The 52,835-nt window shown below is 39.6% G+C and carries 84 protein-coding genes and 1 pseudogene (1 of these 85 running past the window's edge); 5 read left to right on the top strand and 80 right to left on the bottom strand.

The features are described from left to right. The 41 genes and pseudogenes from N8M09_RS01095 to N8M09_RS01295 all read right to left on the bottom strand — a co-directional run. Window positions 1–567 (bottom strand): annotated as a pseudogene (locus N8M09_RS01095) (collagen-like protein); the annotation flags it as partial. A 5-nt stretch (window positions 568–572) separates the two neighbouring features. Further along, window positions 573–893: a hypothetical protein gene (locus N8M09_RS01100; protein WP_261062871.1), complete on the bottom strand. Its 321-nt coding sequence runs from the start codon at window positions 891–893 to the stop codon at window positions 573–575. 4 nt (window positions 894–897) lie between these two features. Next, window positions 898–1,374 (bottom strand): carboxypeptidase-like regulatory domain-containing protein, encoded by a 477-nt coding sequence (locus N8M09_RS01105; protein ID WP_261062872.1) that lies wholly within the window; start codon window positions 1,372–1,374, stop codon window positions 898–900. Window positions 1,375–1,388: 14 nt separating this feature from the next. After that, on the bottom strand, window positions 1,389–1,667 hold the full coding sequence (locus tag N8M09_RS01110) for a DUF7365 family protein (protein ID WP_261062873.1): 279 nt from the start codon (window positions 1,665–1,667) through the stop codon (window positions 1,389–1,391). Between the two features lie 9 nt (window positions 1,668–1,676). Beyond that, window positions 1,677–2,303, bottom strand: a complete 627-nt coding sequence (locus tag N8M09_RS01115; protein ID WP_261062874.1) for a hypothetical protein — start codon at window positions 2,301–2,303, stop codon at window positions 1,677–1,679. A 3-nt stretch (window positions 2,304–2,306) separates the two neighbouring features. After that, window positions 2,307–2,507: a hypothetical protein gene (locus tag N8M09_RS01120; RefSeq protein WP_261062875.1), complete on the bottom strand. Its 201-nt coding sequence runs from the start codon at window positions 2,505–2,507 to the stop codon at window positions 2,307–2,309. Then, window positions 2,504–5,488, bottom strand: a complete 2,985-nt coding sequence (locus tag N8M09_RS01125) for a phage tail spike protein (RefSeq protein ID WP_261062876.1) — start codon at window positions 5,486–5,488, stop codon at window positions 2,504–2,506. Before N8M09_RS01125 ends, N8M09_RS01120 begins: the two co-directional genes overlap by 4 nt. Then, the gene (locus N8M09_RS01130; protein ID WP_261062877.1) at window positions 5,489–6,211 is read right to left on the bottom strand and encodes a phage tail protein; all 723 of its coding nucleotides are present in this window, start codon (window positions 6,209–6,211) and stop codon (window positions 5,489–5,491) included. Then, window positions 6,208–8,946, bottom strand: coding sequence for a phage tail tape measure protein (locus N8M09_RS01135; RefSeq protein ID WP_261062878.1), 2,739 nt, complete (start codon window positions 8,944–8,946; stop codon window positions 6,208–6,210). Before N8M09_RS01135 ends, N8M09_RS01130 begins: the two co-directional genes overlap by 4 nt. 186 nt (window positions 8,947–9,132) lie before the next feature. Next, window positions 9,133–9,609, bottom strand: coding sequence for a hypothetical protein (locus N8M09_RS01140; RefSeq protein WP_261062879.1), 477 nt, complete (start codon window positions 9,607–9,609; stop codon window positions 9,133–9,135). 1 nt (window position 9,610) lies between these two features. Next, window positions 9,611–10,279, bottom strand: coding sequence for a major tail protein (locus tag N8M09_RS01145; protein ID WP_247946907.1), 669 nt, complete (start codon window positions 10,277–10,279; stop codon window positions 9,611–9,613). 13 nt (window positions 10,280–10,292) lie between these two features. After that, window positions 10,293–10,637 carry an HK97 gp10 family phage protein gene (locus tag N8M09_RS01150; protein ID WP_000534622.1) on the bottom strand — a complete coding sequence of 115 codons (345 nt, stop codon included), beginning with the start codon at window positions 10,635–10,637 and terminating at the stop codon, window positions 10,293–10,295. After that, entirely contained in the window at window positions 10,624–10,971 is a 348-nt protein-coding gene (locus tag N8M09_RS01155; RefSeq protein WP_001074487.1) for a hypothetical protein, read from the bottom strand. The genes N8M09_RS01150 and N8M09_RS01155 overlap by 14 nt, the downstream gene beginning before the upstream one ends. Continuing rightward, entirely contained in the window at window positions 10,971–11,276 is a 306-nt protein-coding gene (locus N8M09_RS01160) for a head-tail adaptor protein (protein WP_050253678.1), read from the bottom strand. Before N8M09_RS01160 ends, N8M09_RS01155 begins: the two co-directional genes overlap by 1 nt. Before the next feature lie 2 nt (window positions 11,277–11,278). After that, window positions 11,279–11,608: a phage head-tail connector protein gene (locus tag N8M09_RS01165; protein ID WP_050253679.1), complete on the bottom strand. Its 330-nt coding sequence runs from the start codon at window positions 11,606–11,608 to the stop codon at window positions 11,279–11,281. Window positions 11,609–11,633: 25 nt separating this feature from the next. Further along, a complete protein-coding gene (locus N8M09_RS01170; protein ID WP_261062880.1) occupies window positions 11,634–12,887 on the bottom strand; it encodes a phage major capsid protein in 1,254 nt (417 codons plus the stop codon). 13 nt (window positions 12,888–12,900) lie between these two features. Further along, a complete protein-coding gene (locus tag N8M09_RS01175; protein ID WP_050253681.1) occupies window positions 12,901–13,443 on the bottom strand; it encodes an HK97 family phage prohead protease in 543 nt (180 codons plus the stop codon). Between the two features lie 46 nt (window positions 13,444–13,489). Beyond that, the gene (locus tag N8M09_RS01180) at window positions 13,490–14,632 is read right to left on the bottom strand and encodes a phage portal protein (RefSeq protein ID WP_261062881.1); all 1,143 of its coding nucleotides are present in this window, start codon (window positions 14,630–14,632) and stop codon (window positions 13,490–13,492) included. A gap of 8 nt (window positions 14,633–14,640) precedes the next feature. Further along, complete coding sequence (locus N8M09_RS01185; RefSeq protein ID WP_261062882.1) at window positions 14,641–16,353, bottom strand: terminase TerL endonuclease subunit; 1,713 nt, start codon at window positions 16,351–16,353, stop codon at window positions 14,641–14,643. Further along, entirely contained in the window at window positions 16,346–16,831 is a 486-nt protein-coding gene (locus N8M09_RS01190; protein WP_261062883.1) for a hypothetical protein, read from the bottom strand. The genes N8M09_RS01185 and N8M09_RS01190 overlap by 8 nt, the downstream gene beginning before the upstream one ends. Window positions 16,832–16,968: 137 nt before the next feature. Continuing rightward, window positions 16,969–17,289: an HNH endonuclease gene (locus N8M09_RS11210; RefSeq protein ID WP_314726040.1), complete on the bottom strand. Its 321-nt coding sequence runs from the start codon at window positions 17,287–17,289 to the stop codon at window positions 16,969–16,971. A 264-nt stretch (window positions 17,290–17,553) separates the two neighbouring features. Then, window positions 17,554–18,096, bottom strand: a complete 543-nt coding sequence (locus tag N8M09_RS01200; protein WP_001028147.1) for a site-specific integrase — start codon at window positions 18,094–18,096, stop codon at window positions 17,554–17,556. A 108-nt stretch (window positions 18,097–18,204) separates the two neighbouring features. Then, window positions 18,205–18,669 (bottom strand): hypothetical protein, encoded by a 465-nt coding sequence (locus tag N8M09_RS01205; RefSeq protein ID WP_261062884.1) that lies wholly within the window; start codon window positions 18,667–18,669, stop codon window positions 18,205–18,207. Further along, a complete protein-coding gene (locus N8M09_RS01210) occupies window positions 18,651–19,004 on the bottom strand; it encodes a helix-turn-helix domain-containing protein (RefSeq protein ID WP_261062885.1) in 354 nt (117 codons plus the stop codon). The genes N8M09_RS01205 and N8M09_RS01210 overlap by 19 nt, the downstream gene beginning before the upstream one ends. After that, a complete protein-coding gene (locus N8M09_RS01215) occupies window positions 19,001–19,246 on the bottom strand; it encodes a hypothetical protein (protein ID WP_261062886.1) in 246 nt (81 codons plus the stop codon). The genes N8M09_RS01210 and N8M09_RS01215 overlap by 4 nt, the downstream gene beginning before the upstream one ends. Further along, the gene (locus N8M09_RS01220; RefSeq protein WP_261062887.1) at window positions 19,246–19,506 is read right to left on the bottom strand and encodes a DUF1372 family protein; all 261 of its coding nucleotides are present in this window, start codon (window positions 19,504–19,506) and stop codon (window positions 19,246–19,248) included. Before N8M09_RS01220 ends, N8M09_RS01215 begins: the two co-directional genes overlap by 1 nt. Before the next feature lie 12 nt (window positions 19,507–19,518). Beyond that, window positions 19,519–19,854, bottom strand: coding sequence for a 6TM ABC transporter family protein (locus tag N8M09_RS01225; RefSeq protein ID WP_261062888.1), 336 nt, complete (start codon window positions 19,852–19,854; stop codon window positions 19,519–19,521). Then, a complete protein-coding gene (locus tag N8M09_RS01230) occupies window positions 19,855–20,412 on the bottom strand; it encodes a DUF1642 domain-containing protein (protein WP_261062889.1) in 558 nt (185 codons plus the stop codon). Between the two features lies 1 nt (window position 20,413). Next, window positions 20,414–20,731: a hypothetical protein gene (locus N8M09_RS01235; protein WP_261062890.1), complete on the bottom strand. Its 318-nt coding sequence runs from the start codon at window positions 20,729–20,731 to the stop codon at window positions 20,414–20,416. Continuing rightward, window positions 20,703–21,032, bottom strand: coding sequence for a hypothetical protein (locus N8M09_RS01240; protein ID WP_261062891.1), 330 nt, complete (start codon window positions 21,030–21,032; stop codon window positions 20,703–20,705). The genes N8M09_RS01235 and N8M09_RS01240 overlap by 29 nt, the downstream gene beginning before the upstream one ends. Further along, complete coding sequence (locus tag N8M09_RS01245; protein WP_261062892.1) at window positions 21,022–21,213, bottom strand: hypothetical protein; 192 nt, start codon at window positions 21,211–21,213, stop codon at window positions 21,022–21,024. Before N8M09_RS01245 ends, N8M09_RS01240 begins: the two co-directional genes overlap by 11 nt. A gap of 114 nt (window positions 21,214–21,327) precedes the next feature. Then, entirely contained in the window at window positions 21,328–21,558 is a 231-nt protein-coding gene (locus N8M09_RS01250; RefSeq protein ID WP_261062893.1) for a hypothetical protein, read from the bottom strand. A gap of 14 nt (window positions 21,559–21,572) precedes the next feature. Next, window positions 21,573–22,343: an ATP-binding protein gene (locus tag N8M09_RS01255; RefSeq protein ID WP_261062894.1), complete on the bottom strand. Its 771-nt coding sequence runs from the start codon at window positions 22,341–22,343 to the stop codon at window positions 21,573–21,575. Further along, on the bottom strand, window positions 22,337–22,495 hold the full coding sequence (locus N8M09_RS01260) for a hypothetical protein (protein WP_261062895.1): 159 nt from the start codon (window positions 22,493–22,495) through the stop codon (window positions 22,337–22,339). The genes N8M09_RS01255 and N8M09_RS01260 overlap by 7 nt, the downstream gene beginning before the upstream one ends. Continuing rightward, window positions 22,483–23,325 (bottom strand): phage replisome organizer N-terminal domain-containing protein, encoded by an 843-nt coding sequence (locus N8M09_RS01265; RefSeq protein ID WP_261062896.1) that lies wholly within the window; start codon window positions 23,323–23,325, stop codon window positions 22,483–22,485. Before N8M09_RS01265 ends, N8M09_RS01260 begins: the two co-directional genes overlap by 13 nt. Further along, a complete protein-coding gene (locus tag N8M09_RS01270) occupies window positions 23,318–23,635 on the bottom strand; it encodes a hypothetical protein (RefSeq protein ID WP_261062897.1) in 318 nt (105 codons plus the stop codon). Before N8M09_RS01270 ends, N8M09_RS01265 begins: the two co-directional genes overlap by 8 nt. A 12-nt stretch (window positions 23,636–23,647) precedes the next feature. Beyond that, complete coding sequence (locus tag N8M09_RS01275; protein WP_261062898.1) at window positions 23,648–23,959, bottom strand: hypothetical protein; 312 nt, start codon at window positions 23,957–23,959, stop codon at window positions 23,648–23,650. 85 nt (window positions 23,960–24,044) lie between these two features. Then, window positions 24,045–24,302, bottom strand: coding sequence for a hypothetical protein (locus tag N8M09_RS01280; protein ID WP_000370958.1), 258 nt, complete (start codon window positions 24,300–24,302; stop codon window positions 24,045–24,047). 12 nt (window positions 24,303–24,314) lie between these two features. Continuing rightward, window positions 24,315–25,031, bottom strand: coding sequence for an ORF6C domain-containing protein (locus N8M09_RS01285; RefSeq protein ID WP_261062899.1), 717 nt, complete (start codon window positions 25,029–25,031; stop codon window positions 24,315–24,317). A 17-nt stretch (window positions 25,032–25,048) separates the two neighbouring features. Next, window positions 25,049–25,276, bottom strand: a complete 228-nt coding sequence (locus tag N8M09_RS01290; protein WP_261062900.1) for a hypothetical protein — start codon at window positions 25,274–25,276, stop codon at window positions 25,049–25,051. Window positions 25,277–25,279: 3 nt separating this feature from the next. Then, window positions 25,280–25,489, bottom strand: coding sequence for a helix-turn-helix domain-containing protein (locus N8M09_RS01295; protein ID WP_261062901.1), 210 nt, complete (start codon window positions 25,487–25,489; stop codon window positions 25,280–25,282). A gap of 57 nt (window positions 25,490–25,546) precedes the next feature. Between N8M09_RS01295 and N8M09_RS01300 the strand changes: the two genes are divergently transcribed. Beyond that, window positions 25,547–25,996, top strand: coding sequence for a hypothetical protein (locus N8M09_RS01300; protein WP_261062902.1), 450 nt, complete (start codon window positions 25,547–25,549; stop codon window positions 25,994–25,996). Here the strand turns inward: N8M09_RS01300 and N8M09_RS01305 are convergent. Both N8M09_RS01305 and N8M09_RS01310 read right to left on the bottom strand, forming a co-directional pair. Further along, window positions 25,987–26,154 (bottom strand): hypothetical protein, encoded by a 168-nt coding sequence (locus N8M09_RS01305; protein WP_261062903.1) that lies wholly within the window; start codon window positions 26,152–26,154, stop codon window positions 25,987–25,989. The two genes, N8M09_RS01300 and N8M09_RS01305, sit on opposite strands and share 10 nt — an antisense overlap. A 14-nt stretch (window positions 26,155–26,168) precedes the next feature. After that, the gene (locus N8M09_RS01310) at window positions 26,169–26,297 is read right to left on the bottom strand and encodes a hypothetical protein (protein WP_261062904.1); all 129 of its coding nucleotides are present in this window, start codon (window positions 26,295–26,297) and stop codon (window positions 26,169–26,171) included. Window positions 26,298–26,581: 284 nt separating this feature from the next. Here N8M09_RS01310 and N8M09_RS01315 point away from each other — a divergent pair, with 284 nt between their 5' ends. The 4 genes from N8M09_RS01315 (at window position 26,582) to N8M09_RS01330 (ending at window position 29,219) form a co-directional block, all read left to right on the top strand. After that, window positions 26,582–26,947, top strand: a complete 366-nt coding sequence (locus N8M09_RS01315) for a helix-turn-helix domain-containing protein (RefSeq protein WP_261062905.1) — start codon at window positions 26,582–26,584, stop codon at window positions 26,945–26,947. Window positions 26,948–26,959: 12 nt separating this feature from the next. Beyond that, the gene (locus N8M09_RS01320) at window positions 26,960–27,343 is read left to right on the top strand and encodes an ImmA/IrrE family metallo-endopeptidase (RefSeq protein WP_000136461.1); all 384 of its coding nucleotides are present in this window, start codon (window positions 26,960–26,962) and stop codon (window positions 27,341–27,343) included. A 15-nt stretch (window positions 27,344–27,358) separates the two neighbouring features. Then, window positions 27,359–27,898, top strand: a complete 540-nt coding sequence (locus tag N8M09_RS01325; protein ID WP_261062906.1) for a hypothetical protein — start codon at window positions 27,359–27,361, stop codon at window positions 27,896–27,898. A gap of 172 nt (window positions 27,899–28,070) precedes the next feature. Beyond that, entirely contained in the window at window positions 28,071–29,219 is a 1,149-nt protein-coding gene (locus tag N8M09_RS01330) for a tyrosine-type recombinase/integrase (protein WP_261062907.1), read from the top strand. Between the two features lie 458 nt (window positions 29,220–29,677). Here N8M09_RS01330 and N8M09_RS01335 read toward each other — a convergent pair whose 3' ends face one another. The 37 genes from N8M09_RS01335 to nrdG form a co-directional block, all read right to left on the bottom strand. Continuing rightward, window positions 29,678–30,094, bottom strand: a complete 417-nt coding sequence (locus N8M09_RS01335; RefSeq protein ID WP_261062908.1) for a GNAT family N-acetyltransferase — start codon at window positions 30,092–30,094, stop codon at window positions 29,678–29,680. Window positions 30,095–30,105: 11 nt separating this feature from the next. Continuing rightward, the gene (locus tag N8M09_RS01340; protein WP_261062909.1) at window positions 30,106–30,801 is read right to left on the bottom strand and encodes a GNAT family N-acetyltransferase; all 696 of its coding nucleotides are present in this window, start codon (window positions 30,799–30,801) and stop codon (window positions 30,106–30,108) included. Between the two features lie 227 nt (window positions 30,802–31,028). Continuing rightward, window positions 31,029–32,090: a GTP pyrophosphokinase gene (locus tag N8M09_RS01345; RefSeq protein WP_261062910.1), complete on the bottom strand. Its 1,062-nt coding sequence runs from the start codon at window positions 32,088–32,090 to the stop codon at window positions 31,029–31,031. Between the two features lie 60 nt (window positions 32,091–32,150). Beyond that, window positions 32,151–34,652: a leucine--tRNA ligase gene (gene leuS / locus N8M09_RS01350; protein WP_261062911.1), complete on the bottom strand. Its 2,502-nt coding sequence runs from the start codon at window positions 34,650–34,652 to the stop codon at window positions 32,151–32,153. Window positions 34,653–34,809: 157 nt separating this feature from the next. Further along, on the bottom strand, window positions 34,810–35,505 hold the full coding sequence (locus tag N8M09_RS01355; protein WP_261062912.1) for a histidine phosphatase family protein: 696 nt from the start codon (window positions 35,503–35,505) through the stop codon (window positions 34,810–34,812). A gap of 244 nt (window positions 35,506–35,749) precedes the next feature. Next, entirely contained in the window at window positions 35,750–37,087 is a 1,338-nt protein-coding gene (locus tag N8M09_RS01360; RefSeq protein ID WP_049521553.1) for a PFL family protein, read from the bottom strand. A gap of 9 nt (window positions 37,088–37,096) precedes the next feature. Then, the gene (locus tag N8M09_RS01365) at window positions 37,097–37,363 is read right to left on the bottom strand and encodes an ACT domain-containing protein (RefSeq protein ID WP_261062913.1); all 267 of its coding nucleotides are present in this window, start codon (window positions 37,361–37,363) and stop codon (window positions 37,097–37,099) included. Between the two features lie 264 nt (window positions 37,364–37,627). Continuing rightward, complete coding sequence (gene rplQ, locus N8M09_RS01370) at window positions 37,628–38,014, bottom strand: 50S ribosomal protein L17 (protein ID WP_000331493.1); 387 nt, start codon at window positions 38,012–38,014, stop codon at window positions 37,628–37,630. A gap of 11 nt (window positions 38,015–38,025) precedes the next feature. Further along, entirely contained in the window at window positions 38,026–38,961 is a 936-nt protein-coding gene (locus N8M09_RS01375) for a DNA-directed RNA polymerase subunit alpha (RefSeq protein ID WP_000568988.1), read from the bottom strand. Window positions 38,962–39,003: 42 nt separating this feature from the next. After that, window positions 39,004–39,387: a 30S ribosomal protein S11 gene (rpsK, locus tag N8M09_RS01380; RefSeq protein WP_001118385.1), complete on the bottom strand. Its 384-nt coding sequence runs from the start codon at window positions 39,385–39,387 to the stop codon at window positions 39,004–39,006. A 17-nt stretch (window positions 39,388–39,404) separates the two neighbouring features. Beyond that, a complete protein-coding gene (gene rpsM, locus N8M09_RS01385) occupies window positions 39,405–39,770 on the bottom strand; it encodes a 30S ribosomal protein S13 (protein WP_000090781.1) in 366 nt (121 codons plus the stop codon). A gap of 17 nt (window positions 39,771–39,787) precedes the next feature. Beyond that, window positions 39,788–39,904, bottom strand: coding sequence for a 50S ribosomal protein L36 (gene rpmJ, locus N8M09_RS01390; protein ID WP_001808836.1), 117 nt, complete (start codon window positions 39,902–39,904; stop codon window positions 39,788–39,790). A 24-nt stretch (window positions 39,905–39,928) separates the two neighbouring features. Beyond that, the gene (gene infA, locus N8M09_RS01395; RefSeq protein WP_001029883.1) at window positions 39,929–40,147 is read right to left on the bottom strand and encodes a translation initiation factor IF-1; all 219 of its coding nucleotides are present in this window, start codon (window positions 40,145–40,147) and stop codon (window positions 39,929–39,931) included. A gap of 116 nt (window positions 40,148–40,263) precedes the next feature. Beyond that, window positions 40,264–40,902 (bottom strand): adenylate kinase, encoded by a 639-nt coding sequence (locus N8M09_RS01400; RefSeq protein WP_125392874.1) that lies wholly within the window; start codon window positions 40,900–40,902, stop codon window positions 40,264–40,266. A 150-nt stretch (window positions 40,903–41,052) separates the two neighbouring features. Further along, complete coding sequence (gene secY / locus N8M09_RS01405; RefSeq protein WP_000465403.1) at window positions 41,053–42,363, bottom strand: preprotein translocase subunit SecY; 1,311 nt, start codon at window positions 42,361–42,363, stop codon at window positions 41,053–41,055. Between the two features lie 12 nt (window positions 42,364–42,375). Continuing rightward, complete coding sequence (gene rplO / locus N8M09_RS01410; RefSeq protein WP_000766087.1) at window positions 42,376–42,816, bottom strand: 50S ribosomal protein L15; 441 nt, start codon at window positions 42,814–42,816, stop codon at window positions 42,376–42,378. Between the two features lie 144 nt (window positions 42,817–42,960). Beyond that, a complete protein-coding gene (gene rpmD / locus N8M09_RS01415) occupies window positions 42,961–43,143 on the bottom strand; it encodes a 50S ribosomal protein L30 (protein ID WP_000057241.1) in 183 nt (60 codons plus the stop codon). Between the two features lie 13 nt (window positions 43,144–43,156). Continuing rightward, complete coding sequence (gene rpsE / locus N8M09_RS01420; RefSeq protein WP_000874204.1) at window positions 43,157–43,651, bottom strand: 30S ribosomal protein S5; 495 nt, start codon at window positions 43,649–43,651, stop codon at window positions 43,157–43,159. Between the two features lie 17 nt (window positions 43,652–43,668). Beyond that, on the bottom strand, window positions 43,669–44,025 hold the full coding sequence (rplR, locus tag N8M09_RS01425) for a 50S ribosomal protein L18 (RefSeq protein WP_000624044.1): 357 nt from the start codon (window positions 44,023–44,025) through the stop codon (window positions 43,669–43,671). 83 nt (window positions 44,026–44,108) lie between these two features. Continuing rightward, window positions 44,109–44,645 carry a 50S ribosomal protein L6 gene (gene rplF, locus N8M09_RS01430; protein ID WP_261062914.1) on the bottom strand — a complete coding sequence of 179 codons (537 nt, stop codon included), beginning with the start codon at window positions 44,643–44,645 and terminating at the stop codon, window positions 44,109–44,111. 187 nt (window positions 44,646–44,832) lie between these two features. Beyond that, on the bottom strand, window positions 44,833–45,231 hold the full coding sequence (gene rpsH, locus N8M09_RS01435; protein ID WP_000245504.1) for a 30S ribosomal protein S8: 399 nt from the start codon (window positions 45,229–45,231) through the stop codon (window positions 44,833–44,835). Between the two features lie 284 nt (window positions 45,232–45,515). Beyond that, on the bottom strand, window positions 45,516–45,701 hold the full coding sequence (locus tag N8M09_RS01440) for a type Z 30S ribosomal protein S14 (protein WP_001085697.1): 186 nt from the start codon (window positions 45,699–45,701) through the stop codon (window positions 45,516–45,518). A 17-nt stretch (window positions 45,702–45,718) separates the two neighbouring features. Beyond that, window positions 45,719–46,261, bottom strand: a complete 543-nt coding sequence (gene rplE, locus N8M09_RS01445; protein ID WP_000013542.1) for a 50S ribosomal protein L5 — start codon at window positions 46,259–46,261, stop codon at window positions 45,719–45,721. A gap of 23 nt (window positions 46,262–46,284) precedes the next feature. Continuing rightward, entirely contained in the window at window positions 46,285–46,590 is a 306-nt protein-coding gene (gene rplX, locus N8M09_RS01450) for a 50S ribosomal protein L24 (RefSeq protein WP_000497691.1), read from the bottom strand. A gap of 77 nt (window positions 46,591–46,667) precedes the next feature. Next, on the bottom strand, window positions 46,668–47,036 hold the full coding sequence (gene rplN, locus N8M09_RS01455; protein ID WP_000616545.1) for a 50S ribosomal protein L14: 369 nt from the start codon (window positions 47,034–47,036) through the stop codon (window positions 46,668–46,670). A 25-nt stretch (window positions 47,037–47,061) separates the two neighbouring features. Further along, window positions 47,062–47,322 carry a 30S ribosomal protein S17 gene (gene rpsQ / locus N8M09_RS01460; RefSeq protein WP_000440801.1) on the bottom strand — a complete coding sequence of 87 codons (261 nt, stop codon included), beginning with the start codon at window positions 47,320–47,322 and terminating at the stop codon, window positions 47,062–47,064. Window positions 47,323–47,346: 24 nt separating this feature from the next. Beyond that, on the bottom strand, window positions 47,347–47,553 hold the full coding sequence (gene rpmC, locus N8M09_RS01465; RefSeq protein ID WP_000772918.1) for a 50S ribosomal protein L29: 207 nt from the start codon (window positions 47,551–47,553) through the stop codon (window positions 47,347–47,349). 9 nt (window positions 47,554–47,562) lie between these two features. After that, window positions 47,563–47,976 carry a 50S ribosomal protein L16 gene (rplP, locus tag N8M09_RS01470; RefSeq protein WP_000960946.1) on the bottom strand — a complete coding sequence of 138 codons (414 nt, stop codon included), beginning with the start codon at window positions 47,974–47,976 and terminating at the stop codon, window positions 47,563–47,565. A 3-nt stretch (window positions 47,977–47,979) separates the two neighbouring features. After that, on the bottom strand, window positions 47,980–48,633 hold the full coding sequence (rpsC, locus tag N8M09_RS01475) for a 30S ribosomal protein S3 (protein ID WP_000529936.1): 654 nt from the start codon (window positions 48,631–48,633) through the stop codon (window positions 47,980–47,982). 12 nt (window positions 48,634–48,645) lie between these two features. Continuing rightward, window positions 48,646–48,990, bottom strand: a complete 345-nt coding sequence (rplV, locus tag N8M09_RS01480; protein ID WP_000818137.1) for a 50S ribosomal protein L22 — start codon at window positions 48,988–48,990, stop codon at window positions 48,646–48,648. A gap of 11 nt (window positions 48,991–49,001) precedes the next feature. After that, window positions 49,002–49,283 carry a 30S ribosomal protein S19 gene (rpsS, locus tag N8M09_RS01485; protein WP_000533766.1) on the bottom strand — a complete coding sequence of 94 codons (282 nt, stop codon included), beginning with the start codon at window positions 49,281–49,283 and terminating at the stop codon, window positions 49,002–49,004. A 103-nt stretch (window positions 49,284–49,386) separates the two neighbouring features. Continuing rightward, window positions 49,387–50,220, bottom strand: a complete 834-nt coding sequence (gene rplB / locus N8M09_RS01490) for a 50S ribosomal protein L2 (RefSeq protein WP_000512911.1) — start codon at window positions 50,218–50,220, stop codon at window positions 49,387–49,389. 17 nt (window positions 50,221–50,237) lie between these two features. Then, the gene (locus N8M09_RS01495) at window positions 50,238–50,534 is read right to left on the bottom strand and encodes a 50S ribosomal protein L23 (RefSeq protein WP_001055347.1); all 297 of its coding nucleotides are present in this window, start codon (window positions 50,532–50,534) and stop codon (window positions 50,238–50,240) included. Further along, complete coding sequence (rplD, locus tag N8M09_RS01500) at window positions 50,534–51,157, bottom strand: 50S ribosomal protein L4 (RefSeq protein WP_000024549.1); 624 nt, start codon at window positions 51,155–51,157, stop codon at window positions 50,534–50,536. The genes N8M09_RS01495 and rplD overlap by 1 nt, the downstream gene beginning before the upstream one ends. A 24-nt stretch (window positions 51,158–51,181) precedes the next feature. Continuing rightward, on the bottom strand, window positions 51,182–51,808 hold the full coding sequence (rplC, locus tag N8M09_RS01505) for a 50S ribosomal protein L3 (RefSeq protein ID WP_000160197.1): 627 nt from the start codon (window positions 51,806–51,808) through the stop codon (window positions 51,182–51,184). Between the two features lie 82 nt (window positions 51,809–51,890). Beyond that, complete coding sequence (rpsJ, locus tag N8M09_RS01510; protein ID WP_001284513.1) at window positions 51,891–52,199, bottom strand: 30S ribosomal protein S10; 309 nt, start codon at window positions 52,197–52,199, stop codon at window positions 51,891–51,893. 253 nt (window positions 52,200–52,452) lie between these two features. Beyond that, window positions 52,453–52,835, bottom strand: the 3' portion of a protein-coding gene (gene nrdG / locus N8M09_RS01515) for an anaerobic ribonucleoside-triphosphate reductase activating protein (RefSeq protein ID WP_033678521.1). Its footprint extends 208 nt past the window's final position; only the last 383 of its 591 coding nucleotides appear in the window; its start codon lies beyond the right edge, outside the window; it ends in the stop codon at window positions 52,453–52,455.

Consider the following 52,835-nt stretch of genomic DNA (forward strand, 5'->3'; position numbering starts at 1 on the left):
ATAAACAATCCCTTTGTCGTTATATATATTCCCGATTAGAGAGTTTGGAGAGCGAAAACCAATAGGGACTCCATTTGGTCCTAATATGTAGCAATTTCGTTCGATATCAGAAGTTTGAACTTGATATCCATGGCTTCCACGCCTCACAATTCCAAACCACCCCCACGATAGTCCTCCAAATTGATAAGTTACTAGATTATTAACCCGTCTTATTTTTACGAACGAGCTCCTTAATTTTGAAGCGATACCCAACGTCCTCCATCCAGTATCACCTATCAACACCTTCCAGCCTGTGTTGTCATTTCCACTCTCTTTTATCCATTTCAGAGCGCCATTAGTAGCATTAACATCTACATAGGTCGTCCCGATTTCAGCAGTGATACGCCCTTCTGGTGAGCCTGTACCACGGATTTCATGCCCTACGTTTGTCGGCATAGGCAGAGTAACATTATTACCCCCGACAATGCCGAGGGTATTTCCTGTCAAGGTCAGCCTTGGTTCAGGCTTTTGGTTCAGCGCCTTCACATCACGGCCGACAGCTTGAGCAAATTCCTCTAAATTGCTCATGGCTATCACGCTTTCGCTGCGTTATACGTTGCGACCAAGTCAAGATTGGCAAAAGAATCAAGTCGTGTGCCCAAGTCTGAGATTTTTTGTACTACCGCGCTTTCAGTACTTCCACTCATGCTAGCGATTTTCTCAGCGATTTCCTTGAGGGTATTCAAATCCTCAGATACACCCTCGCCTAAAATGTCATTTTTGACAGCAGTTTTAGCCTGTTCAATCAATTGTGTGACTGTCGCATTGTCAACTTTACCATTAAGCAGTTGTTTCAATTCCTTGATGTCAACCCCAACCGCTTGAGCGAATGCCGTTAATTTTGTTGTGTCCATATTCCTACACCTTTCCTAAGTTGTAATAAAAGAGTAGGTCAGGAATTTCCTGACCTGCCCCACCCTCGCTTGCAGGTCTTTCTGCAAGCTGTTTTTTTACTTCTTCTGCGATATCCAGCTCCTTAAGAGCATGGACTTCCTCTGTGACCAGATTCTTATCCGATTTTGTGATTCTAATTTGAGTCGAGTCGTCGCTTGGGAATGTATATCCCCCCACTGATACCTCGATTTGATATAAGCCAGCAGGTAAAATCATACCTATATTAAAAGCAACTGCGCCATTTGTCACGACTGCCGTTTTGCGTAATTGCTCCTGACCTCTCGTCAACGTGATAGATGCCTCTTGTCCTTCAAGCTGTGGAATCGGCTCATGATTCTCATCAAGTAAAGAAAAGGCGATTGTGGAAGACACATCACCTTGCTTAACTAAAAATCCACCGTCCACTTGTTTAAGATTCGTTGAATTACGAACATAAGCCATTCTGCGCCCCTTTCTTAAGTTTTACTCTGGAACAATATTTTCAACTCTCTGACATCTTCACCTAATGATTTAACTTGCTCAGCTAGAACCAAGATAGCCTTATTCTGTTCGTCGTGGTTATCCAGACGTTTATTTGCTGATTCTTTAAATTCACGTAGGTTCTCGATGTCTTTTTCCATCGCGGTAATGCGATTCTCCTGCTTGGTAGCTCGGTCTTTCATTGAGAAATAAAGTCCGACAACAGGAATCAGAGAGAGGAAGATTTGGACAATTAAACGTTCAAATTCTGCCATAAAACACCTCTATTCCTTAAGTTCAAACTTCCATGCTGCACCTGTTCCGTCAAGTTCAAGACGACCGTTGCGAGCAAAGTCGCTGACAGGTTCACCGTTATATGTGAACTCACGGTTAAGTTGAACCAATACACGCTTACCTTCACCGTTCACTTCCGCATGGTTAGGGTCTTCAATGGTAATCAAGTCATGTGCCATATAATGCTTACCAACTTCAGCAAGTGGAATCAACTCTACCAATTCCTTGTAGATAGTTCCATAAGCGATTGTCTTGCCTGCTACAGCATTTAAAACGACCGCATGGATGATTTTACCATAGCGGTCAGTTTCTTCTTGATTATGCTTAACTGCTTGGTCTGTTGCCGTCTGTTTCGCTTTAGTTTCAGCAAGTTCATGAGTCGCTTCTTCCAATTTTGCTTGCGTCTGAACGATTGCACTAGCTGGGTCAAGTTCTGCCTTCACCACATCAAGAACTGCCTGGATAAGCGCTTCTTGACTTTCATGCGTGCGGTCACCAGACAAGCCTGCTTGCTCATAACTGTATCGTTGCCCATGTTCTTTCTTGATGGTAACAATCGTTACGTTCTCAGGTTGACGGTAGTAAGGGTTATTTGCTAATTCGTAAGTTTGTGTCATGTTCTATTCTCCTTTTTGCATTTTTACTTTTGTTTCTTCGAATAGTTCTTTGAGTGCTGGGTCGTATTCCAAGACCTCGTTCATTATTTTTAATTCACTTGTTGCGAGTTGGTAAAACGCCTCATTTTGAGCCGATTCCAATTCACTTTTAGCTAGTTTAGTTGCTAGCGATTGTAACACTAGCTGATTGATTGTTTCGTTCATGCTATTTTCTCCAATTTTTGATTCAGCTCTTGAATGGCCTTTATTAAATAAGGTACGAATTTTGAATAATTGATTGTTAAATGATTATCCTCTCCCTCATATTTCTCGACTGCACCAGGAATAATATCTAACACTTCTTGCGCGATCAGACCGATTTCTTCATGAGTCTTATCCTTAATGTAGTCAAATGCGACTAAATTTAAAGCATTTATTTTATCCAATGCCTTGACTGATGTCGGTTCAATATTCTCTTTCAATTTTCTATCCGAACCGGTTGTGATTCCAGCGTGTTGTCTCCATTTCCCAGTGACGATTTGACTCCACCAGACAACTCTATTGTATCCACCATCAGGATTATCCCCTTCGCCTTCCACATCATCATAGCCAATCCATATTCCTCTCGGAGCATTGATTCTAGAGTAGAAATTAACCTTTGATGTGCTTGCGAAATCCACTTTGGAATAAAAATCCACATCATTCCTACAATACATCTTCCCGTCTGTGTTGACATACCAGGCTTTGGGACCAGGGGTGTCTAAACTTTCACCCCAATTTGCCCAAAATGCGTTTCTGTTCGCGCCAGCGTTCATTCCGTTACCCATCCCAATACTAACAGAGTTAATTCCTGTTATGAAATATCCATTTCTGTTTGTGTATTGACCAAATCTGAAGCCTCCAATTTTACCTTGAAAACCTTCTAGAAATGTCGCAGTGACTACCACTGACCGTAGCTTGTTGATGAATGCTTCTTTAGCAGCAAGCATATCTGTGAAGATGTTACTTGCTACTAGCTTGTTTGCAAATGCTTGGTCCATCCTTACTTTATCGGCAGTCACTGCTTCAGCGTCTATAATCGTAGTCGTGACCGAACCTGCTTCAAAGTTAGCGGTCTTTAACTTATCAACCATGCCCGATTTGATAACGGCTTTGTCAATCAAGGTCTCACCCGTAATGTGGGTCAATTTCCCGTCAAATCGGTTATGACCATTTGCTCCAAGATTGATTCCTGAAATCAAATCACCTGCGCTATTGATGTTCTGAACGGCCCACGATCCAGCGATTTGTCTTTGAACTGTTTTTAGGCCTTCATTCTTAGCCACCTCAACCTGAAATAGTTTATTAGTCATAGCCATGCGAGCGACCTTATTTGAAATGTCATTCTCGTTGCTACCGATGATGCGTTCATAAAGCTGACTAGTCTCTCTGACACGTTGGAAGTCTGTCTGATTGGCCTTGCCAGCGATTTGCGATGTGATGCTTGCGAATTGACCATCTACTGTCTTCTTGTACTGAGCGATTTTTGTAGAAATATCATTGTTCGTCTGCGTGCTTATCGCACTAAAACGACGTTCAAGACCTCTCACATTCTCTTGATAAGTCGATTTCCCAATATAGTCTCTGGATATTTGCTCACGAACTGCGCTAACTTGACGAGCAGATTCGTCTCGTGCATATTGTTGCAAGCTCTCTTGTCGCTGACCGTCCTTATTGACATACGTTTCAATCGCACCAAGTTTCGTCAAGATACCGTCAGATGTGCTCTTAAATTCATTCAGCTTCGTACCATACTCAGTTTTGAAAGCCTCAATCTGGCTGAGAGCATTTTGAGATGATGCTTGTAGATTAGTAATGTCTGCTCTTGCTCGCTCACTAATTCGTTTCGCTTCTTGAGCGAGTATGCTGCTTGCGCCAGCATTTCTCAACGCCTCTTCTGCCTCTCGCCTAGCTTCTTGAATTGAAGCATTATCAAAGCTGTCGAATCGCTGATTAATAGTATCAGAGAGTTCTCTTTTAACTTCTTCAGCTTTAGCTCTAGCTAGTTCGATACCGTCCAAAATTTCCTGTCTCAACAATCCAGCTTGATGATCAAAACCTAAGTCGGCATTTTGAAGAGCCTTTTCTAAGGCGATTTCTTGTGCAGATTCTGTCACCCCAAGGATGGCATCTGCTGCGCTAGATAATCCACCAGAAGCTCTAGAACCACCAGTGCCTGCCTTATCATCGAAAGTCAGGGAGATGTACTCTTCTTTCAAGGCATCGAACTCATAAGCAATAGCTTTCTTGAATGCATCGACATTGTGTTTCCAGCTCTTGAGATTGACCGTATCACCCATGTGAACTACTTGGCCATCAAGTTCATAAGCTTCAATCTTGATAGCGTCAGAGACCTTGTCAATGCCCTCATTTGAAAACTTAGCCTGTGCCCACTTCTGCAGCTCTTCAACGGATTTTGCATTGTTATTCTCATACTCTTTTTCGTTTATGTAAGGATAAGAATTAATAAGAGGACTATCAAAAGTTACTCTGATAGTCGTTTCCTTTTCAGCACCTTCAGGCTTAAACGTCGATTTGGCATGGATTCTTGTGACAACATTCTGACTGTTTTTTGTACGTTGATAATCCTTCAGATTTTTGTGCGTTGTAATAACAACACCACGATTCTCACCACGACTCTTCTTGATATTCATTGCAAAGTTATCACGAACCATCTCGCCTTCCCATGTACCAACAATGCTATGCTTACCGTCCAGCAATACAGAGTACAGAGTTTCTGTTTCAGTCGTATTGAAGGTCCTACGATCCTGGATATCACTGTTGAATGAGAAGTCCCCAAGATCCGTTTTGGTATTTTGGACCATGCGAGAAAGAGCCATGCCACAGCTCTGACTAGTCACACTTACTGGCGTGATAGAACGTTGCATCACATCATCTGAAATGTGATAGGCTGTGATTTCTAGATGGTCATTGTGCTCAACAGGTTTCTTGATGCGAAATAGCTGCGCTCCTAAAACAGGAGTCGGAGCCTTTATAAGCATATCTTCTTCGATGAGCTGATAAATACCAGAGTCAGAAATAGGATATTTCACAGTTAAGGTGAAATCGCCATTCATGGTTTCTTTAACAATCGCCGAAGTTGCTTCATGAAGTGGCTCCCCGTTCCACCGAACGGTTCTCACATCTTTATTAAGTAGATAAAGCAATTATGCCCACCCCCAAACCGTTTCGATTTCAAGCGATTGAATACCTGGACCTAAAACAACACCAATATTCTGCACTTTCGCTGGATCAACTGTGATAAAATCCCCTGACCATTTCACTGGTTTTCCTGTTGTTGTCTTAAAACTAGGATTATCAGGATTGTTGACCATCACAAGCGACTCAGCAAGCCTTTCAAGACGAATGACCTGATCAGCAATTGTAAACGAAGTCTCAGCAGCGCTCTGGCCAACGATTGTGATTTTAGGAAATGCAAGAGCAGAACCTTGAACGGTCAAGGTCCCACTTCTTGTCAATCTCTGAGTATCAGTTGCTTTAAAGTATTTTGTAGGATGGCAAGTGAATTTTACATCCACCGTCCATGCACCAAAATCATCTTTAATAATTTTGAAATCATCCACTTTATAGCACCAATATTTCACGCTTGGCTCTTGTTCATTCTCCAACCAAAATTTTTCACGATTTAACAGAGAAGAAAAGCGGTATAAGTCTTCATCCGTTGGGTTAATCAAGCTGATGTGGTAGGTTTTTTCAATCAACCTACGATGCCTATTTGATTGAACAATTGCACCACTAATCCCATCATGTTCTAAAAGACTAGTTTTTGAGGAGGATACGATGACTTGTGGTCGTGTTTCAACCAGAATCTCACATTTAAATGATGATGTTTTCACTCCGTCGATGGTTAACTCATTAATTTTTGTCATGCGAAACCTCCTTTCAAATTAGTTTTTCTTTGTAGTTCTTCAGCAATACGTGTTCCGACTGCATCAGCTAGTCTATTCAAATCCGCTTCTTCTCGAATGGTCACTCCTGAGAAGTTGACATTGATGCTATTCGATGTGTTCATCGTATTAGCAATACTTTGTCCAATTGCACCAAGAGTTGACTTGTTAAGGGGAAGGATTGCTTCTGCACCAGCTTCTCCACCAACCATTGCTCTATTTCCATTCATTCCAAATAAAGTTGGTTTGGTCATGATACCACCCTTCGCATACCACTCAATGCCGATGCTTGGAACGCCCTGACTTAACCAGTCCAGTGGATTGGCTGAACCACTTACATAGAAGTGTGGTAATGGAATGTGCGGCCAACTGATATTGAAATTAAATAGACTCTTAATAGCTTCGATAGCGTTAGATACTGCATTTCTAGCACCATCAATAGCATTTGAAATAGTTGATTTGATAGAGTCCCAAATATTGCTAGCAGTGGATAAGATACCATTAAAAATTCCTGAAATCGTGCTACTCAAATTATTAAACAAATTTGACCCGGTTGAGACCAGGTCAGACCATAGATTGGAAAGGGTAGAAGTAAAACTTGACCACAGTGACTGAGCGCCTGAAATCAAACCTGAGAAAATATTGGACAAGGTGCTAGTAAAGCTAGACCACAAAGACTGTCCAGTTGAGACTACTGAAGACCAAATTTCAGAAAGCCAAGCAGTGAAACTTGACCACGCTGTAGTAGCAGTCGTGACAATATTAGTCCACAATTCAGAAAGCCAAGCGGCGAAAGCATCCCAAGTCGACTGTAGCTGTTCAGATATGGTCCCCCAGTTCATGATAGCCTGAATGATGAGTGTAATAGCGGCAATAGCAGCAACTATTGCCGCTACGACAATTCCGACAGGCGCACCTATTGCACCTATAGCAATGACTAGCGGTGCTATTGCACCGAGTAGCATCATTACAGCGGTTGTAACAAGTCCAAGAATCACGATAGTCTGTTGATCAGTTTTGTTTAAGTTAGTAAACCAATTGACAGCAGATTCAAGCATACCCATCAAAGGTTCTAAAGCTGGTATAACAGTCTCAAGTAGTGTGCCACCTATCTCGGCAAGCCCTTCTTTTGCTTTGTTGGAATAGGTCGTTAGGTCATCGAATGGATCTTTTGTCTCTTCAAATGTTGTTGCTACAGTTCCTGATGAGGATTTAGCTGCCTCAGCTAAATCACTAAAACTAAATGCCCCACGTTGGATAGCATCTACCATACGTGGTGCAGCCTTGCTCCCAAAAACTTCCGAAGCAATACTCAAAGCTTTTGTTTCACTAGTTGAATTCTGTATTGCATTGACAGTCTCGTTCAATCCATCCGTCAAGGACTTCCCGTCTTTGGCATAGTTTACTGCGGCTTTTGAAAGAGAAGATAAAGCAGCAGAAGAGTCAATCCCGCTTTTTTCAAATCTACCAATTAATGTTGCTCCCTCTTCAAAAGATAATCCTAGCATCTTAATCTGTGGAGCTCCATCAATTGCTTTTTGAAAGATGGAGTCATAAGATTGACCAGTATCCTGGCCGACCTTTGTTACTGAGTCCAATACTCTCGCTAGATCCTCATTAGATAAACCGTAAGCATCAATTGCTTTCTTGGCATTTATTGCGGAATTTGAAATATCTTCTCCAGTTATTTTCGAATATTTCAATAGATACTCTGCTGCAGATTGCAAAGTATCGCCAGTAAGTCCAAATTGTGTGTTTAACTCACCGACTGCGTCAGCAGATTCTTGAAATGTAGTCGCTGGTAAAGATGTAGCGATTCCTTTTGCAATTTCCTGAAGTCCTAACAAGGCTTCTCCAGTCAGTCCAGTCTTCGTCGTAACAGTATCCATTGCTTCGTCAATTTCAGACCATGCATCTACTGTTTTTTTACCAGCATCAACCATTTTTTGACCTAGTTGTCCTGCCTTTTCAGCAACGTTCATCATTACATCGGCTTTTAAGTATCCTGTAGCTTCCTTGATGTTTCCTGTTGCAGAACGGCTCGAATCCCCTAGATTCCCCATGGCTTTATCTATCTTTAACACTTCAACTTCTGCTTGCCCAATTTCATTTTGAAGTTGTCGCCATTCCTCTGTTCCGATTTTTTCCTTTCCTAATTCCTCTTGTTTCCGTTTCAACTCCTGGACCTTATCCTTGGCTAATGAAGATTGTTTCCCTAATAACTTCATTTTTTCTTCGGACAACTCTACATTTTTAGGATCTAATTCGAGCTTCTGGTTGACGATATCAAGTTCTTTTGCAACATTGTTGATTTCTTTGTTGAGATTTAAAATAGACTTTGGATTTCCTACATCTTCTATATGTTTTTTGGTTGAATCCATTGCCTGGTCAACAACCTTCATCTGTGATTCAACTTTAGAAATTTCAAGTTGAAGCTTATTCCACTGTGCTGACCCAACTTCAGATTCTCCCAGTTCCTTTTGTTGCTTTTTGAGTTCAGCAATTTTCATAGCACCAACACGAGCTTGTTCCTGTAAGTTGAGCAACTTACGATTCAATAAGTCGACATTGTCTGGATCCATCTTCAATTGTCTATTGATGTTGTTGAAGTCTTTTTTCAGACTAGATAAAGCATTATTGATACCTTTTACAGATTTGTCAAATTCAACAGTATTAGCACCAAATTTGACATATAAGCCTTCAAATGTTTCAGCCATAGATTTCCTCCTTTCGGTTTTAGTCAGACATTACATTTAGTAATTCTGCGTTTGATAAAGTTTTTTTCTCATTTTCATTGATACTCATCTGATGTAGTGTTCCCATCAGATAATTAAAGTGTTGACTTTCTGCCCAAAAAACATCCATCCGATTTTCAAAAATAACCTTATAAATTTTTTCAGAAGTTATGACTTCTGTTGAGGCTTTTTTCTATCTTGAGGAACCTTTGCTCTACTTCGGTTAAATTCATAAAAGAGGTCTGAGAAAAAACCAATATCAATCAAATCACCAAACCAAGGAGCAAGAGAGGCTGTTTCAGCAGTCAGCTCATTCTGTACCAAGCGACCATTCTCAACCTCACCGTACAGACAAGGGATGACTTCAGTTAGGAAGTTCATGAAATCTGGCTCCATAAGTAATGGCATTAGTTTGACCTTTTCTTCATCAGTCAAAGCAGATAAACGACCATTTACACCAGTTGCAAGGGCAAGCTGTGTGTAAGCTGCGAGTGCTTTTTGGTTGTCATCAAAGAAGTTGCGACCTGTTCGCTGTTCATACATCTTGATAGCTGGTAAAGAGTAAAGAAAGCGCACTGTTTCAGTGTGCTCTCTTTCTTCACCATAACTATCAAACGCTGTGAATGATAGTTCTTTTTTAATCATTTTAGCCTCCTGGCACGATGGCTGTTGTTCCTAAAGCTTCATTGATAAAATCAATCAATTTCGTTGGGGTACTTGAAGCGAACAATTTATCAAATTTAGCACGGACAACACCCTTGTCTGTATCACGCCATACAATTTCTGAAACAGGTTTTTTATCTGAATCTAGAATGAAATTGTTAGGTGACGCAGTACATGGAATTTCGATTTCTTTTGGTGTAGCAGAGCTTTCATCTGTTGTAGCGCTTCCTTTTGGAGCTGACGCTTTCACATTGGTCCAGATGTGGAACTCTTCAACCTCAGAACCAAACTCATCTGTAACCGTTTCAGCATATCCCCAAATGAAATTCGCATTCACACCAGTATCGATGAGCGCTGGAGGAGTTGAAGTTGTCAGCTTTTTCCCCAAATGGTCAATCATGAATTGTTTAGGAATTTGATAAGTCGTAATTGATCCCTCAGTTGATTTCTTACCTTGAAGACGGACGTGCTCCACGTTATCTGCGTAGTATGCTTTTGATTCTTGTGAAGTTTCAAAAGATGTTTTTCGCATTCCTGTAAATGGGTATGGTGTTTTTAGATCGAGTGCGCCAGATTCTGTTTTTGAAATCTTAGCAAAGAATCCCATGGCATTACCATGAGTAACCTCTCGTGTGTCATATTTATAAGTCATTGTGACTCCTTCCTTAATTTGGTCTGATTTTTATTGATTTCATATTATTGAGAAAGATTTCTTTATTTTTGAGATAAGCTGGTCTGATGTGTTCTTGAGGTGCTACAAATCCACCATTTTTTGTTGCGTGGCCATTTTCTAACAAGTGAGCAAGCGACTTCTCTTTCCCGTTGTTATATACTACAGCGATATCTTCAATGGTCTCGTGAGTCCATCCTTTTTCATATACTCCGTTTCTTCTAGGACTTCCGTCTCTAATGTCTCCAGCGGTGCTTTTTCCTGCTTTTTCTATGATTTCTAAAACTTGATTCTGTATATCGATTTTTAATGTTTTCACATTAACGCTACCACTTCCCACTTGTGAATACCTCGATTCTGTAGGTTGTAAGTAAGTAATCTGTATCAGGCTGTTTTAGATTCAACTGACTAGGTTCACACATAAAATTAGACAACATCAATTCCTCAATGCTGTCTAGTTTCTTCTTGTGATAGTGACTGATTTGAATAGTCACTTTTCTCATGTGTACTGTATCATCAGCAGTAATACTACTACCCGGAGTTAAACGATAGTAAAGAATAACGTTGTCAGGAGAGGACTTTTCCTCACGTTCCATATAGAACACTTTTGATTTTAAAGTGTTTTTTTCTAGGATTTCTTGAATTTCTTGCCTGGTGAAGAACTTCTTAGCCATTATTTCAATTCTCCTAATTCAATTATCGTGTAGTGGCCATCATCAGATTCAGTTCCAACATTTACCTTGTACTCTTTCCCTTTGTACTTCACGTAGTCTAAGGAATCTGTCACATAGTTAGAACGTATCCGAAATCTTGCTGTCAAAACTTGACCATCTGCCAAAGCTTTATCAAGCCTACGTTGGTAGATTTTCTCTTTTTCAGCTTTGACTTTCTTTTCTACAACTTGTTTTTCAAAAACACCTTTTTCGACCTCTGTGCGCTTATCGTAACAAAGGATGATTGATACTCTAGATGATTTCATGATTAAACTCCGTAAATAGCTTTTAATTGATAGAGAATATTTGTCAATTCTTCATCAATCCAGCTCATTGTTGTTGAGTTTCCTGTCATCAAGGATTTATCAAATCTCTGAACACATCTCAAATGTAACCAATCTAAAATTGTTTCTTTATCATCCTCTTCAATCTCATCCCATTCTGTCAATTCGCTTTCTTTATCGATGCGAGTGATAGGAATGTTGTTTCTCGTTAGATATGAAATCCCACTATTTATGTAGCTTAAAAGTTGAGTGTCGAAGATTTCTTCTTCGACATCAACTTCAACCATTTCTTTAATTTGATTAAGGATTGTCATTTTAGACTCCCCTTTCTATTTAAAATCAACCTTTTGTGAATTTCACAGCTGATTTGTACTGACCAAGTCGGCCACCAAGCACGCTAGCAAGTTCGATATGACGGCGATTCATCGTTACATCATAATCTTCAAAGCGATCAGCAGAGACATCATCACCAATCATCTTATAAGCCTTGTCAGCAAATGCGATAATTGGGTTAGTCGCATCTTCCATCCAGTCATAGACATATACTTGGTAACCAGCAATGACATTTCCTGTTTGTGAAATTGGTGCGAATGGTTGTGGATCAATGTAGCGTTTTTCGCCATCCTTAACCATTTTAAGTTTACGGGCAATGGTTTTTGAAGTTACCAAAATTGGAGTTGTATTTGCAGCAAGTTTATCAATCCCTTTGACGAGGGTTTCTAAAACAGTACTGTCAAATTCCCCGTCAACACTGATTTCTTGTGTATCAAATAGTTGAGCAAGTGTTTCTTCTGCAATAGATTTAATTTCAGTGATTTTGTCATCATCATCACTATTTTTACCATCGCCGATAACAACAGCACGTTCAACTGCACGGATAAAACCTTGGGCTAATTCATTCATCACATAGTTGAAGTAAGCACCTGTTGTATCCTTCTTCAAGTCAGCATACTCAAAACTGTACTTGATGTAGACAGCTGCAGAGTTGATTGTATAATCGATAAATACAAAAGATTCATCTTTCTTTGTTTTGCTATTCTGATGGCCTTTAGCTTTTGATTGTTGAGTTTGAAATGCAACACGTACTGCATAACGAGGATCTTTGGTTACATGGTTCAGGATACCGTCGTAATCATTAAATGCATTTTGGATTGCAATCAATACTGGTTCAGGTAAGATTTTGTTAAGATTAGTTACACCTTTTTCAACCAGATTTGCTTCCCACGCTTTGCGGGCACTGTTTGAGCTGCCTTCGTTATCCATGAGGATTCGAGCGAAATCAAGTGCAGCTTCTTTTGTTTTTAAGTATTCCATTTGTATCTTGCCTTTCTGTACTTCCTTGATAGATTTAGCAGCTTTATTGAGATTGTCTTCTTTTTCTTCAATTTCAATATCTAACTTAGAAATTGTGTTCTTGAGTTCCTCTGCTTTGGATACCAATTCTTCTGCATCTGATTTCAACTGTGCAAGTTCTTCTTCTCCAATAGTTGCTGACTTCAATTTCTCTTCGATTGAAACTTTTTTTAATTTGACCTCAGATAACTCATCTGCATGTTTTTGTCGTTCTTCCATCAATTCGACTAGTGTTTTCATTTTTTTCTCCTTTTTAAATCGTTGCAAGTTTACTCATGATATCTTGCTTCATGTTCGCCTGAGCGATTCGCTTGTCAACCACAGACATATCAAATCCCTTAATATTATCAACGGTTGCTTGAGGATTGGCTGGCACGGTCACGACAGATATTTCAAAGATTTCAACTTCTTTAAAAATCCATCCACCGTAAGGTTGCTTAGCGTCAACTGGCTCATAATCATTAATAAAAAATCCAATGCTCAGACTATCCAGTGCCCCCATCTTCATGAGGTCATAGGTTTTCTTAGCTTCTGGATCACTTAGATTGAATGTCGACCGTGTTCGCAGACCTTTTTCATCTACCGACAGCTCATGCTTACCGATGACACGATTGCGATCATGGTTTAAGCACATAGGTACGACAGCTTTAGTCTTCAGAGTGTTATCAAAACACCCCTTGGCCATCACATCGCCGTCTCTGTCGGTATTGCCATAAGTGGAGGCATAAGCCTCAAAATGAAAGTCAGCTGACTCTTCCTCAACTGACTTGACGACAAAGGTTTTTAACTTTTCCATAGCCTACCTCCTTTCTTAAAATTTCTGCCAACCGCCCACCCTATTTTTAATTACTTTCGCTCGGCTCGATACGGACTGCATTTAGATTGGTTTCGAATACTTCTCCACCTTCATATCCCGGAAGCCCTAGATAGGTTTCACGGAATTCATTTGAATTCATCAAACCTGCGTATTTAGATTTAAATCCACCTTCTACTAGATCCTTGAATGAAATCATGTCAGCCATATCAAAGAAGACCAAGAGCTTGTTTCCTTGTGTCCTTGCCGTCTTCGTGAAATATTTTCTATTAATTTCTTCAGAGAATACACGTTGATATAATTTCATGACGCTAGAATAGTAAGCTCTATATTGTTCTTCTGTGTAGTCACAAGTAAACAATTTTTCATTAATCCCATGAGCATGATAAAGTTGAGATTTCAGAAACTCCATTTCTTCTTTAGAAGCGGTTGAGTAATCTTTTTTTAATTCCATAAACTCTTCACCTTGCTCGAGATAGGCAATGCCACCATTTCCAGCAAGTTCCATCATGCTATCAACTCGAATCTTAGCTTGTTTCTTCAAATGTTCATCTGCTGCTTTAGTTGGTAGTTTTAAGAATCCTCTCAACTTTGAATTCCCTCTGCCTAACTTCTCGGTTAACGCATCAAGGTTGATATCAATTAATTCTGTGATTTGGTTTAGTTGACTTGTCACGTTTAATTTAGGATTCTCAAAAACCCAGACATCGCTAAGAGGTAGCTCAATCTCTACATCATCAATCATGATTTCAACTCTCTCTGCAGTCCATGATATGGTTTTCTTAGCAAGCCAAATTTCAATCAGCCGGCCATTCTCCCAACGTGGAACAACGACTGCAACACCATCTTTCAGCATAGCTCTTGTTACATTTGCCCAAAATACAACTGGTATTTCAAGAGGATTTGGAGAGAAAGATAAAACATTTGCAAGATCACTATTTTCAAACCACTCCATCTTGTCAACTCCAGTCGGATTTCGAGTGATTCTCACATGCTTAAATCGAACTTGTGCAGTATCTGTTGAAATCTTATTGTAGATATTGTCTAAGTAAATCGAATTTCTTCTCCAATAATTCAAATTTCTTTGTAAATAAGTCCTTGTGGATTTTCTATTACTTGGTCTGAAAATCCTAGCAAAAACCTCTCTTAGATTATTTATATGTTTGTTCATTCTTCACCTCAATCAAAGTAATAACTCAAGTCTTCCTTGAAATTTTCGTAGCAAATAAAAGCATCTAGCTGACTAGCAAATACGTCAATCTTTTCTTTTGCTTTTTCTTTATTTGGAAATACATTGTTATTCGCATCTATCTTGACACGAACATTTGCGTGGTTCCAAGTTGCCACAGGATCGTCAAAGATAATTTTCCCCATCTTAGCTTTTTCTTTATACACTTTTAAAGGATTGGATAAGCTCTTGACCGTTTGTGGAATGTCGTGACATATATCTCCGTAGTAGTCATTAATTAAGCGGATAAGCTCTTTTGCATTCCAGCGGTCATATCCAACTGCAACTGGTAAGATTCTATTCTCACTCATGAACTGTCTTAACTCTTCAAAGATATAGGCTTGGTCATTGTAGTCCAACTCATGAACATGAAGCTGGCCACTAAGCTCCCACTCAGCGTATTTGTCCCTCAGTTCTTTTGGAAGACCTTCAATCGTATGACGTGGCATGAACTTCTTGTTCAAATACTGACGCTCTTCGCCACGCACGACCATAAATGAGACCGAACAAATATCATTGACATCCGACAAGTCAACACCAAGCACACAGCGAGCACTCCGCTCCTCATTTCCGACAAATAAACTCTTATCAAACTTATCTGACCAACCCTTGCACTCTTCATTACTGAAGTAAGCAAGATAGTTATTAACAGGGAGATTAAACGTCTTAGCCATCAGCTCAGCCTGTTGTGCTGGATCATTCTTACTCATTTCAATATCCTTGGCAATCGTCTCCTTCTCAGTTGTTATACCAAGTAAAGGCATAGCTTTCTGCCACATATCTGGATTGTGGATTTCAGAAACATCATCCAGCTGATAAATCCAAGGCATGACCGAATCATTGATAATCTTTTCATCAAGAATATCTACCCAGATGTTGTAATACTTATCAAAAAGCTTGTCCCGTTTCGTCCCATTGGTGGAGATGTACCATGTTATCCAATTTTTTCGCTTACGACTCGAACCATCATTCACAACCTTGATGAAGTCATCATCATAAGTGTGCACTTCATCAAAAATATTGTAGTGAGCATTAGTACCATCAAGGCTTTCATAGTCAGAAGTCTTGATTGACATAAGACTATTAGTTGTCTCGTACAAGATACCTTGTTTAGTTGACCGTAGTATGTCAGCCTCACGCATATAGTGTAGCAAGCTCTCTTCGTTCGACAGCATAGCTCTAGAAGCATTAAACAGATAGCCAGCTTGTTCACGACTGTAAGCTAGAAGCTGAATATCAGCACCCCACTCACCGTCAATAATCTGACCAACCTCACCAATGGCAGAACCAAGGGTGGTTTTTCCTGTACCACGAGGTACAATAATAGGCACCTCATGAATGAGACGCCTTTCTTCGAAATCTTTATATTCTTCAAGTGTATCGGGATCTGTTTTTGTAACTTCAACTGTATGATAAAAACCCCACGTTGTTTCTAGCCAAACCTTCTGAGGTAAGGCCAAACGTAACTTGCCAGCAAGACCTTTAGTGTTGCTGCACTCTTCCTCAATGAACTTAATCCGTTTATCAGCTTCTTCTTGTTTGAAGATGTATTGCTCCTTGTACCTCTCTACACGTTTAATAGATTTCATAGTGAGTGCACAAACGCGAATCTTACCTGAGTAAACCAGCTGAGTATATTTATCAAAATATCTCATCTCAACCATATCGAGCCAACTTCTCCTGAATCATTTCTTTGAGACTGTCGCCCTGTGGACTTTGCTTTTCAATCGTTGACATAATCTGCATGTTTAGCTTTTGATACTTTTCCATTCCATCAAGTAGATACTTATCAGGTAGCTCACCGTTATTGATGACTTTATTGATTTCCAACTGGAAGTTTTCAATAACTTTTTGATTATGATTGTATTGAGTTTTAAGATTTTTCAAACCGACTGAATCATTATCACTGATTTCAAGCATTTTTTCTTTTGGAATCAACTTGAAAGTCTTACGAGAGAGTTCAACACGTTCTTCTCTTGTATACTTTTGTCGTTGATTTGCCAGCTTTTCTAACTCTTTGAATTGACTTTTTGTGATATTCGACCGAGTTTCTTCAAATATGCCTAGCTTTTTTCGATACCTGGTGAGGGTAGCACGACTTATTCCTAGCTTTTCTAAAACTTCATTGATTTTCAAAATCATGCTCCTTTCTTGTATCAATTTTCGTCATTTTTGGGGGAGAGGTATATAAGAGGATTGACACCGTTATTATTTTGGGTGTGTGAAAATTTTAAATAGGGGGGACCTGATAAAAAACAAAAATCAAAAAAATAAAAAAATCAAAATAAATTAATATTCCGATTTTCTAAATTTAAATTTATTTTACTTTGAAATGTTTTTGTATTATGACACTCGAGACAAAGTAATTGCAGATTATCTTCGTTGAGAGTAATAGACTCATCTTGATAATTAGTTTCATCGATCTCTATGATATGGTCGACAATGCTATTGCTATGAGTTAAACGTCCACACATATCGCAGCGCATACGCTTTGTCTTTCTGATTCTATTTCTCAGAGTTCTCCAAGGTTTCGAGTTATAGAACCTAATCTGCCAAGCTCTGAACCAGTCTGAGTGTTTAGGATTTTTAAAATAAGCCATCGCCTACACCACTCCTTCAACTTCTGGATTTTCACATGATATAAATATATCAGATTCATTTTGTCAATTCTATATCTTTTTTTGACAAGATTTATTTTTGAGTTTTGAATTTATGTAAAATATCTCTGCTGAATTAGTTATATCTTATATTTTATCCAATTTTGTTTCACACTCAAAAACTAATACGGACAATGCTTCGGGCCCTATTCAAAATATAAACTAGAAACTTCCTCGTTATGGATAGTTGAAAAAATCAAAAAAATATTAGAGGCTAAAATTACTCATCTTAGTATCAAGTTCATCTTGCCTTACACAAATATAAATTAGTGTGACTGCTGGACTTGAATGATTGAATAATGACATCAAGTCTGCAACGTTCTTATACTTCTTGTAGTAATGATAGCCAAATGTTTTTCGCATCGTGTGAGTTCCGACATTATCGATGCCTAAGTCTTCAGCAGCTCTTTTAAGAAACCAGTATACCGTTTTATAGCTGAGCGCCTTATTCTTTCCAACACGACTCTGAAATAGATACTCATGTAATTCTTTATCTTTGACAAATTCCCTCAATTCATTCTTGAGTGGCCTTGTCATTTTAATGCTCTTGTATTTCCCTGTTTTCTGTTCCCTAACTTTAATGTGCCAGCCTTGAACATCTTTAACCTTTAGTTTGAGAATATCCCCAACGCGAAAACCTGTATTGATTCCCAAAAGAAATAACATGTAATACTTTTCATTCCAAGATGATAGATAGTCCTTCATGGCTTGGATATCATCCTTATCTCGTAACGGTTCAACAATATTCATAGTTTTGCTCCTTTCAAAAAAAATAAAGCACTAAGATTTTCTCAGTGCTTTGGATAGTATCAATCTATCATTTTCTTTTTGTCAATTCTATATGTTTTTTTGACAACTTTACATAAATAGCAAATTTGAAAGTGTATCGAGAATCACTTCACGTCTTCTGTAAATCTGCTTGCTGTGTCTATACAAGTACCCAGTTTCTCCGTTCTCCATGATGTGCCAAACTTGAATCCAGTCGTATCCAGTATGTTCTCCCCAACGAAGATAAAAGATTTTTTTGTCATCTGGTTCTAGATTGTCTAGTAATCGGTAGATAGCATTTTGGAGATTTTCTAGTCTTAAAATCATAGGATCACTTGCATAAGCAACCGCTAGATTCTCCGACCTGTTGACGAATGTCCCACTACCACTTGCTCCAGTATCATCAATACCAGGAACAGTAAGATGCTTAACTTCGTACAAATGTTCTAGTTCATGCCTTCGTTGACCGATAAATTTGTCAATCTTTAAATATTTATCATCGAGTTCAAACTCAAGATAATCCCTTCGTGCTTTTGTTAAGTTCTTTTTGACCAAATCTTACCTCCCATGTATCTTTTTGATTTAACCCACTTGATAATCTTACCATCGTTATTGTTGTTGAAATAATCTGGCAATCTTGCTGTTGGGCTTTCTTTGTAGACCACTTTTTCGACTACCTGTATTCCAGGCATCATTTCATCATCTATCCACCCAACAAGCCACGCAGGGTTTACATCATAGGTTTTAGCAATCATTTCTATTTGCTTAATGGACGGATATCCACCTCGCTCATACAAATGGATTGTGTTTTGGGAAACACCTGTATCTCTGGCCATATCTTTGACAGAGATACATAGGTCCTCTCTAAGTTCTTTCAATCTTAGCTTCATCTTGCTCTCCATTTCCTAGTATTAGCCTTTATGAACTCAGCCTGCTCTTGCATCTGCTTCCATTCGTAATCCATGATAATTTCAAGTTGATTATTACAAAGGGCTTTTAAGAAATCATTTTGAGCTTCTAGTTTCTCAATATCCTTATAGGCCCTTTCATACAGTTCATCTTCCAGAAATCTAATGCGCTCTGCCATTGCTTCCTGAATGATGATGTAATTTGGTTTCTTGTACTTTGTCATTACAATCTTACCTCATCTCCTATTTTAAGAGATTCATAGTTTGTTTGAGTAACTACGAATATTCCGTAATTTTGCACTGTGATAGTGTACATGTCACCAATCTTCTCTTTTTGTACGACTCTACCTTTGATTTCGGCACCTTGATTATCTGCTTTATAGATAATCATCGGGCGCTTTTCTTCTAATTTTTTAATGTGGATGCTCTGCCAGATATTCAATCCAGCAGATAATAATATCCAGATTGCGATAAATCTTTTCAATTCGTGGCCTCCTTAATTTTCAAGCTTTTTGATTTCACGTTCAACCAATTCTTTACGTTTTTGTAATTCTTCTAGTTTTTGAGCATCTAATGCTCTCTTGATAATTTCAAGCTGTTCAATATTCATTCTGAATTTATCAAGTGAATCAACTTTGCGAGCGTACTCGCTGAAATTGTTGCCCCAATCATACGTTTCCCATCCAAATGTATAACTGAGTTCCCTTTCTAAATCATTATATTTTCTTCTCAAGTCATTATTGACCATTCTTTGTAAACTTAAAATGTAAAATGTCATAGCTGAAATTAGTAAGCAAGCTACAAACATTCCCCAAAACATTATATTTTCCATTTACTCCACCTCCTCAATCTCAACACCTGGGAAATCAAATACCCAGCCAAAGCCAACTTCTTCTAGTTCTTTACGGGTGTGATGTATTTTCGTATCTACATCATTCACATAGATGAAGCGAGAACCGAAATACCAATTTTTTTGGTTCGTGTTGTATTTCAAATAATTATTATGGTCTCCAATCGACTTCTCCTTCACAAGATACCGCTTCTCTTTCTCGACCTCGTAGCCGTCTAGCCATGCACGAGCGAAATTATTTCTATTTTCGAGTTTCCTAAACCATTCGCGAAACTCTATAGTAGCTACTTCCCAAGCATACTTGAACGCATCTTCCAATTCTGGACTTTCTTCTCTTGCTCCTTCAATCACATCCGCCACAAACTGCAGAACTTTGACTTTTTGGGATTTTTTAAAATCAACTTTCGGAAGTTCAATTTTTTGCGGTTCATCAAGTTGATTAATAATTCCTTTGATATAACCAAATACAGCCCAACCATGTAGGTCCAAAATCATGTCTCTTTGCTCTTCAATTTGTTTTAATGCTTCCTGCTTATTCATCTTAGTTTCCTCCATAAATCAAATAAACTGCAATAACTACCTGAGCCATGCTTGGCAAATAGCCAACCCAATCATCAAACTCCTTAGATTTTGGCAACCAACCCTTAGTAGCTCCCAAATCATAGTCTGTAGGCTTTTCATCAGCGAAGATACATTCCATCACTCCCATAAACGTCATACCATCTTCTGCCATTTCCCAAAAATAGTCCGCCCGGTCTTTCACCGCTTGTGGTAAATATTGCTTGGGAGGTTTGGGCTTCCCGTCTTCTACCGTCCAGTTGTATACTGCATTAACTTTTTGCTTTAAATCTTCCATCATCTTCCAACTCCTCCTTGTAATCATCAACCAAACTATCCAACCATGCCCAAGGGTCACAATCTCCAATCGGTTCAACATCCCTTTCTTGCAACCAAGCGGAGAAATCAACCAAATTGCCAACATCAATTGTGAAGTAATCGCCCCACGACCAGTAAGTTAGATAGATGTCAGTAGTTTTTCCTGTTTCATCTTCGACAGTCACATAACCATTCTCAACCATAGCTGTCCCATAGCAAAGGTCACATGTTCCTGTTAATTCCTCTTGGACATCGGAATTAAATGCAATTACTTTATATTTCATCTTCCAACTCCTTTATTCTCTTCTTCCAGTTTTTCACTTTCTTTTTAAGCAAGTCACGTTCCTCAGACCTGCTAAAAGCAAGCGATTTGACACACGGCTCAGATAATTCTGCTATCCTTGCCTCCGTCTGCTTGATTGTGCGTTTCAGTCCATCAATGACTGTCTGTTTGCTGTATTCCATGTTTTATCCTGTTTATAAAAATCCAGCTCTTGCCCCTCATGGCTCAAAGACACAAGAGCTAGCAAATTCTTTATACGTCATTCGTCCAAGTCTGACGCATATTCTAGCTCGCTTTTAACGTGGTTCGCGGCACGTTGATTTTGTTGCTAAGTAATAGCAATCTACAGCGCCATAATCAAAACGTACATCGTCTTTTCCGATATATTTTTTGAATCTTGGTCTGGTAATGCTTGAGAAAGCCCATTGATTGTCTTTCATACGTTCGATAAGCTCATCCACATTGTTAAAACTTCCAAGGAAAAACTTGCGGTGCCCATTGTAGATGAAATAGAGTTTTAATAACAAGAGACACCGCCTTTCTAGAAATAATCTTTCCTTTTGTTTTTCAAGTCATTAAATACCATCAGATGATCATTGTCTACACCTTTCATCAACCGACTCATAAACGGCCGACCGTAGCGTTTCTGAATTTCTTGTGCAGTCAGATTAGTCGTGATAACCGTATTAGCCCTTTTGTTGAGAATATTGTAAAGAATACTAAAGGACCACTCACTGTCCTTCTCCATCCCAAGATCATCCAAGACCAAAAACTTTGCACTAGCAATTTTATTGACCAAGAACTCTTCCTGACTAAAATCAGCTTTAATCTTCATCAGCAAGTCTGTGACATTGATAAAGATAGCAATCTCTTTCGTATGCTCAGATAGAGCTTTCATCATCGCAAAGGCTAAATGGCTCTTGCCAGTTCCAGCTTCTCCCTGAAAAACAATATTGTTCCTAGCGCCCTCGGACCACTCCCGACAAATCCTCTTTGCAAAAGCTAGCTTTTGCGCTTCTTTTTCGGTTGGTGTGTCGAAGTTGTCAAGAGTAGCATTTTTCAGGACATCATCATAGAGAGAAAATTTCTCAAGATAAAACTTTCGCTCTCGCTCATGCTCTGCATCAGCCAGCTCATCAACCTTTAATTGATTCTCCGCATGGATCCGTTCTGATTCACATAAGCGACAGAGGACATCATTTGTCCGGAGGATTTTGATCAGAGGAATTCCGTGCTTGTCGCAAATTTCATCTTGCTGTTCAGTATTTCTATGATAAGATAAGGCCATCTCCTCGAGTGCATCAGTTACCATGATACCTTACCTCCGCAAGCCTGCCAGCTGGCCATATCTGACAAGCAAGCAGTGGCAGTAGAAAGAGGTTGTTTTGCAAGCAGTGACTTCTTTTCCTCGCTTATCGGATAAAAGTCATCTTCAAATTGCTCGATAAGTTCTAAAATCCCCATTCGTCCTTAGCCCCCTGTTCTGATTTTTTTCCATTTTGTTGTCTTTCTGGAAGATGGGAGTTCTTGCTATCTTTATATTTACGGTCGTTCTCATCTACCTGTTCAATCGTTGTGAAACCTTTCTTTTTCCAATTTTCAAGAATGCCTCTTAGATACTTAAAACTAGGTTGATAAGCTTCAGAAGTTATCTCTACTGCACGGTTTAACATATCAAAACTCATTCCATCAAGTCCTACATATTCAAGCAACTGTTGATGTTGTTTCTCGTTGATTCGAATACCACTATGTTTCAAATTTTCAGAGAGGCTTGAACTAATCATCACCTTATTATCTATCTCTTTCTCTATATCTTTCTCTAATTCTTTATCTATTGCGTTACCATCCGTTACTGTAACGTTATCCGTAACGTTACTAATAACGTTACTTTCGTTGTTCTGTGCAAGTAATTTCTGTTTTTGTCGGTGACGTGCGGCTCTATTTCGATTTTGCTCTTTTATTTTTTCCATGCCGTCAATGTTCTGATGTTTCTCCCAATTGGGTAACATTATCACTCCATCTATTTTTTCAACCATTCCAAACTTTTCAAAAACCTCAAGAGCCATACGAACTGTATTCAACGGACGGTGGAACGTTTGTGCAAGCATTTCATCGGTGTATACAATGTTTTTAGAAATGGCTAGTACGCCTTTTGTATTCAATTTGCCTGCTAGTGTTATAAGTTTGATCCAGATTACAATAATTGCATCACGATCAGGCAAAGCATCAATCAGGCACATTTTTTCATCGTCAAAAATATCTGTTGTGATTTTTATCCACTTGATTTCAGACATACCGAGCCCCCCACTTCCTGCGATTAGCGCGGTACTCCATCCGCATATCCTCATAGATGTGCCTACCCTCTAACTCCATTTTTTCAAGCTTGATCAGACGATTTTGAGAGACCACATCATGATAGTCCTTGGTTAGTTTTTCATAGTCCTTAGCTAGTTTTTCATAGTCAGTTATGTATTCTTTGACTAATAATAGATTTTTATGATTATATTCAAGAATCGTAAAAAAACGATTTGAAGCTGATACCTTTTCTTTCGCTTCTTTGGCAATCATAATCTGGTCATCCAACCATACAAGCAATCTTTCCATTTCCTGACCTCCTCACTTCAAGATGTGCATAGGTTCTGGCAAAGCTAGAGGCTCAGGACGCAATCCTTGAGGCGGTTCGTTGTCATATGTGAATCCTTTGAACTCTCTGCGAATATTCTTGCGAATTTCTTGCCATTTGTCCTCTCTACCACGTTCATATGCATGGTTGTACCCTTGGATAATCATAGACGCAAATTCTTGCTCTTCTCGTCTTTCTTTTTCCTTACGCTCCTCTTGCAATTTGATATGACGGCAAAGCCCTGCAAATCCAAGCAGCAAGGCTCCAACCCCCATCAGCTGGTCTAAAATCGGTGGTTCAAACATTTTTATCTCCTTATCCTCTTTTTGTGTTATAATATAGTCAAATAATTTTGCTAAGACCTTGTCCAGAAGCCTTTTAGTAAAGTTATTATATTTGATTAGAGAGCCATTCTTTGATGGCTCTTTTTGACCATTTCTTACCAGGTAATTCCTTTGGAAATCCCTTTAAGTAACGATAATTATCTGAAAATGTGGCATACTTAATTCCTAAAAAATCACAGGTAGTGTTCACATCCATCAACTCTGGATAGTGATCACTATCTTTTTCTATTTCGACTAGCCTTGTGATTGTGTCCTTGATAATGGACTTAATCCATTCAGACAGTGAAAGTAGAACATTGTCCATCTTCTTCCCCTCCTACCCTTCGTCAAATGAGTTTAATTTCATGATTTTCATCTTAGTGTTTGTGCTTGGCTCCCACGTCATCCAGTAGGCCAAGGCTGCATCTGCGAATTTTTTTGGTAGCAAGTCATAGCGACTAATGTTGAAGTGGTCTTTAAAGTCAATCTCAGCTTGTCTAAATACTGACTGAGCAAAAATCTTGTCAGCATAAGCTGGACTATCAATACCACCCAGGCATGCTACAACCCTAGCCTTGCGCTTCTTCAGTAGCGATTGAGCATAGCTTGGGTGAATCGGTTGCTCACTCTTGAGGTAGTCAATATCTTCCAGCATGGTCGCCTGTTGCTCACGCAATTTCTTTTGTCCAGTAAATAAAGCAATGAAAGCATCCTCGTCCAAATCCTCTCGGATAAATCCACCCTGCTTTCGAATAGCTGGCAAGACCTCTGATGTCACCCAACGCTTGAACTCTTTTGCTTGAGGCAATTTGCTGGATAAAATGAGAGAGTAGAGACCAGATTCGTTGATGATGATAGGGTTTTGATTTCTACCCATGGCGTCACGAATCGTTACCCCATCTGTCTTATCGTCATCATCTACATGGTCAAAAATTGCTTTTCTTGAATTTGCATATCCCAAGATATCTGCAACATCCTTCCCAACGAACCAAGGCTTGTCATCAATTGTCAAAGTACGGACTTCCTGCCCGTGAAAATTAAAAATTTCGTTCATAAAGTTCCTTTCTAAATCTAGTTATGATTAGATGTTTTTTGTTGCATAGCACGTTTTCTGATATCTTTCCTCAAACAATCAGCTAAGTGAAGCATATTCGGGATCTTGCTTCCTTTGATGCTACTAATAGCTCCCAAAGCTTCATAGTAGGTCTCTGTGTGTTCCAAAATATCATCAACCATATTTTCAAAATGTTTCTCAATAATTTCTTTGATGAGATCATTATTTTGTTTCTTTTCGTTCATATCCTACTCTCCTAACTCAACCCAAGTTTCGTCAATTCCTAAAACGTCACAAACTCGATTTTTTAATTTATCGCTGCCTTTACCATATTTCAATAATTCTGAAATGGTAGGTTTCTTAACTCCACAAGCACGGGCAAGATGTGTTTGTGTCATTCCTTCTGAATTCAATTTGTCTTTGACGAGCTGAATCCACTTTTTATGTTGTTGGCTCATATATTTTCCTTTCTAGATTTGGTATAATAAAGATAATAAAACGATTGGAGAAATCTTATGAATAATTTTAGTTTTATAGAAACACTTGCGATCGCTGCCATACCTGCCTTTGTTTCTGGTATATGGTCTTACATCGCTGCTAAAGGAAACAGCAAGCATGAAATTGATAAAATCAACATCGCACACTCACAAGAGCTTGAAAATATCGAAAATCAATTTAAACAAGATATGGACAAAATGCAAAAGCAACACTCACAAGAGCTTGATTCGCTGAAACAAACTCACGAATTAAGATTACTTGAACTTGAAAAAGTATCTCAACTAGACACTCAAACAGACCAAAATTTAAAGATAAATGACCTAATTTTTAAAGCTATTTCAGGAGAAATATCTGCAGATGTAGCAATAAAAAATATAAGCACTCTTAGTCAATTCGCGAACAAGCAACAACCTTCCAATCTTCAAAAACAATTTGTGAAAAAATTATCCAAGAAAAATCATAAATGATAATCTTTCTTGATACGCTCTATCTCAGAATCAAACCACACTTTGTGGTTTTTAATTTTCTTTTTCAGATGATATTTACCAGCTAAGTAAGCAATTAAATTCGTAATAAAACTAGCAATCATTGATATGCCTAATATCGTAAGAAAAGATTCATTCATCTTTCTTCTCCTCTCTATTCCTTCTCATCTTTTTTTAAAACTTTCAAAAGTATTGACATCCCGTTAACTATTCCAGCTAGATACCCTCGCCCATAATCAGTAGTTAAGAATTTCAATAATTCGATCATTTCTTCTTCCTCCATCCCTGACCTCCTTTTTAAAAAATTATCTAAAAAGTTAGCGAACCGCTTGACATTTATCACCCAATAAGTTAAAATCAAACCATAGAGAAAAGACTTACTAAAAGTAAGGTTCTACCTAGAAAACGGACGCCAATCAGTTTCATTGGGCTTTATTTTTTAGTTGTCTTGTTCGCTAACTCTTTAGCTTACAAAACAATAATACACCTTTTTGGTAGTGTTGTCAATATTTTACACCCAAAAAGTTGAAATATTTTTTGTAATGTCTTAGAAAGGTTGAAAAATCAATGTTTCCGACATTTGAAAAAATAAAAGAACTGGCAAAAAATCGTAAAATGACACTCACTCAGCTAGAAGAATCACTTGGTTATAGCAGAAATACACTCTATAAGTTGAAAACTCAAAAACCAAACGCTGAGAGAATTGCAGAAATCGCCGATTACTTCAACGTGTCTACAGATTATTTACTTGGTCGCACGGATAATCCTGCTATTGCTGGTAATTCAAAAGAGTACACATGGCAAGGGAAGACCCTAAATGTTGAAGAAATGGCATCTAATGTCATGATGTTTGGTGGTCGAGAATTAACAGATGAAAAGAAGAAAATCATCCAGTCTATCATTGAAGGTTACCTCAAAGAAGCTGGTGATTAGAGGTACTGCTTAGTGACCGAAAAAGAAATTATAAGTCATTTTCAGGTTCGCATTGTCGATTTTGACGGTGAGCTAATACCTGATGAACTCGGGTTTTACGAAAAAGAAACCAATACAGCTTTCTTGTCTAATAAACTCAGCAAAAAAGAGAGAGTTAAGGTACTACTGCATGAACTCGGACACAAAGACCACACACGCTCAGAGTACCAGAACGCTCGCCTACGCTGTGAAAACGAAGCTGATAGGAATATGATCCATCATCTCGTAAAAGACGCACTAGAAAGCTTAGACGACCCCACAGAGTTTGATTACCTCAAATTCATGTCCTACTACAATCTAAAAACCGTAACAAATGAAGTCATGGTTAAGGAAGAGTACTTGGCATTAGTAAATTAAAAAAGGAGAATATCCATGAAAAAACTACTAACTACAACAACTATCTTACTTTCTGCTACTGTTTTAGTAGCATGTTCTAATAATCAGTCAACTTCAAAAGATAATACTGAGCAACCTAAAACGGAGCAAAAAAACACTACTTCAACAGATACAAAAGCCAAAGTAGATAACAGCAAATATGATGAGTTAATCTCTGAAATCAAATCAAAATTAGATCCTGAATCAACTGGAGCAATAAACGTAAAAATTCAAAATAATGTAGTCGATTCAGAATCATCTGAACCACATGATACTATCATGATTTTGATAACTGGAACGGCTAAAGATAAGGCAAAAGAAGCTCTAGGTGCAGTCCAGTCAAACTCTGCTACTACTGACCAGAAAAATGCAATCACTTTGCTTCGTATGTCTATTTCTGAATTTGCTAAAAAGCTACCCGACGAGAATGCTACTCTTTCCCTCGGTTACGAAAAATCTGCTGACCAATACGACCTAATCGCTAAATCTTCAAAACAGAAAGATATTATCCCTGTTGGCGAAATCATCGTAGAATAAAAAAAGCCCCACAATCGCCCTCGCCAAAGTTTGATTGTGAAGCTTACCCTTATAAAAAATCAGCCATTAAAAAGGCCTCTTTTCTATACCCTATTTTACACCATGAAAGGGGTGATGTCAATATTCTCAATGTTTAGACCTTGTCCAGAAGCCGATAAACAAGGAGAATACAATGAAATATAATAAAACAAAATACCCAAATATATATTACTATGAGACCGCCAAAGGCAAGCGATATTATATCAGACGCTCTTTCTATTTCCATGGTAAAAAGAAAGAGATTACTAAAAGTGGTCTCACAACCCTTCCACAAGCTCGTGCAGCCTTGACAGAGATTGAGCAACAAATCCAAGACCTGGAATTAGGTATCAATACGAATCTGACACTTGACCAATATTGGGATATCTATTCTGAAAAGAGATTGTCAACAGGGCGCTGGAATGATACTTCCTACTACCTCAATGACAATCTCTATAAGAACCATATCAAGCCAAAGTTTGGTTCTACCCTGCTTAAAAATTTGGATAGAAATGAGTATGAACTCTTTATCGCTGAAAAGTTGCAGAACCATACCAGATACACTGTTCAAACTCTCAATTCCAGCTTCATGGCATTGCTGAATGATGCCGTCAAAAATGGAAATCTGCTCTCAAATCGCTTGAAAGGTGTTTTCATAGGTCGTAGTGATATTCCTGCAGCTAACAAGAAAGTGACTCTCAAAGAGTTCAAGACTTGGATAGCGAAGGCAGAAGAGATTATGCCAAAACAATTCTACGCTCTGACCTATCTGACAATTTTTGGATTGAGAAGAGGAGAAGTCTTTGGATTGCGTCCAATGGACATCACTCAGAACGATAGCGGACGGGCTATACTGCATCTTAGAGACAGTCGAAGCAACCAGACCTTAAAAGGGAAAGGAGGACTTAAAACGAAGGATTCAGAGCGATATGTCTGCCTTGATGATATCGGAACAGACCTTATCTATTATCTAATAGCTGAAGCTTCTAAAATTAAGCGAAAGTTAGGAATTATCAAGGAACAACAAAAAGATTATATCACCCTGAACGAAAAAGGTGGTCTCATCAATCCAAACCAGTTAAATAGAAACTTCAATCTAGTGAATGAAGCGACAGGATTGCATGTAACACCTCACATGATGCGCCACTTCTTCACAACTCAAAGCATTATTGCAGGGGTTCCGCTTGAACAATTAAGCCAGGCGCTGGGCCATACAAAAGTCTATATGACCGATCGTTACAATCAAGTAGAGGACGAACTTGCTGAAGCGACAACAGACCTATTTCTTAGCCATATTCGCTAAAAAATCCCCGCCAAAGTTTCAAAAAGTCCCCGCCAATTCCCCGACCAAAATCCGAAAAATACCGAAAAATATCGAAAAATGATTTTTAGAATAGTCCCCAAAAACCTGAAATAGAGCCAAAAAACTCCACCTGATTGGGTGGAGTTAAGGGAGATTATTATGAAAAAGAAAAGTTTAGGATTTTATTAAATAAAGTTAGGAGGTCTTTATTTAATAACTATATGATACAAGACGAAGCTTAAAACTAGCTTAACTTTTCTCAAATTTTACTATTTTGCAAAAAATTTCTATCACCATCACCTCACCACGAAAAAAAGTCACCTGATTGGGTGACTTCATTAGGAGATTATGATGAAAAAAGTTTTAGGATTTCATTAAATAAAGTTAGGAGGTCTTTATTTAATGACTATATAATACTAGACCATCCTTAAACTTTGCTTAAGAACAAACAAGTTTTATTATTTTTCTCTGTTTATCCAAGTCATCCCTATACAATCATAGGTGGATAAGATTTCAAAGCCCATAGAACGATAAAATCTTACGTTTTTTTCTGTCTCTTCTGTCACCAGCTGGACTTGATAGGCATCTTTGTAATCTTTTAAAGCTTCTTTCATCAAGAGACTACCAATTCCTTGACGCTGATAGATAGGTAAAACAATTAAATCCTGAACCAATACTGATGAGAATCCATCTCCAACCAAACGAATCAAGCCCACCACAGCATCACCATCAAGTGCCACATAAATCGCTAATGAATGAGACAAGGCCTGCTCCAGCATCTGAGGTTGATTTGTATAATTTGTCCAACCGACAGCCTGATAGAGATGCAAAACATCCTCTAGCTTGACAATTTCTTGCTTTTTAATAGTAATCATGTCATCACCTCTTAGAGCTCTCTCAAGCTCTTGTACTGCTGTCCATTTTTATCAAAGTTTTCAGGAGTCAGCCATGCTTCCAATCGAGCTTTGACTTGAAGCCAGTCCTTATCAATCATAGACAACCAATCCGTATCTCTCGTCCGCCCCTTATAAACCACTGCCTGACGGAAGGTTCCTTCATAGACAAATCCCAAACGCTCCGCAGCTCGTCTGGATGGCAGGTTAAGAGCATCGCATTTCCACTCATAGCGACGATAGTTAAGCTCCTCAAAGACATAGCAAGCCAAGAGATACTGGGCTTCTGTTCCTATCCGTGTCCCCCTGAGTTTTGGAGAAAAAGTGACAGCTCCCACTTCTATTACTCGGTTATTCTGGTCAATACGCATGAGAGAAAAAGTTCCCAAAGCCTTACCAGTTGCCTTGTCTATGATTGCATAGTAAAAACGGTCCTTACGAGCTAACATCTGATTTAAAAGGGCAACCAGCTCCTCCCTATCTGCCACTGGTTTCTGAAAGAGGTAGGTCCACATCTCCCGAGGAGTATTCGGGCCATAAACAGCTAATAAATCCTCCGCATGCTTTTCTACTGAAAGGGCCTCTATCCTAGCATAACGCCCTTCTAAGAAATCAATAGAAGGCAGTGCACCGGGTGTATAACCTTCCATTAACTCACCAATCATCTGACCATATTCATTTACTGGCATCTTTCTTCTCCTTGTTTTACTTTTCAAACTTTATAGTTGCCCATAGTATATCATACTTTCATAAGAAGATTCAAAAAATCCTCCAGATTCTACTCTGAAGGATTTATTTCTTATCTAACAACGATATTGACGAGTTTAGTTACCTTCACTTTAGAAAGAGCAACACTACGAATTATTCAACTTAGTCAAATAGGAAACCCCTCTTTTCATATTTAAAAAATTACTTTTTAACCTTCATAAACATCAATTGGGTACGATATACCAAATACATCTGAAAATTCATCATCAGAAACTTTCATAAATTCTTCATCAGAAATATTAATATTATTAACTGATTCTAACACATTAGTGATATGCAATAATGGAGTCAATGCCGATATACTCATACAAGGTTCAATATCCTCCTCAATTCTCAACACCTTTAGAAAGATATCCTTATATTTTTCAAATAATTCAGCTATATCTCCTATAGTCCTCAAATCCAATTTTTTCGCCCTCTGAATCATAGTAGATAGAAAAGAACTATCAATATTAAAATCTATATCCATATCTGATGATTTAATCGTATTCAATAGTTCAATGTAATTTTGATCTTCTTTTACATAAGTCATAAGCGTGCTGCTATCTATCGGTAATTCTTTTTTCGAAGTAGGTAATTTCTTCTTTATCTCCTGCTCATAGTTATTAATATTATTTTTCAACTGAACAAAATCATCATCAGCCAATTCAATTAGTCCCGCCAATCTGGCAAATTGTCTCCTGTATTGATCAGGTATATCTTCCTTACTTTTATATCCCAAATCATGTTCAATTTCAGCCCAGGCATGCTGCATAACTGTCCTAATTTGTATCTCTAATTTTATATTCTTAAATCTACCATATAAAGTAGATGGAGTAGTCCCTTCTTTTAAACCCACCACATAATGAAGTGAAACATAACCAAATTTTGTTGGATCCTCACTTTTACGTTTATCAATAGTATTCTCTACATCAACCTCGAATTCTTGACTGATTAACTCAGCTATTTTATCAACATCATCACTAAAGTACGTTATGATACGAATACCGCATAAATCGGTAATCTCAACTAAATTAGAATAATTTTTCCTTTTTACTTTGCCTTCAAGAGACTCTACAGTTTTTACTCTCCCAATTATTTCATGAACATTAATAGATTGACTTTTAATAATATTCTTTACAGTATTCTCTACATAATTTAAGCAATCTTCATAACTCCCCCGTGAAGCAGAATATTCTTCAACAATCTCCTTATGACTTTGAGTCCTCATTAATACCTCCCAAAAAGTGAACAAAAACTGTCTCTCTTTTTAATTAACTATAATTTACAATTATTTCACAACGATATTAACGAGTTTATTTGGTACACTAATCACTTTCACGATTTCCTTACCATCAATTTCTGCTTTGACTTTTTCATCAGCGAGAGCAATTTCTTGCAATTCTTCGCGTGATAGATCTTTAGCAACCATGAGTTTGGCACGAACTTTTCCTTTGATTTGGACAACGATTTCGATTTCATCTTCAACCAATTTACTTTCGTCCCATGTTGGCCAAGCCACGTAAGAGATTGACTCACCTGTTATCGCAACAGTTTGCCAGAGTTCTTCTGCCAAGTGAGGCGCAAATGGTGCAATCATTTGGATAAATCCTTTGGCATAGTCAACATAGAGCTTGTCTTCCTTGTTAGCCGCATTGACAAAGACCATAAGTTGGGCAATGGCTGTGTTGAATTTCATAGCCTCAATTTGCTCAGTGACAGCTTTAACGGTTTCATTATAAACCTTGTCGAGAGCGCCATTGTTTTCTGAAACAATTTCCTTACTTGTAATCAAACGGTAAACACGGTCAAGGAATTTACGGCTTCCTTCCAGACCTTCTTCTGACCAAGCGATTGAAGCATCAAGTGGCCCCATGAACATTTCATAAACACGAAGGGTATCAGCACCGTATTGTTCCACCACGTCGTCTGGGTTGACAACGTTCTTGAGCGATTTAGACATCTTGGCTGGCGCTTGCTCCAACTCTTCCCCTGTTTCTACATGGAAGAAAGAACCATCACGTTTTTCAACCTTGTCAGTCGCCACAAGCGCACCACGGTGGTCACGGTAGCTGGTTCCCAAAATCATTCCTTGGTTAAAGAGTTTTTGGAATGGTTCCTTAGTTGGAACAACACCGAGGTCATAGAGGAATTTGTGCCAGAAACGAGCGTAAAGCAAGTGAAGAACGGCATGCTCTGCACCACCAACGTAGATATCTACTGGCAACCATTGTTTGAGAAGGTCCTCATCAGCCAATTTCTCAGTATTGTGTGGGTCAATATAACGGAGGTAGTACCAGCTTGAACCAGCCCACTGTGGCATAGTATTTGTTTCGCGACGACCTTTGACACCATCTTCACGAGTCACTTCAAGCCAATCTGTCAAGTTAGCTAGTGGACTTTCACCAGTACCTGAAGGACGGATATCCTTGGTTACAGGCAAGACAAGTGGCAATTCATTTTCTGGAACAGCTGTTGAAGTTCCGTCTTCCCAATGAATGATTGGGATTGGCTCACCCCAGTAACGTTGACGGCTAAAGAGCCAGTCGCGGAGACGGTAAGTAACCTTCTCTTGTCCACAACCTTTTTCTTCCAACCAAGCGACAATCTTGGCAATAGCATCTTCTTTGTTGAGTCCATCTAGGAAGTCTGAATTAACGTGAAGGCCATCCTCTGTGTAGGCAGCTTCTTCAACGTTTCCACCTTCAAGCACTTCTACGATTGGAAGGTCAAATTGTTTGGCAAATTCCCAGTCACGTTGGTCGTGGGCAGGAACAGCCATGACCGCACCTGTACCATAGCTAGCAAGAACATAGTCCGCAATCCAGATTGGAATTTCCTTGCCATTAACAGGGTTGATGGCATAAGCACCAGTCCAAACCCCTGTTTTTTCTTTGGCAAGGTCTGTACGAGCCAAGTCAGACTTGAGGCTAGCTTGGTGTTTGTAGTCTGCTACTGCTTCTGCTTGCTCTGTGCTTGTGATGGCATCTACTAGTTCATGCTCAGGAGCCAAAACGGTGAAAGTCGCACCGAAAAGAGTATCAGGACGAGTGGTAAAGACTGTGAATTCCTTATCAGTTCCCTTAACTTTGAAGGTTACATTAGCACCAGTTGATTTCCCAATCCAGTTGCGTTGCATGTCCTTGATAGACTCTGGCCAGTCAAGGTCATCCAAGTCATTGAGCAAGCGCTCCGCATAGGCAGTGATTTTAAGCATCCATTGGCGCATTGGTTTGCGGACAACAGGATAGCCTCCACGCTCAGACGTTCCATCAGGAAGGACCTCTTCGTTGGCGATGGCAGTTCCCAATTCCTCAACCCAGTTTACTGGCACTTCCGCTTCATAGGCCAAGCCTTTTTCGTAAAGCTTAGTGAAAATCCATTGCGTCCACTTGTAGTAGTTTGGATCTGTTGTATTGACTTCACGATCCCAGTCATAAGAAAATCCAAGCGCATTGATTTGACGTTTGAAGTTGGCAATATTTTCCGCTGTAAATTCTGCTGGGTCATTACCTGTATCCATAGCGTATTGCTCTGCAGGCAAACCAAAAGCATCCCAACCCATTGGGTGAAGGACATTGTAGCCTTGCGCACGTTTGTAACGGCTGAGGATATCGGTTGCAGTATAACCTTCTGGGTGCCCTACATGCAGACCCGCTCCAGACGGATAAGGGAACATATCGAGAGCATAAAACTTCGGTTTTGATGCATCTGTTCCAGTCTTAAATGTATGATGTTCTGCCCAGTAGCCCTGCCACTTAGGCTCAATTTCTTTATGATTGTAAAAACTCATGGTCTCTCTCCAATTTTGTGATGTTACTATTATACCATTTTTGAAGGAATTTGAAAGATGAGAAATGTTCTTTTAGACTTGGATGGCAAGAAAGACTGAATCGCAAATCCAGCTTATTTAGCAGTATAAAAAATTAGCTCACACTTGGAGCTAACTTCTATAGATTGTTTGTCTCTTCCATCTTCTCACGTCCTAGTTCTCGGTAACTACGGTCGCCGACAACCTCAACGCTAAACTGACCGTCCTCATATTCAAGGATCGTCACGCTACCATTATCTAGACCATGCGGATGCATGCCATTAATCAGATACACAATGGTTCCAATGGTCATTCCGTGGCTCACGACTAGGGCATTGCCCCCACCTTGCGCTTCCATTTCTTTGGCAATCGCTTCAAAACCTTCCTTGATTCGGCCACTGAGTTTTTCCCATCCTTCAGCCCAACCAGCTGTATCGACCTCTACCAAACCCTCAGCCAGTTCAGCATAAGACAATTGATGAACATGGTCCACATTAAAGATACGAGGGATAATGCCCATGAAAAGATCGCCATCGTAGGCTCCGTCAAAGCTACCAAAACACCATTCTCTGATACGCTTGTCCATGCGATAAGGGATTTTTCCCTGCAAGCCAAGTTCATCAAGGATAATTCCCATTGTCTGAATAGTGCGACCAGAATCACTCGAATAAGCACGCTCAAACTGCAGACCAGATTCTCGCAAACCGATTCCTAATTCTTGAATCCCTCGCTCACCTTCAGCTGTTAAGGGAGTATCGCTCCAACCTTGCGCGCGACCAATCGTGTTAAACATGGTCTTGCCATGACGTACCAAATACAATCGTACTTTTACCATTTTCCGTCCTCCGTTTGCTTCTATTATATCATGGATGATAAAACAAAAGCCACCCATACAGGCGACTTTTGCAGGAGATTATTATGAAAAAGTTTAGGAGTTCTATTAAATAAAGATATTAGATGAAAATCAAATTCAAACTAAATCAGAGTTATCTGTTTCAAATAATATTAGGAGGTCTTTATTTAATGATTATAGTATACACAGCTAACCTTAAATAGAACTTAAAATTTCTCCTATTTTCTTAATTTTTAAAACTATGAATTGGTGCTGGGATTTGTCCACCGCGAGAGATGAAATCAACAGACGAAGCCCCATTAACCTTCATAACTGGTGCAGTTCCTAATAGGCCACCAAACTCAATCATATCGCCTTCTTTTCCTTTTGGAATAATACGAACAGCCGTAGTTTTCATGTTAATGACACCAATTGCAGCTTCATCTGCAATCATAGCCGCAATGGTTTCAGCAGGTGTATCCTCCGGAATGGCAATCATATCCAAACCAACAGAACAGATAGCCGTCATAGCTTCTAGTTTTTCCAGATTAAGAGAGCCATTTTGGACTGCAGCAATCATTCCTTCATCCTCGGAAACAGGGATAAAGGCACCAGACAAACCACCGACTTGATTGCAGGCCATCACTCCGCCCTTCTTAACTTGGTCGTTCAAGAGAGCCAAGGCAGCCGTCGTTCCATGCGTACCAACTGTCTCTAGTCCCATTTCTTCTAGGACACGTGCTACAGAATCTCCAACCGCAGGAGTTGGCGCCAAACTCAAGTCCACAATACCAAACTCCACACCTAGTCTTTCACTAGCCATCTGACCAACCAATTGACCGATACGAGTAATCTTGAAGGCAGTCTTCTTGACCGTTTCGGCTACTACGTCAAAGCTCTGTCCACGAACTTTTTCCAAGGCACGCTTGACCACACCAGGACCGGAAACTCCGACATTGATGATAACATCTGCCTCCCCAACACCGTGGAAGGCACCCGCCATAAACGGATTGTCCTCAACAGCATTAGCAAACACAACCAATTTAGCTGCCCCCATATCAGACAGATTTGCCGTTTCCTTGATAATTCGTCCCATATCTGCCACAGCCGTCATATTAATACCAGACTTGGTTGAGCCGATATTGACTGACGAGCAGACCTTGTCCGTTTCAGCCAAAGCACGAGGAATAGAATTGATAAGAATCTCATCTCCCTTTTGATAACCTTTTTGTACCAAGGCAGAAAAACCACCAATAAAATCCACACCGATTTCTTTCGCAGCCTTATCAAGTGCTTTTGCCAGAACCACATAGTCCGTCGCATCTGTCGCGGCCCCTATCAGAGAAATAGGAGTCACCGATACACGCTTATTAACGATAGGAATTCCCAACTCAGCTGCAATTTCATCGCCAACAGCCACTAAATTAGCCGCCTTGGTCGTAATCTTTTGATAAATTTTCTCCGCAGCACGATTGATATCTGGATCGATACAGTCCAAAAGGGAAATCCCCATGGTAATGGTTCTGATATCGAAGTTCTGCTCCTCAATCATGGAAATGGTTTCAGTAACTTGTCTAATATCCATGATAACCTCCTAGATATTATACATAGCTTCGAAAATTGCTGCACTCTGAATATTGATTTTCACATTCAAAGTTTGTCCAAAAGCTTTAAATTCATTACGAAGATAAGTAAAATCTTGCTTTTCATCACTAGAGACAACAGCCATCATCGTGAAATATTCATCTAAGACAGTTTGAGAGATATCATCAATATTCAAACCCAATTCTGCAATTTTGCCAGAAACACCTGCAACAATTCCAGATTTATCTTTACCAACAACAGTTATAATCGCTTTCATAAGCAAACTCCAATTCTTCTTTTAATAGGAAACCTGAACATTAAACAGGATTCTTTTCAAATAGTATAGCATAATTCCAACTAAAATACTCAAAAACGCCTGCTTACGAAGTTGTTCTTAAGAAAAAAACAATTTCGTAAACAAGCGTCTACTATCCCAACTTATGATGAGTGTTCCCGCTAGGACCGAAATCCTAGCGGTAGACCAGAGCTAGACTAAGAGCACAAGACTCCATCATCATAACACTCAACAAAATTGATGATTTTATACTAATTCAATGATCGCCATTGGCGCTGCATCACCACGACGTGGTTCAGTTTTAAGGATACGAGTGTATCCACCGTTACGTTCAGCATAACGAGGTGCGATTTCTGAGAACAATTTTTGAAGTGCTGTAGTAGAAGTGTACTTATCAGTTGCTTCATCATAGTTTTCAGATGCGATTTCATTACGTACGAAAGCAGCTGCTTGACGACGTGCATGCAAATCACCACGTTTACCTAGAGTAATCATTTTTTCAACAGTTTTACGGATTTCTTTAGCACGAGCTTCAGTTGTCACGATTGATTCGTTGATCAAAAGGTCAGTTGTCAAATCGCGAAGCATTGCTTTACGTTGTGAGCTAGTGCGTCCTAGTTTACGGTAAGCCATGTATTCCTCCTTTATTTATCTTTTAATCCAAGACCCAAATCAATGAGTTTGAGTTTCACTTCTTCCAAACTCTTGCGTCCAAGATTTCGTACTTTCATCATCTCTGCTTCAGATTTTTCTGTCAAATCATGCACAGTATTGATACCGGCACGTTTCAAACAGTTGTATGAACGCACAGACAAGTCCAGTTCCTCAATCGTACGATCCAAAATACGGTCGTCAGATTCAGTATCAGCTTCTTTCATCACTTCAGTTGACTTAGCAATCTCAGTAAGATTTGTAAACAAATCAAGATGTTCTGTCAAAATACGTGCTGAAAGCCCTAAAGCATCTTCCGGAATAATTGTTCCATTTGTCAAGATTTCAAGGGTTAATTTGTCAAATCCATCATTGCTACCTACACGAGCAGGTTCCACTTGATAGTTGACTTTTGTAACTGGTGTATAAATAGAATCTACAGCAAGTGTTCCAACTGGTGCATTATCCTTTTTATTTTCATCAGCAGGTACATATCCACGACCACTGTTAACAGTCATAGTCGCTTTTAGAGAAGAACCTTCACCGATTGTAAAGAGATAATGATCTGGATTTACAATTTCAATATCGCTATCTGTCAAAATGTCACCAGCTGTTACTTCAGCAGGACCTTCAACATCTAGTTCGATGATTTTTTCGTCTTCAACGTACGATTTCACTGCAATTCCTTTTATGTTCAGAATGATTTGCATCACGTCTTCACGAACACCTGGAACTGTGTCAAACTCATGTAACACACCATCAATATTGATAGATGTCACAGCTGCTCCTGGTAGAGAAGCTAGAAGTACACGACGAAGAGAGTTACCAAGAGTTGTACCGTAGCCACGTTCAAGTGGTTCGATTACAAACTTGCCATAATCTTTATTTTCATCAATTTTTGTTATATTTGGTTTTTCAAACTCGATCATTTAGTTACTCCCTCTTAAACGAAAAGCAGTGTAATGTGATGATTATACACGGCGACGTTTTGGAGGACGAGCACCATTGTGTGGCACTGGAGTCACATCACGAATTGCTGTTACTTCAAGACCAGCGGCAGCAAGCGCACGAATAGCTGACTCACGACCAGAACCTGGACCTTTTACAGTAACTTCAACTGATTTAAGACCGTGTTCTTGTGCAGATTTAGCAGCAGCTTCAGAAGCCATTTGAGCAGCGAATGGTGTAGATTTACGAGAACCTTTGAAACCAAGAGCACCAGCTGATGACCAAGCAATTGCATTACCATGCACATCAGTAATCATAACAATAGTGTTATTAAATGTAGCGTGAATATGAGCAATACCAGATTCGATATTCTTTTTCACACGACGTTTACGTGTTGGTTTAGCCAAGACTTTTACCTCCTATATTATTTTTTCTTACCAGCAATCGCAACAGCTTTACCTTTACGAGTGCGAGCGTTGTTTTTAGTGTTTTGTCCACGGACAGGAAGTCCACGACGGTGACGGATACCACGGTATGAACCGATTTCCATCAAACGTTTGATGTTCAAGTTTACTTCACGACGAAGGTCACCTTCAACTTTGATTGCATCCACTTCACGACGGATAGCATCTTCTTGATCTGATGTAAGATCACGTACACGAACATCTTCTGAGATTCCAGCAGCAGCCAAAATTTTCTTAGATGTTGCAAGTCCGATACCATAAACATAAGTCAATGAGATTACTACGCGTTTGTCATTTGGAATGTCAACTCCAGCAATACGAGCCATGTTTTCTCCTTTCTATCTTATCCTTGACGTTGTTTGTGTTTTGGATTTGCTGGGCAAATTACCATAACACGACCATTACGACGAATAACTTTACAGTATTCGCAAATTGGTTTGACCGATGGTCTTACTTTCATTTCTTATCCCTCCAAGTTTTTCGATTATTTAAAGCGGTAAGTGATACGTCCACGTGTCAAGTCATATGGACTCATTTCGACAGTAACACGATCTCCCGCTAAAATACGAATATAGTTTTTACGAATTTTACCAGAAACTGTTGCTAAAATCTGATGTCCATTTTCAAGTTCAACCGTAAACATTGCATTCGGCATTGTATCAACTACTTTGCCTTCAACTTCAATCACATCGTCTTTTGCCACGCAAAAGCACCTCCATAAATTTCGATTCGATGCCTCTAGACACAGAGACAACAATTATAAGTCAGACTATCTCAGTATAACATTTGTAGCGGATTTTTGCAAGTGTGAAAAACGCTTTATTTCAAATTTGTCAATACTTTTTCGATATCTGAGAAGACATCATTGATATCTTGATTACCTTCGATGTCATGAACCAAACCTTTGGCACGGTAGTGAGCAATGATTGGTTCTCCTTGAGCAATATTTACATCCAAACGACGTTTTACTGTCTCAGGCTTATCATCTTCACGTTGGTAGTAATCTTCTTCTTTATAGTCAACTGGTGGGTTAAAGACCTTGTGGAAAGTTTCTCCAGTTACGCGGTGGATGATACGGCCACTTAAACGTTCCAAAAGGCTGTCAGGATTTACTTCAATGTTGATAACACCTTCTAGTTCAATTCCAAGTTCAGCCAATGTTTTGTCCAAGGCATGAGCTTGTTCGATTGTACGTGGATAACCATCCAACAAGAATCCTATTTCTTTAATATCATCTTGTGAAAGACGTTCTTTTACGATTCCATTTGTAACTTCATCAGGAACTAATTCACCCTTGTCAATATATGACTTAGCAAGAACACCCATTTCAGTTTGATTTGCCATAGCAGCACGGAACATATCACCTGTTGAGATATGTGCAACATGGAATTGTTCTACGATTTTTGCTGCTTGAGTTCCCTTACCTGCACCAGGTAAGCCCATAATCAAAAGATTCATGATTTGATCTCCTTATTTTATTTTTAAATAGAAGCAAAAAGTCTTTTCACCCCTATTTAAAAACAAAATAGAAGAGGGGAGACCAAACTCTCACAAATGTCAGAGTTTAAACCTCCACTCCCTCAGCATTTACTGACTCAGTAAATGCTTTTATTCTGTTCTGTCCATGAAACCAACATACTTACGTTTCAATAGGTAACCTTCCAATTGTTTGATTCCTTCAATACCTGTAGAGATAATGATCAAAAGACTGGTTCCTCCAAAAGCAACTGCTTCTGAAAGTCCGAAAACATCTTTTGCCACGATCGGTAAAATAGAAATCACACCAAGGAAGAGAGAACCAACAGTTGCAAGACGACGAAGAAGTTTAGACATATATTCTTCTGTACCTTTACCAGGACGAACTCCGTGGATATAAGCACCGCTCTTTTGTAAGTTTTCTGCCGCTTTTTCAGGATTAATCTGTACAAACGTATAGAAGAATGTAAAGAGAATAATCAACAAAGCATACATGGCAATACCAGTTGGTGAAGTTGTTGCCAGCATTTCTTGTGCTGTTCTTACCCAAGCCCAATCATGACCTGTAGCGCTCAAAAACTGAAGAATAGCCGCAGGCGCTGCAGTAATCGAACTTGCAAAGATAACAGGGATAACTCCAGCAGGGTTTACTTTCAAAGGAAGGTAAGAGCTAGATGGAGCACCTTGTGCAACCTTAGTATATTGGATTGGAATTTTGTATTCTGCTTGTTGAACATAAGTTGTAAAATAAATAATCAACAATACAGTAATAATCAAAATGATTACGAAAATGATAGATGAGTTGATACGGCTGCTTGGGACGTTCACAAAGTAATCCACATAGATGCCCTGAATCATCTCTGGAATTGAGGCAACAATCCCAGCAAAGATAATCATAGAAACACCATTTCCGTATCCCTTATCTGTAATTTGCTCACCCAACCAAGTCACAATCATGCTACCAGCTGTTAAGATGATACCAATCATGATAAAGACTTGTGGAGTAAGAGCTGTTTTCAACAATTGAGCTCCAGCCAAAGTATTAAAACCAGCTGTAATCCCGATAGATTGCACAAAGGCTAGAACAAGAGCAATATAACGAGTAGCTTGATTTAATTTTCTTCGACCTACTTCCCCTTGTTTACCCCACTCTACAAACTTGGGTAAAATATCCATTTGCAAGAGTTGGACAACGATAGAGGCCGTAATGTAGGGACTAACACCAAGAGCAAAAACTGAGAAGTTTTTCATGGCATTCCCCGATACCAAGCTCAACATGTTTAAGAAGGACAATCCACTTAAAGCATTCAAACTATTGGCATTCACACCAGGAACTGTAATGCTAGTCCCGATACGAAAGACCAAAACGATAAAAATTGTAAATAAAATTTTTGATCGAACCTGTTTGACTTTAAGAGCTTCTCTTAATAATTTAAAAAACATAGGTCACCTCTCTTAGATGACTTCTACTGAACCACCTTTAGCAGTGATAGCTTCTTCAGCTGATTTAGAGAATTTAGCTGCTTTCACAGTCAATTTCTTAGTCAACTCACCGTTACCAAGAATTTTAATACCTGATTTTTCAGCTTTAACAATTCCTGCTTCGATAAGAACAACTGGAGTAACTTCAGCACCATCTTCAAAGACGTTCAATTGGTCAAGGTTCACAATTGCGTATTCTTTAGCGTTGATGTTAGTGAATCCACGTTTTGGAAGACGACGGAACAATGGAGTTTGTCCACCTTCAAAACCAAGGCGAACTCCGCCACCGCTACGAGCTTTTTGACCTTTTTGACCACGACCAGATGTTTTACCGTTACCTGATGAAGTACCACGACCAACGCGGTTACGTACTTTACGAGAACCTTCTGCAGGTTTCAATTCATGAAGTTTCATTTTTATTTTCTCCTCTTTTGTAAAATGCTAGCGCCGATAAGGGAGAAAAGGTTGTCTCCCCCATCAACTCGCCTATACGACGTCATCATAGATGACTATATCTAGTTTTAGGGGATGGTATAGTGCACATCCCCTAAAAATTCATTAGTTTACTTCTTCAACTGTTACCAAGTGAGATACTGCTGTGATCATACCACGGATAGCAGCGTTATCTTCTTTAATAACAGAGCTGTTCAATTTGCCAAGTCCAAGTGCTACAACAGTTTTACGTTGTGATGGAATGCGTCCGATTGGAGACTTAGTCAAAGTAATTTTAATTTGAGCCATTTTATCCCCTTTCTTATGCCAAATCAGAAACTGAAATACCACGAAGGGCAGCAACTTCTTCAGCGCGTTTCAATTGTTTCAAACCTTCAACAGTTGCACGAACAATGTTGATTGGAGTGTTAGAACCAAGTGATTTAGATGTAATATCTGCCACACCTGCCAATTCCACAACGGCACGAACTGCACCACCAGCGGCAACTCCAGAACCTTCTACAGCAGGTTTCAACAATACTTTAGCTCCACCGAATTCTGAAAGAACTTCGTGTGGGATTGTTGTTCCAACCATAGGAACTTCGATCAAGTTTTTCTTAGCATCCTCTACTGCTTTACGGATTGCTTCTGGAACTTCTTGAGCTTTACCAGTACCAAATCCTACGCGACCGTTGTGGTCACCAACAACAACAAGAGCTGCGAAACGAAGACGACGTCCACCTTTAACAACTTTTGTAACACGGTTGACAGCAACTACGCGTTCTTCTAATTCAACTGCATTGTCTTTAAATGCCATTTTCTAGTGTCCTCCTATTAGAATTTCAATCCGTTTTCACGAGCTGCATCAGCCAAAGCTTTCACACGTCCGTGATATAGATATCCACCGCGGTCGAACACCACTTCTGAAATACCTTTAGCGTTTGCACGTTCTGCAACGAGTTTACCGACAGCAACGGCTTGTTCAGTTTTAGTTCCTTTTGAAACTTCTTTATCAAGAGTTGAAGCACTTGCGAGCGTTACACCCGCTACGTCATCAATCACTTGAGCGTAGATGCCTGTATTAGAACGGAATACGTTCAAACGTGGGCGATCAGCAGTTCCAGAGAGTTTTCCGCGAACGCGACGGTGGCGTTTTTGGCGGAGTTTGTTTTTATCTGGTTTTGAAATCACAGTTTTCACCTCTTTAGTTTTAAATCGTGTGCTATGCACAAAGTTGGAAAATAGGTTGGTGGTTGAGAATCAACCACTCAACATTATTTACCTGTTTTACCTTCTTTACGGCGAACGAATTCACCAACGTAACGGATACCTTTACCTTTATATGGTTCTGGTGAACGAAGGCTACGTACGTAAGCAGCTGTTTGACCAACTACTTCTTTTGAAATTCCGCTAACAACGATTGTTGTTGGGTTTGGAAGTTCAAAAGTAATTCCTTCTGGAGCTTCAACTTCGTCTGGATGAGATTTACCAACAGCCAAAACAAGTTTAGATCCTTGAAGTTGTGCACGGTAACCAACCCCGCGCATTTCAAGTTCTTTCTTGAATCCTTCTGATACACCAACAACCATGTTGTTCAAAAGGGCACGAGTAGTTCCGTGGATAGTTTTCATTTCTTTTGAATCGTTTGGACGGTGAAGAGTTACTTCTGTACCTTCCACACGGATTTCAATATCTTTTGAGAACTCACGAGTAAGTTCCCCTTTAGGTCCTTTTACAGTTACAATGTTGTCATTGTTAGTGATTTCAACACCAGCAGGCAACACGATAACTTTATTACCAATACGTGACATGTTTATTTTCTCCTGTTAAATTGTCAGGCCAGAACGGCCAGTTTTCACGGGGTTAAATCGATTTCTCGATTTAAAGGAACATTTAGGTTTCAATTTCAAAGTGAATCTAGGCATCGTCTCGCAGGCATAACTTTGGGTTAGGCAAGAGACGATAACGAAGAATCACAAAGAAATTGAGAGCTAAATATTACCAAACGTAAGCGATAACTTCTCCACCAACATTCTTTTGGCGTGCTTCTTTATCAGTTAGCAAACCTTCAGAAGTTGAAAGGATAGCAATTCCAAGTCCATTAAGAACTTTTGGAAGGTCTTCACGTTTTTTGTAGACACGAAGTCCTGGTTTAGAAACACGTTTCAAGTTAGTGATAACTTTTTCACCGTTTGGTCCGTATTTAAGGAATACACGGATGATTCCTTGTTTGTCATCTTCGATGATTTCAACGTTTTTTACAAAACCTTCGCGCTTAAGGATTTCAGCAATCCCTTTTTTGATGTTTGATGCAGGTACTTCAAGTACTTCGTGTTTAGCTTGGTTAGCGTTACGAATACGAGTTAGGAAGTCTGCGATTGGGTCAGTCATAACCATTTTGTTTTTCTCCTCTTACTAGTAGTTTGCAAGTTGCACTTGCTAGTTAATACATGATACAAAGAGCGTAACAGCAAGAGCAAAAATAGGCAATTTGATGCAGGAGCGATGCTCCAAAGAAAATTGGTCTTTTTTGTCAAAGCTGTAGCTCGTGTTCAAATTGGCAAGCCCAACTGAACCCGGGCTAAACTCTGTGTGAAAAAGATAAGCTTTCCTAGAAACTTCAGTTTCTTCGTCAAATTTCCTATTTTCACTTAGAGTTTTGACGCCCTTGATATCTTAAATTACCAAGATGCTTTTGTTACACCAGGGATTTGTCCTTTGTAAGCTAATTCACGGAAGCAAACACGGCAAAGTTTAAATTTGCGGTAAACTGAATGTGGACGACCACATTTTTCACAACGAGTATAAGCTTGAGTAGAGAACTTCGCTGGACGTTTGTTCTTAGCAATCATTGATTTTTTAGCCATTAGATTTACCTCCTATATTATTTTGCAAAAGGCATTCCAAGGCCTGTAAGCAATGCACGTGACTCTTCGTCAGTGTTAGCAGTTGTTACGATAACGATGTCAAGACCACGAGTTTTGTCAACGTCATCGAAGTTGATTTCTGGGAAGATCAATTGTTCTTTCACACCAAGTGTGTAGTTTCCGCGTCCATCAAATGATTTTGTTGGAACACCGTGGAAGTCACGTACACGTGGAAGTGAAACTGAAACCAATTTATCCAAGAATTCGTACATACGTTCACCACGAAGGGTAACTTTTGCACCGATCGCAACACCTTCACGAAGACGGAAGCCGGCGATTGATTTTTTAGCTTTAGTGATAAGTGGTTTTTGACCTGAGATAAGTGCCAATTCTTCAGCAGCTTTTTCAAGGCTTTTAGCATTTGATACAGCTTCACCAACACCCATGTTCAAAACGATCTTATCTACTTTAGGCACAGCCATCACTGATGAGTAGTTGAATTGTTCTGTCAAAGCAGGTACTACTTCATTAAGATATTTTTCTTTTAAACGATTTGCCATTATACTTCTCCTTTCCTTCGTGATTAATCAAGCACTTCGCCTGATTTTTTGTTGTAGCGAACTTTTTTACCGTCTACAAATTTGTAACCAACACGACCAGCTACACCATTTTTGTCCAAAACTTGAACGTTTGATACATGGATAGCTGCTTCTTTTTCGATGATACCACCTTGAGGAAGCTCGTTAGTTGGACGTTGGTGTTTCTTAACGATGTTAACACCTTCAACGATAACTTTGTTTACTTTTGGAAGAGCAGTAAGGACAACAGCTTCTGTTCCCTTATCTTTACCAGCGATTACGCGAACTTTGTCGCCTTTTTTTACAAACATTAGGTTTCTCCTTGATTTTTCTTACGCCCATAAGGGCACCCTAGCTTGAAGCTAGGGGACTAGTTTGTTTCTAAAAATTAAAGTACTTCTGGAGCAAGTGACACGATCTTCATGAAGCCACCTTCACGCAATTCACGTGCAACTGGGCCAAAGATACGTGTTCCGCGAGGAGTTTTGTCTTCACGGATGATAACTGCTGCGTTTTCGTCAAATTTGATGTATGAACCATCAGCACGACGAGCACCTGATTTAGTACGAACGATAACTGCTTTAACAACGTCACCTTTTTTAACCGCACCACCAGGAGTAGCTTGTTTTACAGATGCCACGATAACATCACCGATGTTTGCAAATTTACGTCCTGAACCACCAAGAACTTTGATAGTCAAGATTTCGCGAGCACCGCTGTTGTCTGCGACTTTCAAACGAGTTTCTGTTTGAATCATTTCAGTTTTCTCCTTTCAGGTTTGATTAGATGATGACCGCTTCTTCAACAACTTCTACAAGACGGAAACGTTTTGTAGCTGAAAGCGGACGAGTTTCCATGATACGTACGATATCACCTTCTTTGGCAACATTGTTTTCATCATGAGCTTTGTATTTTTTAGAGTAGTTAATACGTTTACCATAGACTGGGTGGTTACGTTTTGTTTCAACTACAACTGTGATTGTCTTGTCCATTTTGTCAGATACAACACGTCCAACAAGAACTTTACGATTATTGCGTTCCATTGAAATTTCTCCTTCCCTAGTCTATTATTTCGCTTCAGATTGAACTGTTTTGATACGAGCGATTTGTTTTTTAACTTCTTTCAAGCGAGCTGTTTGTTCCAATTGACCAGTAGCAGCTTGGAAACGAAGTTCAAACAATTCTTTTTTCAATTCGTTTTCGCGCTTCGCGAGTTCTTCTTGAGAAAGACCACGAAGTTCTTTAACAAATTCTTTTACTTCATTAAGTTTCATGCCTTCTCCTTATTCTGCTTCACGTTTTACGAATTTACATTTAACTGGCAATTTGTGGCTAGCAAGACGAAGCGCTTCGCGTGCAATCTCTTCAGATACACCAGCGATTTCGAACATCACTTTACCACGTTTAACTGGTGCTACCCAACCTTCAGGTGCCCCTTTACCAGATCCCATACGCACACCGATAGCTTTAGCAGTGTATGATTTGTGTGGGAAGATTTTAATCCAAACTTTACCACCACGTTTCATGTAACGAGTCATGGCGATACGAGCAGCTTCGATTTGGCGGTTAGTGATCCAGTGGCTAGTTGTAGCTTGAAGACCGTATTCACCGAATGCTACTTCTTTTCCACCTTTTGCTTCACCGCGCATTTTTCCACGGAATTCACGACGGTGTTTAACACGTTTAGGTACTAACATTGGTTATTTACCTCCTTTAGTGTTTTTGCGAGCTGGAAGAACTTCACCACGGTAGATCCATACTTTAACACCAAGTTTACCGTATGTAGTATCTGCTTCTTCCCAAGCGTAATCGATATCTGCACGAAGTGTGTGAAGTGGAACAGTTCCTTCAGAGTATCCTTCAGCACGGGCGATATCTGCACCGTTCAAACGACCTGATACTTGAGTTTTGATTCCTTTAGCTCCAGCACGCATTGCACGTTGGATTGCTTGTTTTTGTGCACGACGGAAAGCAACACGTTGCTCCAATTGACGAGCAATACCTTCACCTACAAGGTGAGCATCCAAATCAGGTTGTTTGATTTCGATGATGTTGATGTGTACTTGTTTTCCAGTCAATTTGTTAAGTTTTGCACGGAGTGCATCAACGTTAGCACCACCTTTACCGATAACCATACCTGGTTTAGCAGTGTGAAGTGAAACGTTAACTTTGTTTACTGCGCGTTCGATTTCGATAGTTGAAACTGCTGCGTCAGCAAGTTCTTTTTGAACGAATTTACGGATTGCAAGATCTTCATGAAGGTAATCCGCGTATTCTTTTTCAGCATACCATTTGGCATCCCAATCACGGATGATGCCGACACGCATACCAATTGGATGTACTTTTTGACCCACGATTTTACCTCCTTATTTTTCTGCAACAGCTACAGTGATGTGAGCTGTACGTTTGTTGATTGGTGAAGCTGAACCTTTCGCACGTGGACGGAAACGTTTCATAGTTGGTCCTTCGTTTGCGAATGCTTCAGATACTACCAAGTTAGCTTTATCCAAACCAAAGTTGTTTTCAGCGTTAGCTACAGCTGAGTTCAAAACTTTCAAGATGATTTCAGCAGCTTTGTTTGGAGTGAATGTCAAGATTGCGATTGCATCGGCTACGCTTTTACCACGGATGTTATCAAGGACAAGACGTGATTTACGAGGTGAAACACGTACTGTACGAGCCATTGCTTTAGCTGAAGTAATTTCTGCCATTTATGTTCTCCTTATTTTCTACGTGTTTTCTTGTCGTCTGCAGCGTGACCTTTGTAAGTACGAGTTGGTGCAAATTCACCAAGTTTGTGACCCACCATGTCTTCTTGGATGTAAACAGGTACGTGTTTACGTCCGTCATAAACTGCGATAGTGTAACCAATGAAACTTGGGAAGATCGTTGAACGACGTGACCAAGTTTTAATAACTTTTTTCTTTTCGTCGTTAGCTTGAGCTTCAACTTTTTTCATCAAATGCTCATCGACGAAAGGTCCTTTTTTAAGACTGCGTCCCATTTTTATATTTTCTCCTTTAAATGTTGTACCACAGCGGCTTGCGCTCACATGGAGCGCTACCGAGCTGGCGGATTTACTAGTTACTTAAGCTACTAGTTTAATATTATTTCTCGTTGCGACGACGAACGATAAGTTTGTCAGATTTCGCTTTCTTGTTACGAGTTTTAAGACCAAGAGCAGGTTTGCCCCATGGAGTAGATGGTGCTTTACGACCAACTGGTGCTTTACCTTCACCACCACCGTGTGGGTGATCGTTAGGGTTCATTACAGAACCACGAACTGTTGGGCGGATACCTTTCCAACGGCTACGTCCTGCTTTACCAAGGTTTACAAGTCCATGTTGTTCGTTTCCGACAACACCAACTGTAGCACGGCAAGTTCCAAGAATCATACGAACTTCACCTGATTGAAGACGAACAAGAACGTATTTACCTTCAGAACCCAATACTTGAGCAGATGCACCCGCAGCACGTACCAATTCACCACCACGACCTGGTTTCAACTCGATGTTGTGGATCAAAGTACCAACTGGGATGTTAGCAAGTGGAAGAGCGTTTCCGACTTTGATATCTGCTTCTGGACCTGAAACGATACGTTGACCTACTTCAAGACCTTTTGGAGCGATGATGTATGCTTTCACACCGTCAGTGTAGTGTACAAGAGCGATGTTTGCAGAACGGTTTGGATCGTACTCGATTGTTTTAACAACTGCTTCAACGTTGTCTTTGTTACGTTTGAAGTCAACCAAACGGTAGAAACGTTTGTGTCCACCACCTTGGTGACGAACTGTGATACGACCGTTGTTGTTACGACCAGCCTTGCTCTTCAATGCAACAAGCAATGATTTTTCAGGAGTGCTTGTTGTGATTTCAGCGAAATCCAAAGAAGTCATATTACGGCGACCGTTTGTTGTTGGTTTATAAACACGAATTCCCACGATATTTCCTCCTTAGATTATTCAGCTTCAGCAGCAAACAACTCGATTGCTTTAGAATCAGCTGTAAGTGTGATGATAGCTTTTTTAGTTTTGTTAGTAAAACCAGTGTAACGTCCAACACGTTTAGCTTTTGGTTTTACGTTGATTGTGTTAACATTGGCAACTTTAACACCTTCGAAAGCAGCTTCAACAGCTTGCTTGATCAAAAGTTTGTGTGCACGAGTGTCAACTTCAAATACATATTTCCCTGCTTCAAGTTGAGCCATTGAGCTTTCAGTGATGACAGGTTTTTTGATAACATCATACAAATTCATTATGCAAGAACCTCCTCGATTTTAGAGATAGCTGCTTGAGTAACAAGAAGTTTGTCACTATTTGCGATGTCAAGAACACTTGCAGTTGTAGCAGTCGCAACTTTCACGTTTGGAAGGTTACGAGCTGAAAGAGCTGCGAATTCGTTTCCTTCTTCAAGAATAACAAGGACTTTAGAATCGATGCTCAAAGCTGCAAGAACTTTTGCAAATTCAGCAGTTTTTGGAGCTGTAAATTCAAGAGAATCAACGGCTACAAATTTATTTTCAGCAACTTTTTCTGAGTAAACAGATTTAAGCGCAAGGCGACGAACTTTTTGAGGAAGTTTGTACGCATAGCTACGTGGAGTTGGTCCGAAGACGATTCCACCACCACGCCATTGTGGAGAGCGGATAGAACCTTGACGAGCACGTCCAGTTCCTTTTTGACGCCATGGTTTGCGTCCGCCACCTGAAACAGCTGAGCGGTTTTTAACTGCGTGAGTTCCTTGACGAAGGCTAGCACGTTGGCTGATGATCACATCAAACACAACAGATTGGTTTGGTTCGATACCAAAGATAGCATCGTTAAGAACAACTTCGCCAGCTTGTTTACCAGTTTGGTCGAATAATGTTACATTTGCCATTTTGACTGTATTCCCCTTTCCTTATTATTTACCAGCTTTAACTGCTGACTTGATAGTGATAAGAGATTTCTTAGCACCTGGTACGTTACCTTTGATAAGGATAACGTTCTTTTCTGGAACAACTTGTACAACTTCAAGGTTTTGAATTGTTACGCGGTCACCACCCATACGTCCTGCAAGGTTTTTACCTTTGAATACGCGGTTAGGTGCAACAGGTCCCATAGAACCTGGACGACGGTGGTAACGAGAACCGTGAGCCATTGGTCCACGTGATTGTCCGTGGCGTTTGATAACACCTTGGAAACCTTTACCTTTAGAAGTACCAGTTACGTCAACAACGTCTCCAGCTGCGAATGTTTCAACTGTGATTTCAGCACCAACTTCCAAGCCTTCAACGTTTTTGAATTCACGAATGAAGCGCTTAGGAGCCGTGTTAGCTTTCGCTACATGTCCTTTAGCAGGTTTGTTGCTCAATACTTCGCGTTTGTCATCGAAACCAACTTGGATAGCGTTGTATCCGTCTGTTTCAACAGTTTTAACTTGAAGAACAACGTTTGGAGTTGCTTCAATAACTGTTACAGGGATCAATTCGCCAGCTTCAGTGAAGATTTGAGTCATTCCCACTTTTTTCCCTAAGATTCCTTTTGTCATGAGAAAATAGTTCCTTTTCTATATTTTTTATTCAAAAAGTTTTTAACGAGCGTTTTTTATGCTCAAGGTATCAAGCTTTAGATTAAAGTTTGATTTCTACGTTTACACCACTTGGAAGATCCAATTTCATCAAAGCATCAACTGTTTTTTGAGTTGGGTTAACGATATCGATCAAACGTTTGTGTGTACGCATTTCAAATTGTTCGCGAGAGTCTTTGTATTTGTGAGTCGCACGAATAATTGTGTAGAGGCTACGTTCAGTTGGAAGTGGGATTGGACCCGCAACTTGTGCACCTGTACGAGTAGCTGATTCTACGATTTTTGCAGCCGCTGTGTCAAGCGTACGGTGTTCGTAAGCTTTCAAACGGATACGGATTTTTTTGTTTGCCATCTTTTTCTCCTTTTCGTCTATTTAAGATAATAGGCTAGCTCCACAAGAAAACCGACGCGGTGTTGCGTGGCAATGCAACCGAGCGTGTCGCAACCTCTTGCATCAAAGCTAAAGCTGTAATTTACAGCACCATAATAGAATAACACAAAGCCCCTGCGATTGCAAGGGATTTGTTGCTGTTTTTTAAAATTTTTAACATGAAAATGTTTTCTTTTTTGACAGGTCATTTATTTAAGTATTTTATGGAAGAAAGTTACTCTCTCTTCACCTGTTCATAGCTTTCTTTCCCGTCATTGAGCTTGTCCCAAATCACTACTTGCCCACTTTGGAGCGATTTTTGCACATCGATGATGCGTTGATTGGACGAACCTCGAAACTGGAGCATGAGATTTCTCTTAGTTCGATCGTATCGTCCATCGACAAGAATGTCAATCAATGATAAGAGTTCCAGTTTATCTGGAGTTTCCAACATCATTTCTTCCCATGTATAGCCCGTCCAGGACCAGATATCCTTATCTGGCAATTCCTTCCGGATACGTTTAACAAGTGGCAAGAGAATACCCGTATTGAGAAATGGCTCCCCTCCCAGCAAGGTCAAGCCTTGAACATAGGGTTGAGCAAGATCTGCCATGATCT

Source organism: Streptococcus mitis, assembly GCF_946190375.1.
Taxonomy (GTDB): domain Bacteria; phylum Bacillota; class Bacilli; order Lactobacillales; family Streptococcaceae; genus Streptococcus; species Streptococcus mitis_CJ.

Excerpts from the sequence above, each read along its gene's own strand:
- N8M09_RS01100 (WP_261062871.1), bottom strand. The coding sequence starts at position 893 with ATGGACACAACAAAATTAACGGCATTCGCTCAAGCGGTTGGGGTTGAC.
- N8M09_RS01105 (WP_261062872.1), bottom strand. The coding sequence starts at position 1,374 with ATGGCTTATGTTCGTAATTCAACGAATCTTAAACAAGTGGACGGTGGA.
- N8M09_RS01110 (WP_261062873.1), bottom strand. The coding sequence starts at position 1,667 with ATGGCAGAATTTGAACGTTTAATTGTCCAAATCTTCCTCTCTCTGATT.
- N8M09_RS01115 (WP_261062874.1), bottom strand. The coding sequence starts at position 2,303 with ATGACACAAACTTACGAATTAGCAAATAACCCTTACTACCGTCAACCT.
- N8M09_RS01120 (WP_261062875.1), bottom strand. The coding sequence starts at position 2,507 with ATGAACGAAACAATCAATCAGCTAGTGTTACAATCGCTAGCAACTAAA.
- N8M09_RS01130 (WP_261062877.1), bottom strand. The coding sequence starts at position 6,211 with ATGACAAAAATTAATGAGTTAACCATCGACGGAGTGAAAACATCATCA.
- N8M09_RS01135 (WP_261062878.1), bottom strand. The coding sequence starts at position 8,946 with ATGGCTGAAACATTTGAAGGCTTATATGTCAAATTTGGTGCTAATACT.
- N8M09_RS01140 (WP_261062879.1), bottom strand. The coding sequence starts at position 9,609 with ATGATTAAAAAAGAACTATCATTCACAGCGTTTGATAGTTATGGTGAA.
- N8M09_RS01145 (WP_247946907.1), bottom strand. The coding sequence starts at position 10,279 with ATGACTTATAAATATGACACACGAGAGGTTACTCATGGTAATGCCATG.
- N8M09_RS01155 (WP_001074487.1), bottom strand. The coding sequence starts at position 10,971 with ATGGCTAAGAAGTTCTTCACCAGGCAAGAAATTCAAGAAATCCTAGAA.
- N8M09_RS01160 (WP_050253678.1), bottom strand. The coding sequence starts at position 11,276 with ATGAAATCATCTAGAGTATCAATCATCCTTTGTTACGATAAGCGCACA.
- N8M09_RS01165 (WP_050253679.1), bottom strand. The coding sequence starts at position 11,608 with ATGACAATCCTTAATCAAATTAAAGAAATGGTTGAAGTTGATGTCGAA.
- N8M09_RS01170 (WP_261062880.1), bottom strand. The coding sequence starts at position 12,887 with ATGAAAACACTAGTCGAATTGATGGAAGAACGACAAAAACATGCAGAT.
- N8M09_RS01175 (WP_050253681.1), bottom strand. The coding sequence starts at position 13,443 with ATGGAAAAGTTAAAAACCTTTGTCGTCAAGTCAGTTGAGGAAGAGTCA.
- N8M09_RS01180 (WP_261062881.1), bottom strand. The coding sequence starts at position 14,632 with ATGAACAAACATATAAATAATCTAAGAGAGGTTTTTGCTAGGATTTTC.
- N8M09_RS01185 (WP_261062882.1), bottom strand. The coding sequence starts at position 16,353 with ATGGTTGAGATGAGATATTTTGATAAATATACTCAGCTGGTTTACTCA.
- N8M09_RS01190 (WP_261062883.1), bottom strand. The coding sequence starts at position 16,831 with ATGATTTTGAAAATCAATGAAGTTTTAGAAAAGCTAGGAATAAGTCGT.
- N8M09_RS11210 (WP_314726040.1), bottom strand. The coding sequence starts at position 17,289 with ATGGCTTATTTTAAAAATCCTAAACACTCAGACTGGTTCAGAGCTTGG.
- N8M09_RS01200 (WP_001028147.1), bottom strand. The coding sequence starts at position 18,096 with ATGAATATTGTTGAACCGTTACGAGATAAGGATGATATCCAAGCCATG.
- N8M09_RS01210 (WP_261062885.1), bottom strand. The coding sequence starts at position 19,004 with ATGAAGCTAAGATTGAAAGAACTTAGAGAGGACCTATGTATCTCTGTC.
- N8M09_RS01215 (WP_261062886.1), bottom strand. The coding sequence starts at position 19,246 with ATGACAAAGTACAAGAAACCAAATTACATCATCATTCAGGAAGCAATG.
- N8M09_RS01225 (WP_261062888.1), bottom strand. The coding sequence starts at position 19,854 with ATGGAAAATATAATGTTTTGGGGAATGTTTGTAGCTTGCTTACTAATT.
- N8M09_RS01230 (WP_261062889.1), bottom strand. The coding sequence starts at position 20,412 with ATGAATAAGCAGGAAGCATTAAAACAAATTGAAGAGCAAAGAGACATG.
- N8M09_RS01235 (WP_261062890.1), bottom strand. The coding sequence starts at position 20,731 with ATGATGGAAGATTTAAAGCAAAAAGTTAATGCAGTATACAACTGGACG.
- N8M09_RS01240 (WP_261062891.1), bottom strand. The coding sequence starts at position 21,032 with ATGAAATATAAAGTAATTGCATTTAATTCCGATGTCCAAGAGGAATTA.
- N8M09_RS01245 (WP_261062892.1), bottom strand. The coding sequence starts at position 21,213 with ATGGAATACAGCAAACAGACAGTCATTGATGGACTGAAACGCACAATC.
- N8M09_RS01255 (WP_261062894.1), bottom strand. The coding sequence starts at position 22,343 with ATGGTAACTGATGCACTCGAGGAGATGGCCTTATCTTATCATAGAAAT.
- N8M09_RS01260 (WP_261062895.1), bottom strand. The coding sequence starts at position 22,495 with ATGGGGATTTTAGAACTTATCGAGCAATTTGAAGATGACTTTTATCCG.
- N8M09_RS01265 (WP_261062896.1), bottom strand. The coding sequence starts at position 23,325 with ATGTCTGAAATCAAGTGGATAAAAATCACAACAGATATTTTTGACGAT.
- N8M09_RS01270 (WP_261062897.1), bottom strand. The coding sequence starts at position 23,635 with ATGGAAAGATTGCTTGTATGGTTGGATGACCAGATTATGATTGCCAAA.
- N8M09_RS01275 (WP_261062898.1), bottom strand. The coding sequence starts at position 23,959 with ATGTTTGAACCACCGATTTTAGACCAGCTGATGGGGGTTGGAGCCTTG.
- N8M09_RS01280 (WP_000370958.1), bottom strand. The coding sequence starts at position 24,302 with ATGGACAATGTTCTACTTTCACTGTCTGAATGGATTAAGTCCATTATC.
- N8M09_RS01285 (WP_261062899.1), bottom strand. The coding sequence starts at position 25,031 with ATGAACGAAATTTTTAATTTTCACGGGCAGGAAGTCCGTACTTTGACA.
- N8M09_RS01290 (WP_261062900.1), bottom strand. The coding sequence starts at position 25,276 with ATGAACGAAAAGAAACAAAATAATGATCTCATCAAAGAAATTATTGAG.
- N8M09_RS01295 (WP_261062901.1), bottom strand. The coding sequence starts at position 25,489 with ATGAGCCAACAACATAAAAAGTGGATTCAGCTCGTCAAAGACAAATTG.
- N8M09_RS01300 (WP_261062902.1), top strand. The coding sequence starts at position 25,547 with ATGAATAATTTTAGTTTTATAGAAACACTTGCGATCGCTGCCATACCT.
- N8M09_RS01305 (WP_261062903.1), bottom strand. The coding sequence starts at position 26,154 with ATGAATGAATCTTTTCTTACGATATTAGGCATATCAATGATTGCTAGT.
- N8M09_RS01310 (WP_261062904.1), bottom strand. The coding sequence starts at position 26,297 with ATGGAGGAAGAAGAAATGATCGAATTATTGAAATTCTTAACTACTGAT.
- N8M09_RS01315 (WP_261062905.1), top strand. The coding sequence starts at position 26,582 with ATGTTTCCGACATTTGAAAAAATAAAAGAACTGGCAAAAAATCGTAAA.
- N8M09_RS01325 (WP_261062906.1), top strand. The coding sequence starts at position 27,359 with ATGAAAAAACTACTAACTACAACAACTATCTTACTTTCTGCTACTGTT.
- N8M09_RS01330 (WP_261062907.1), top strand. The coding sequence starts at position 28,071 with ATGAAATATAATAAAACAAAATACCCAAATATATATTACTATGAGACC.
- N8M09_RS01335 (WP_261062908.1), bottom strand. The coding sequence starts at position 30,094 with ATGATTACTATTAAAAAGCAAGAAATTGTCAAGCTAGAGGATGTTTTG.
- N8M09_RS01340 (WP_261062909.1), bottom strand. The coding sequence starts at position 30,801 with ATGCCAGTAAATGAATATGGTCAGATGATTGGTGAGTTAATGGAAGGT.
- N8M09_RS01345 (WP_261062910.1), bottom strand. The coding sequence starts at position 32,090 with ATGAGGACTCAAAGTCATAAGGAGATTGTTGAAGAATATTCTGCTTCA.
- leuS (WP_261062911.1), bottom strand. The coding sequence starts at position 34,652 with ATGAGTTTTTACAATCATAAAGAAATTGAGCCTAAGTGGCAGGGCTAC.
- N8M09_RS01355 (WP_261062912.1), bottom strand. The coding sequence starts at position 35,505 with ATGGTAAAAGTACGATTGTATTTGGTACGTCATGGCAAGACCATGTTT.
- N8M09_RS01360 (WP_049521553.1), bottom strand. The coding sequence starts at position 37,087 with ATGGATATTAGACAAGTTACTGAAACCATTTCCATGATTGAGGAGCAG.
- N8M09_RS01365 (WP_261062913.1), bottom strand. The coding sequence starts at position 37,363 with ATGAAAGCGATTATAACTGTTGTTGGTAAAGATAAATCTGGAATTGTT.
- rplQ (WP_000331493.1), bottom strand. The coding sequence starts at position 38,014 with ATGGCTTACCGTAAACTAGGACGCACTAGCTCACAACGTAAAGCAATG.
- N8M09_RS01375 (WP_000568988.1), bottom strand. The coding sequence starts at position 38,961 with ATGATCGAGTTTGAAAAACCAAATATAACAAAAATTGATGAAAATAAA.
- rpsM (WP_000090781.1), bottom strand. The coding sequence starts at position 39,770 with ATGGCTCGTATTGCTGGAGTTGACATTCCAAATGACAAACGCGTAGTA.
- rpmJ (WP_001808836.1), bottom strand. The coding sequence starts at position 39,904 with ATGAAAGTAAGACCATCGGTCAAACCAATTTGCGAATACTGTAAAGTT.
- N8M09_RS01400 (WP_125392874.1), bottom strand. The coding sequence starts at position 40,902 with ATGAATCTTTTGATTATGGGCTTACCTGGTGCAGGTAAGGGAACTCAA.
- secY (WP_000465403.1), bottom strand. The coding sequence starts at position 42,363 with ATGTTTTTTAAATTATTAAGAGAAGCTCTTAAAGTCAAACAGGTTCGA.
- rplO (WP_000766087.1), bottom strand. The coding sequence starts at position 42,816 with ATGAAACTTCATGAATTGAAACCTGCAGAAGGTTCTCGTAAAGTACGT.
- rpmD (WP_000057241.1), bottom strand. The coding sequence starts at position 43,143 with ATGGCTCAAATTAAAATTACTTTGACTAAGTCTCCAATCGGACGCATT.
- rpsE (WP_000874204.1), bottom strand. The coding sequence starts at position 43,651 with ATGGCATTTAAAGACAATGCAGTTGAATTAGAAGAACGCGTAGTTGCT.
- rplF (WP_261062914.1), bottom strand. The coding sequence starts at position 44,645 with ATGTCACGTATTGGTAATAAAGTTATCGTGTTGCCTGCTGGTGTTGAA.
- rpsH (WP_000245504.1), bottom strand. The coding sequence starts at position 45,231 with ATGGTTATGACTGACCCAATCGCAGACTTCCTAACTCGTATTCGTAAC.
- N8M09_RS01440 (WP_001085697.1), bottom strand. The coding sequence starts at position 45,701 with ATGGCTAAAAAATCAATGATTGCTAAGAACAAACGTCCAGCGAAGTTC.
- rplE (WP_000013542.1), bottom strand. The coding sequence starts at position 46,261 with ATGGCAAATCGTTTAAAAGAAAAATATCTTAATGAAGTAGTACCTGCT.
- rplX (WP_000497691.1), bottom strand. The coding sequence starts at position 46,590 with ATGTTTGTAAAAAAAGGCGACAAAGTTCGCGTAATCGCTGGTAAAGAT.
- rplN (WP_000616545.1), bottom strand. The coding sequence starts at position 47,036 with ATGATTCAAACAGAAACTCGTTTGAAAGTCGCAGACAACAGCGGTGCT.
- rpsQ (WP_000440801.1), bottom strand. The coding sequence starts at position 47,322 with ATGGAACGCAATAATCGTAAAGTTCTTGTTGGACGTGTTGTATCTGAC.
- rpmC (WP_000772918.1), bottom strand. The coding sequence starts at position 47,553 with ATGAAACTTAATGAAGTAAAAGAATTTGTTAAAGAACTTCGTGGTCTT.
- rplP (WP_000960946.1), bottom strand. The coding sequence starts at position 47,976 with ATGTTAGTACCTAAACGTGTTAAACACCGTCGTGAATTCCGTGGAAAA.
- rplV (WP_000818137.1), bottom strand. The coding sequence starts at position 48,990 with ATGGCAGAAATTACTTCAGCTAAAGCAATGGCTCGTACAGTACGTGTT.
- rpsS (WP_000533766.1), bottom strand. The coding sequence starts at position 49,283 with ATGGGACGCAGTCTTAAAAAAGGACCTTTCGTCGATGAGCATTTGATG.
- N8M09_RS01495 (WP_001055347.1), bottom strand. The coding sequence starts at position 50,534 with ATGAATTTGTATGATGTTATCAAAAAACCTGTCATCACTGAAAGCTCA.
- rplD (WP_000024549.1), bottom strand. The coding sequence starts at position 51,157 with ATGGCAAATGTAACATTATTCGACCAAACTGGTAAACAAGCTGGCGAA.
- rplC (WP_000160197.1), bottom strand. The coding sequence starts at position 51,808 with ATGACAAAAGGAATCTTAGGGAAAAAAGTGGGAATGACTCAAATCTTC.
- rpsJ (WP_001284513.1), bottom strand. The coding sequence starts at position 52,199 with ATGGCAAACAAAAAAATCCGTATCCGTTTGAAAGCTTACGAACACCGT.